The following is a 57,671-nucleotide window of genomic DNA, read 5'->3' on the forward strand; positions in this document are numbered from 1 at the left end:
CCCGGGCGGCCGCCGAGCTGGGCCTCGACCCGGCGCTGCCCACCCTCGTCGTCACCGGGGGCTCGTCGGGCGCGCTGAACGTGAACCGTGCCGTCTCGGGTGCCGCGGCCGAGGTGCTGGCCACCGGCGCGCAGGTGCTGCACCTCACCGGCCGCGGCAAGGCCGACGAGGTGCGCGAGACGCTGGCGGCCGCCGGCATCGGGCCCGAGCGCTACCAGGTCCGCGAGTACCTCGAGCAGATGGAGCTCGCCTACGCCGTGGCCGACCTGGTGGTCTGCCGCTCGGGCGCGGGCTCCGTGGCCGAGCACGCCGCGCTCGGCATCCCCGCCGTCTACGTGCCGCTGCCCATCGGCAACGGCGAGCAGCGGCTCAACGCGCTCCCGCTGGTGGAGGCGGGCGGCGGCGTGCTGGTGGACGACGCGGACCTGACGCCCGCCTGGGTGTCCCGGAACGTTCCCACGCTGCTCGCGGACCGCGAGCGGCTCGGTGTCATGGCCAAGGCCGCCCGGTCGGCCGGCACCACCGACGGCGCCGCTCGTGTCGTCGATCTCGTCGAGCAAGCCGTACGGTCAGCAGGTACCGACACCACGGAGGTCAGGTCATGAGCACCACGGTCACGGATCAGACGACGGATCAGGTCGCCCGGCTCGGACGCGTCCACATGATCGGCATCGGCGGGGCGGGCATGTCCGTCGTGGCCCGCCTGCTCGCCGGACGCGGGGTGCCCGTGCAGGGCTCCGACGCCGCCGAGTCGGACACGCTGGAGGCCCTGCGCGCCGAGGGCGTCCAGGTCTGGGTGGGCCACGACCCGGCGCACCTGGCGGGCGTCGACTCCGTGGTGATCTCCAGCGCCGTGCACGAGGACAACCCGGAGCTCGCCGCGGCCCGCGCCCGGCGGCTGAACGTGCTGCACCGCTCCCAGGCCCTGGCGGCCCTCATGGAGGGGTCGCGCGGCGTGGCCGTGGCCGGCGCGCACGGCAAGACGACGACGTCGGCCATGATCGCCACCATCCTGCGCGAGGTGGGGCTGGACCCCTCGTACGCCATCGGCAGCACCGTGCGTACCGCGGACGGCGCGACGCCGGGCGGTCACCTGGGTTCCTCCGACGTGCTCGTGGCCGAGGCCGACGAGTCGGACGGCTCGTTCCTGAACTACACGCCCACCATCGCGGTGGTGACCAACGTCGAGGCCGACCACCTGGACCACTACGGCACCCCGGAGGCGTTCAACGGCGCGTTCATCCGGTTCGCGCGCCGCCTGGTCCCCGAGGGCTGGCTCATCGCCTGCGCCGACGACGAGGGTTCGCTCTCGGTGGGCGCCACCATCTGCGCCACCGGCGGGCACGTCATCACGTACGGCACGAACGCCACGGCCCGCGTCCGCGTCACGGACATCTCGACCACGTCCGAGGGCACGACGGCGGTGCTGCGCGGCGACGTGCTCGGCACCAACGAGCAGGTGGCCGACGGCGCGGGCGTGTCGGGCGACGTGCCCGGCATCCCCATGCGGCTGTCGGTGCCCGGCAAGCACAACGTGCTCAACGCGACCGCCGCCGTGATCGCCGCGGTGAAGCTGGGCGTGGATCCGGCCCGCGCCGTCGCGGGCGTCGAGGCGTTCGCCGGCACCGGCCGGCGCTTCGAGGAGAAGGGCACGGCCGACGGCGTGCGCGTCATCGACGACTACGCCCACCACCCCACGGAGATCCGGGCGGTCCTGACGGCGGCCCGCGAGATCGCCGACGGCGGTCGCGTGCTGGTCCTGTTCCAGCCGCACCTGTACTCCCGCACCCGGATCTTCGCCGAGAGCTTCGCCCACGAGCTGGCCGCGGCCGACGAGGTGGTGGTCACGGACATCTACGGGGCCCGCGAGGAGCGCGACCCGTCGGTGACGCCGGGCACGATCGTGGACCTCATGACCGAGCACGGCTCCGCCTACGCGGTGCCGGACCGCCTCGACGCCGCGCACGCCGTCGCCGACCTCGCCCGGCCGGGCGACGTGGTGCTCACGGTCGGCGCCGGTGACGTGACCCAGCTCGGCCCCGCCGTCCTGGCCCGGCTGAACGGCCGGGTGGCCACGGGTTCGGCCACGGGGCTGGGCGAGGACTGATGCGACCGCCCGCGCGCCCTCGCGCGTCGGGCACGGCACGGCCGCGCCCGGGAGCCGAGGCCTCAGCAGCACAGGGCCCGGCGGCCCGGGTCGCGGCGGCCCGGGGCCCGGCAGGTGCGGGTCCCGCGGAACGGGGCACGGACGAGGAGCACCCGGCGGAGCGCGGTCCCGAGCCGCGCCGGACCGGCAGGGGGCGGGCGGACGAGCGCCGCCCGTCCCCGGAGCTCCCGGCGCAGGAGGCACCCGGGCGCGCCGCCGGGTCGCGACGTGGTGACGCCGGCACCCTCCGGTTCCCGGGCCGGGCCGGGAACGATCTGGCCGCGGAGCCGGCGGACGGCGCGGTCCGGCCCGCCGCCTTCCCGGGCGGGCGGGACGACGTGGTCTCCGACCGGCTCGCCGACCGGCTCGCCGAACGCACGGCGATGGCCCGGCACCGGTTCCTGCGCCGGCTCGGGTGGAGCATCGCGTCGGTCGCGGCGCTGGCCGGGCTGGTGTGGGCCGCCTTCTTCTCGCCGCTGCTCGCCCTCGACCCGGAGCAGGTGCGGGTGACGGGCCAGGGCACCACGATCGACGTCGGGCAGGTGCGCGACGCCGTGACCGGGCGGGCGGGCGTACCGCTGCCGCGGATCGACACGGTGGGCCTGCGCGAGGAGATCCTCGCGATGAACGCCGTCAAGAACGTGCAGATCGAGCGGGTCTGGCCGGACGGGCTGGCGGTGACCCTCACGTCCCGCGAGCCGGTGGCGGCCGTGCCCCAGCAGGGTGGCCTCCACGCCCTGATGGACGCCGAGGGCGTGCAGGTGGCGACGGTGAAGGAGGTCCCGGACGGGCTGCCGTCCATCGCCGTCTCCCTGTCGGACGGCGAGGCCGGCCACCGGGCCATGGACGCCGCCCTGGCGGTCCTCGGTGCCCTGCCGCCGAAGCTGGCCGCGGACATCAGCACGGTGAGCGCCGCGACGCAGGACGACGTGCGGACCACGCTGTCCGACGGCCGGGTGATCCGGTGGGGGAGCGGCGACCAGGTCGAGCTCAAGATACGGGTGGCGCAGGCGCTGCTGCGCGCCGAGCCGTCGGCGACCACGATCGACGTGTCGTCCCCGGCGCTGCCGGTCACGAACTGACCGCGCGGCGCCCGACTGATCGCGACAGATCCCGACCGATCCCGACAGATCGTGTTCCGATCCCGTCCGATCCCGTCCGATCCAGATCGTCGCAGGTCGGAGCGGTGCCGTCGCGGGCCGCGTCGTCGGCAGCAGAAATGACACGCATGTGATTTGCTGCGTGCATCGGTGCGCGACACGCGCGACGATGTCTTCGACACACCTCGACGGCACACCTACCGTCGAACTCAGCAGCAACCTGACATAACTCTAACCCTCTACCTCAACCTGAGACTTTGGGAGGGACGAGAGTCGGGACTCGGGACCCGAATCGAAAGGCGACGACGTGGCAACTCCGCAGAACTACCTGGCAGTGATCAAGGTGGTCGGCATCGGCGGCGGTGGTGTGAACGCCGTCAACCGCATGATCGAGGTCGGCCTCAAGGGCGTCGAGTTCATCGCGATCAACACCGACGCACAGGCCCTCCTGATGTCCGACGCCGACGTCAAGCTCGACGTCGGCCGGGAGCTCACGCGCGGCCTCGGCGCCGGCGCGGACCCCGAGGTCGGCAAGAAGGCCGCCGAGGACCACGCCGAGGAGATCGAGGACGTCCTGCGCGGCGCCGACATGGTCTTCGTCACCGCGGGCGAGGGCGGTGGCACCGGTACGGGCGGCGCCCCGGTCGTGGCGCGGATCGCGCGCTCCCTCGGCGCGCTGACCGTCGGGGTGGTCACCCGCCCGTTCACGTTCGAGGGCCGGCGCCGCGCGGTGCAGGCCGAGAGCGGCATCGAGAACCTCCGCGACGAGGTCGACACGCTGATCGTGATCCCGAACGACCGGCTGCTGTCGATGTCGGACCGGAACGTGTCCGCGATCGCGGCCTTCCACTCGGCGGACCAGGTGCTGCACTCCGGTGTGCAGGGCATCACCGACCTCATCACCACGCCCGGCCTGATCAACCTGGACTTCGCGGACGTGAAGTCGGTCATGCAGGGCGCGGGCTCCGCGCTCATGGGCATCGGCTCCGCCCGCGGCGAGGACCGCGCGGTGCAGGCCGCCGAGCTGGCGATCTCCTCGCCGCTCCTGGAGGCGTCGATCGACGGCGCCCACGGCGTGCTGCTCTCGATCCAGGGCGGCAGCGACCTCGGCCTGTTCGAGGTGCACGAGGCCGCGCGCCTGGTGCAGGAGGCCGCGCACCCGGAGGCGAACATCATCTTCGGTACGGTCATCGACGACGCCCTGGGCGACGAGGTGCGGGTCACCGTCATCGCCGCGGGCTTCGACGGCGGCCTGCCCAAGGAGCGCAAGGACAGCCGTGCGCTCGGCCAGGTGACGGGTGCGGGCACGCGCAGCCCGGCCACGGCGCCGGTGCCGCTGCCCGACGTGTCGGACGCGGCCCGCCGTGCCCCCGAGCAGCCGGGCGTCAACGGCATGCCGCCGTCGGTCCCGCCCACCCACCAGCCGTCGCCCGTCTCGACGCTGCCGCGCGTGATCGACGACGAGGGGACGGACGACGTGCCGCGCACGCTGGACGAGCCGGCCGTCGTGGTGCAGGGCTCGTTCAACCGTCAGGAGGTCGGGCGCGAGCAGGGCGACCGCGTGGAGGTGCCGCCGCTGTACGACGAGAACCCGCGCCGGACGCCCGAGGACCTGGACGTCCCCGACTTCCTCAAGTGACCGGCCTCAGGTGATCGGCCCGGTACGCTCGCACCCGTGAGCGACACCCGGACCCTCGAAGGCGTGCACCCCGTCGACCTCGGCGACGGGGTGCACGCCTTCTTCACGTCGGGGGCGGGCGGCGTGTCGCCGTCCCCGTGGTCGACGTCGGACGGCGGCGGCCTCAACCTGGGCCTGAACGTGTCCGACGACGCCGCGCGGGTCGCTGCCAACCGGTCGCGGGTCGCCGCGCGGCTCGGCGCGCCGGTGGCGTTCGCGACGCAGGTGCACGGCGACGTGGTGCTCGCGCTCGGTGCCGCCGAGCGCGAGCAGTGGGCGGCGCCCGTCCCGCCGTCGACGGCGGGGGAGGGCGACGCCCTGGTCACCGCCGAACCCGGGCTGGGGCTCGGCGTCCTGGTCGCGGACTGCGTGCCCGTGCTGCTGGCGGACCCGGAGGCGCGGGTGGTCGGGGTGGCGCACGCGGGGCGCCAGGGCGTGCTGGCCGGAGTGGTGCACCGGGCCCTCGACGCGCTGGTCGCGCGCGGCGCCGACCCCGCGCGCGTGCGCGCCGCCGTCGGGCCGGCGGTGTGCGGGCGGTGCTACGAGGTGCCCGAGGCGATGCGCGACGAGGTGGCGGCGGCGGTCCCGGCGACGTTCGCCACGACGAGCGCCGGCACGCCTGGTCTGGACCTGCCCGCCGGGGTGGTCGCGCAGCTCGCGGCGCGGGGCGTCGTGGCCACACGGGTGCCCCGCTGCACGCTGGAGGACCAGGCCCTGTTCTCGCACCGGCGAGCGTCCGCGACCGCTACCACAACAGGCCGCCAGGCTGGCATCATCGCGCTCATTTGACGGCCTTCCCGCCGCTTCCGGCACCCCGCGACACGCCGACGGAACGCTCCTGACCTGCGAAATCACACTGATGTCGTTTTTAGCGCGCAATCGCTGAACAACTTTGGCAAAGTTGTTCGTGGCACGGCGTGTCGCACTTCCGGGTCGGATTGCGCCGGGCTACTTTTGTCAAGGCAACCCCGACGAGGGGTCAAGGCCGGACCTGTTGGACGGGCCAGCTGGACCGACAGAAGGACGCACAGCAGGCGACGAACGGAGAAAGAGCGATGGCCGGAGCGCTTCGCAAGACCATGCTGTATCTGGGCCTCGCCGACGATCAGGGCGAGCCGGAGTACCTCGACGAGTACGACGAGGGCCTGGAGGAGAACGTGGAGGACCACCGGCACGCACAGGTCACACCGCTGCACCGCGACGGTGTGCCGCGTGAGGCCCTGTCCTCCTCCGAGCTGCGCCGCATCACGACGGTGCACCCCCGGTCGTACAACGACGCACGGAGCATCGGCGAGGCCTTCCGCGCCGGGACTCCCGTCATCATGAACCTCTCCGACATGGACGACGCCGACGCGAAGCGCCTGGTCGACTTCTCCGCCGGGCTCATCTTCGGTCTGCACGGCTCGATCGAGCGGGTGACCAACAAGGTCTTCCTGCTCTCGCCCGAGCACGTGGAGATCGCGGCCGAGGAGCAGGTGGCGCCGGACAAGCCGAACGGGCGCGGCGGGTTCTACAACCAGAGCTGATCCCCGTCACCACGAGACCTGGGCGGAGGGCGGTCGCTGCGGCGGACGCCCTCCGCTCACGTCTGTCCGGAGCTCGTTCGTGATGGCTCATGTGATCCGGGGTCCGAACACGTTAGGTTGTGCCTTGTGACTCTGATCCTGCAGTTCATCGGTTTCCTGCTGTGGCTGTTCATCCTGTTCCTCATCGGCCGGCTCATCTTCGACTGGGTCCAGTTCTTTGCCCGGGACTGGCGGCCGCGTGGTGTTCTGCTCGTGGTCGCGGAGGCGGTCTACACGGTGACCGACCCGCCGCTGCGGTTCCTGCGGCGGCTGATCCCGCCGCTCCGGCTGGGGCAGGTCCAGCTCGACCTGGCCTTCATCGTCCTGTTCTTCGGCGCGTCGCTGCTCTCGTCGCTGGTCGGGTCATGGGCCAGAATGGTCTGACGCCTGCTACGACACCGCCGGAAAAGTGGTGGAGATGTGCCGGTTCCCGGCGGGCCGGTTCACGCGTGTGCGGGGCAGGCCGCGAGAACATTGACCGATGCATGGATCTGGCCTGGGGTGAGGCGGCACACTCTGTGAGGAAATCGTGCCTGGGGGTGCTCCCGGTGTGCGGCGCCCCTACCGTCCGCTACCGTGGGTTGCGGCGGAGGGCGCGCGGCTGGGCAGCGCCGACGTCCGAGTCCTGCGTTCCTACGTTCTAACTTTCGAGGTGACACGATGGCACTGCTGACTGCAGAGGACATCCTCAACAAGAAGTTCTCGGCGACGAAGTTCCGCGAGGGCTACGACGTCGAGGAGGTCGACGACTTCCTGGACGAGGTCGTGCGGACCCTGACCAACGTCCAGGAGGAGAACGAGGGCCTCCGGCAGAAGGTCGCCGCCGCCGAGCGCCGCATCGCGGAGCTGTCGCGCAACGAGGCCGCCGCGCCTGCCCGTGCGCAGGCTGCGCCCGTTGCCGCTCCCGTGATGCAGCCCGGCCCCGCCGGTGGCAAGCCGGGTGGCCCCGAGCCGGAGTCCGCCACGGGCATGCTCCAGCTCGCGCAGAAGCTGCACGACGACTACGTGCGCTCCGGCCAGGAGGAGGGCGACCGGCTCATCTCCGAGGCGAAGACCGAGGGCGCCCGCATCGTGCGCGACGCCGAGGAGACCTCGCACCGCACGCTCTCCCAGCTCGAGCAGGAGCGCTCGCTGCTGGAGCGCAAGATCGACGAGCTGCGTCTGTTCGAGCGGGACTACCGCACGCGTCTGAAGAGCTTCCTGCAGAACCTGCTCGGCGATCTCGACGCCCGTGGTTCGGCCCTGCCGCCGCGCAACAACCAGCAGTCGGGCCGCCCGGCCGAGATGGCTCAGGGCATCTGACGGCGCGCGCGGCGGCCGGCGTCCCCACCTCGCCGTCCGGTCGCCGCGCGCGACACGCCGGACACACCCATGATGGGGGCACGCCACATCGGCGTGCCCCGTTGTGCGTCCGGCCGCTTGTGCTTACGCTTCGTGGACTTGACCACCGGGGGCGACCGCGAAGGGGAACCCATGACCAAGATCTCGACTGCGACGCGAGCGGCGATCAAGCAGGAGTTCCCGAACCTGGCGCGCGACGTGAAGAAGTTTCCCGTCCGCGACGGTGAAGAACCCTGGACCTTGCGCGAGGCCGAGGAGCTGGCCGCACTGCTCCTGGAGGACAAGGAGCGGCTCGAGCGCGAGCTGCACGTGGCCGACCGCGAGCTGTCGGACCTCCTGCGCAACTCCGGCGACGGCGCCGGTGACGACCAGGCCGACTACGGCTCCAGCGCGCTGGAGCGCGAGCAGGAGCTCACGCTGGTGAACAACATGCGTGACCTGCTGGCGCAGACGAACCACGCCCTGGACCGCATCCGCAAGGGCACCTACGCGACGTGCGAGCTCACCGACCTGCCGATCGGCAAGGCGCGGCTCCAGGCGTTCCCTCGGGCCACGCTGTCGGTCGAGGCGAAGGCTCGCGAGGAGCGCCGGGGCGCCTGACGGACCTCGCGGGCACCGAATTCCGAACTCGATATCAACGCTGTGATGTCTGGGTTACGGGTATTCCTGGTGCATTGCCGTGGGAATCGGTCCTGGAATGTCGCTTTTCGGGTTGTGTGCCCGCCGTCACGTTCCGATTGACAGGGTGAATTTCTCACCGGATGCTCGTCGAGGTGAATCACACGCGTGTGTTTCATCGCTTTTCCGACGGAGCTATTCGAGGGGGAAACACAATGATCCGAGGAATCCGTGCAACCTGCCGTGCAGGGGCAGCCGTGGTCATGTCGGCCGGTCTGGTCGTCGCCGCGGCAACGGGTGCGAGCGCGATGGTGCAGGGCGACGCGCCCGAGCTGATCAGCGCACCCGCCACCGGCAGCGCGACGGACGCGGCCGCCCAGGCGGCGGACGTGCTCGGCACCACGAACCCGCTGGGCGTGGTCGGCGTCGACGGCGCCCTCGACGTGCTCGAGGGCTACGGCACCACCGAGGCCCCGGTGGGCGTCGACGGTGCGATGGTCCCCGAGGAGGTCGCCACGGTGGGCGACGTCGTCGAGATCGAGAGCGACGGCAGCTTCAACGCGCTGAACGACGTGTGCGTCGCTCCCTGGTACTGGGAGGGTCCGGGCAACGTCGGCAGCACCGCCAACGTGACCGACTACCAGGCCTGCAACGACGGTGAGACGGAGCTCGGTGGCGACGGTTCGGTCAACGTGCTGAACAACTGGTGCGTCGCGCCGTGGCACTGGGACGGCCCGCTGAACCTGTTCAACACGGGTAACCTCACCAGCTACGCGGCCTGCAACTGATTGACAGGCCCATTCGCTCCCGTCGTGCGGTGACGCGACGGTAGTACTGCACCACGCGAGGCCCTTTCCCGGATATCCGGGGAAGGGCCTCGTTGCTTTCCCGGCTGCCATTCCCGGTGCGTCAATTCCGTCATGGACGGCATATCGGTTGTCTGCCACTCGTGGTGGTGCCTGCCGTCCGCCGGCCCGTGCCGGACTCCTCTCGTGCCGTGTCCGGCGACGGACGTACGGCGTGGGAGACTTTGGGGGATGTCTACTCCCGCTGAACACTCCGCCGTCGCCGGCGACGCGACCCGGCCCGCGGCCCCCTCGTCGTCGGGCAGCCGCGCGCTCGTGGTCTGGACCGTCGTGCTGGCGGCCTTCGTCCTGGCCGCGGACCAGCTCACCAAGTGGTGGGCCGAGTCGGCCCTGGTCCCCAACGCGCCCACCATCCCGGTGGTGGGCGACCTGCTCGGCATCCGGCTGATCTACAACCCCGGCGCCGCGCTGTCGATCGCCTCCGGCTACACCTGGATCCTGACCATCGTCGTGACGGTCGTCGTGGTGTTCATCGTGCGGGCGATCGGGCGCCTCGGGTCGCGCGGCTGGGCCGCGGCACTCGGGCTGCTGCTCGGCGGGGCCGTCGGCAACCTGGTGGACCGCCTGGCCCGGGAGCCCGGGTTCGCGCGCGGTCACGTGGTGGACTTCATCGACTACGCGGGCTTCTTCGTGGGGAACGTGGCCGACATCGCCGTCGTCACGGCCGCGGTGCTGATCGCGCTGCTCTCGCTGCGCGGCATCGGCCTGGACGGTCGGCGGCACACGGACGAGCGTCCGGACGGCGCGGCGGCGCCGGACGGTGCTGCACCGGACGCTGCGGTGTCCGGTGGTGTGGTGTCTGGCGCTGCGGCGTCCGGCGGTGCGGCGTCCGGCGGTGCGGTGTCCGGCGGTGCGGCGCCGGGCGGTGGCGCGGTGCCGGACGCGGGCGACCCGGAGAGCCGGCCCCTGACGGGCGGCACGCCGGCGTCGCAGGACGCCCAGGGCGACCCCGCCTGATGGCGGTGCGGACCCTGCCCGTCCCGGACGGGCTCGCCGGCGACCGCGTCGACGCGGCGCTGGCCCGGATGCTCGGCTTCTCCCGGACGCGGGCGGCGGAGCTCGCCGAGTCCGGAGCGGTGCGTCTCGACGGGCGTGTGGTCGGCAAGTCCGACCGGGTGGTACCCGGCGGCTGGCTCGATGTGGACGTGCCGGAGGAACGGCCGGCCGTCGAGGTGGTGGCCGAGCCCGTGCCCGGCATGGGCATCGTGTACGACGACGACGACCTGGTCGTGATCGACAAGCCGGTCGGCGTGGCGGCGCACCCGTCGCCGGGCTGGACCGGTCCCACCGTGGTGGGGGCGCTGATCGCCGCGGGCTACCGCGTCTCCACGTCGGGCGCGGCGGAGCGGCAGGGGATCGTGCACCGGCTGGACGTCGGCACGTCCGGACTCATGGTCGTGGCGAAGTCGGAGGCCGCCTACACGGGGCTCAAGCGGGCCTTCAAGGAGCGCACGGTCGACAAGGTCTACCACGCGCTGGCCCAGGGCCATCCTGACCCGACGACGGGGACCATCGACGCGCCGATCGGGCGGCATCCCAGCTCGGACTGGAAGTTCGCGGTGACCGCGGACGGCAAGCCGTCGGTGACGCACTACGAGACCCTGGAGATGCTGCCGGCCGCGTCGCTGCTGGAGGTGCACCTGGAGACGGGACGCACCCACCAGATCCGCGTGCATTTCGCCGCGCTGCGGCACCCGCTCGTGGGCGATCTGACGTACGGCGCCGACCCCGTGCTGGCCTCCAAGGTGGGGCTGACGCGGCAGTGGCTCCACGCGCACCGGCTGGGTTTCGAGCACCCGGTGACCGGGCGCCGGGTCGAGGTGGAGTCGGCCTATCCGGCCGATCTGGAGGCGGCGCTCGAGGTCGTGCGGGGCGCGTACCGGTAGGTCCCCGACGGTGTGTGCGATCCGTCTCAGGGCGAATCGCGGAACGCCGTGCGAGGAGACCCGGGCGTGTGGGTGAGCCGTCCTAAGATCGTGGACATGCCCACCGCCACCGCTTCCACGAGCGACGACTTCGTCCATCTCCACGTCCACACCGAGTTCTCGATGCTGGACGGCGCGGCCCGGATCGGCGATCTCATGGAGGAGGTCGCGCGGCAGGGTCAGCACGCCATCGCGACCACCGACCACGGGTACCTGTTCGGGGCGCACGAGTTCTGGGCGCAGGCGCAGAAGGCGGGCATCAAGCCGATCATCGGCGTCGAGGCCTATGTCACGCCGGGTACCAGCCGGTTCGACCAGACGCGCGTGCGCTACGGCGAGGCGGGGCAGGAGTCGGACGACGTGTCGGCGCGCGGTGCGTACACGCACATGACGCTGCTGAGCAAGAACAACACGGGCATGCACAACCTGTTCCGGGCGTCGTCGCTGGCCTCGCTCGAGGGCCAGATGGGCAAGTGGCCCCGGATGGACCGTGAGCTGCTGGAGCGGTACTCCGAGGGGCTCATCGCGACCACCGGGTGCCCGTCGGGCGAGATCCAGACGCGCCTGCGGCTGGGACAGTGGGACGAGGCGGTCCGGCAGGCGGGTGAGCTGCAGGACATCTTCGGCAAGGAGAACTACTTCGTCGAGCTGATGGACCACGGGCTCGACATCGAGACCCGGGTCACCAAGGAGCTCCTGGAGCTGGCCAAGACCATCGGCGCCCGGCTGGTGGCCACCAACGACCTGCACTACGTGCGCGAGGAGGACGCGACCAGCCAGGAGGCGCTGCTCGCGATCAACTCCGGCTCCACGCTGGACGACCCGAACCGCTTCAAGTTCGACGGCACGGGCTACTACGTGAAGTCGGCCGCCGAGATGCGCAGGATCTTCAAGGAGCTCCCCGAGGCGTGCGACAGCACGCTGCTCATCGCCGAGCAGTGCGAGGTCTCCTTCGACACGTCGGCCAACTACATGCCGCGCTTCCCGGTGCCGGACGGCGAGGACGAGATCTCGTGGTTCGTCAAGGAGGTCGAGGCGGGCCTGCAGCGCCGGTACCCGAACGGCTACTCGGACGCGGTGCGCAAGCAGGCCGACTACGAGGTCGAGGTCATCATCCAGATGGGCTTCCCGGGGTACTTCCTCGTGGTCGCCGACTTCATCAACTGGTCCAAGGCCCAGGGCATCCGCGTCGGACCGGGGCGAGGCTCCGCGGCCGGTTCGATGGTGGCCTACCTTATGGGCATCACCGAGCTCGACCCGCTGGAGCACGGGCTCATCTTCGAGCGGTTCCTCAACCCGGAGCGCGTCTCCATGCCTGACGTCGACGTCGACTTCGACGAACGTCGTCGCGGCGAGGCCATCAGGTACGTCACCGAGAAGTACGGCGACGACCGTGTGGCGCAGATCGTCACCTACGGCACCATCAAGGCCAAGCAGGCCATCAAGGACTCCTCGCGGCTGCTGGGCTTCCCCTTCGCCATGGGGGAGAAGCTCACCAAGGCGATGCCGCCCGCGGTGATGGGCAAGGACATCCCGCTGACGGGCATCTTCGACCCGAAGCACCCCCGGTACCCGGAGGCCGGCGAGTTCCGCCAGGTGCACGACACCGACCCCGAGGCGCAGCGCGTGGTCGAGCTGGCGCTCGGTATCGAGGGGCTGAAGCGGCAGTGGGGCGTGCACGCCGCCGGCGTCATCATGTCCAGCGAGCCGCTGATCGACATCATCCCGATCATGAAGCGCCCGCAGGACGGCGCGATCATCACGCAGTTCGACTACCCGACGTCCGAGGGCCTCGGCCTGATCAAGATGGACTTCCTGGGTCTGCGCAACCTCACGATCCTCGACGACGCGCTCGAGAACATCGTGATGAACGGCAAGGACCCGGTCGACATCGAGAACGTGGCGCTCGACGACAAGGCGACCTACGACCTGCTCGCGAGCGGTAACACGCTCGGCGTGTTCCAGCTCGACGGCGGGCCCATGCGCTCGCTGCTGCGGCAGATGCGTCCCGACAACTTCGAGGACGTCTCCGCCGTCATCGCCCTGTACCGGCCCGGGCCGATGGGCATGAACTCGCACATCAACTACGCGCTGCGCAAGAACGGCCAGCAGCAGATCGAGGCGATCCACGAGGAGGTCAAGGACGACTTCGCGGAGATCCTGGACGAGACCTACGGCCTGATCGTCTACCAGGAGCAGGTGCAGCGCGCCGCGCAGATCATGGCCGGCTACTCGCTCGGCCAGGCCGACCTGCTGCGCCGCGCCATGGGCAAGAAGAAGCCCGAGGTGCTGGCCAAGGAGTTCGTCAACTTCGAGAAGGGCGCCCGCGAGAAGGGGTACAGCGACGCCGCGATCAAGGCGGTGTGGGACACCCTGGTCCCGTTCGCCGGCTACGCCTTCAACAAGGCCCACTCCGCGGGCTACGGCCTCGTCGCGTACTGGACCGCCTACCTCAAGGCCAACTACCCGGCCGAGTACATGGCGGGCCTGCTGCAGTCGGTGGGCGACAACAAGGACAAGATGGCGCTCTACCTCAACGAGTGCCGCCGCATGGGCATCACGGTGCTGCCGCCGGACGTCAACGACTCCTCGGCCAAGTTCACCGCTGTGGGGAACGACATCCGCTTCGGGCTCACTGGCGTGCGGAACGTGGGGCGCAACGTCGTGGACGCCATCGTGGAGGCCCGTGAGGCGAAGGGCTCCTTCACCTCGTTCCAGGACTTCCTGGACAAGGTGCCCGCGCCGGTCTGCAACAAGCGCACCATCGAGTCGCTCATCAAGTCCGGCGCCTTCGACTCGCTCGGTCACACCCGGCGGTCGCTGCTGGTGGTGCACGAGCAGGCCGTCGACTCCGTGATCAGCGTGAAGCGCAAGGAGGCCGAGGGACAGTTCGACCTGTTCGCCGACTTCGGCGGCGGGGACGACGACCCGGGCATGGGCTTCTCCGTCGAGGTGCCGGACCTGCCGGACTGGGAGAAGAAGCAGAAGCTCCAGTTCGAGCGCGAGATGCTCGGCCTGTACGTGAGCGACCACCCGCTGTCCGGCCTGGAGCACGTTCTGCAGCGCGCCGCGGACACGTCGATCGCCTCGCTGCTGGCCGACGAGCACCGGCCGGACAACTCCGTGGTGACCGTGGCGGGCCTGCTCACGTCGGTGCAGCGCAAGATGAGCAAGAACGGCAACCCGTGGGCCGCCGTGACCGTCGAGGACCTGGAGGGTGCCGTCGAGGTCATGTTCTTCGGCGAGACCTACCTCGCGTACTCCACGATGCTCGCCGAGGACCAGGTGGTCGTGCTGCGCGGCAAGGTGCGCCGCCGCGACGAGTCGATGTCGTTGCAGGCCATGGAGGTGGCGCTGCCCGACATCACAGTCGGGTCGGACTCGCCGCTGGCCGTCACGGTGCCGCACAGCCGAGCGGTGGAGCCGGTGATGGTGCGCCTGCGCGAGGTGCTCGCCACGCACCCCGGGTCCGCGGAGGTGCACGTGGCCGTGGCCGAGCCCGGCAAGAAGACGATCGTGCGCGCCGCCGACACGCTGCGGGTCGAGAAGTCGCCGGCGTTGTTCGGCGACCTCAAGGCCCTGCTCGGCCAGGGCTGCCTGTCGTGACGGACGCTCCGCCCGGACGGGCCGCCGCCGGGGCCGAACCTGCGGTTGCCGCCGGACCGCCGGATCCTGTCGGGCCGGCCGAAGGGCTGCCCGCCGCGACCGACCGCTATCGTGCGGGCGACCACGAGCGATTCTCGCTGGTGCCGGCGGCCTACCTCTTCCTGCGGCGCGAGGGCCAGGTGCTCCTCCAGCTCCGCCAGGGCACGGGCTATCGCGACGGGTACTGGGCGTGTGCCGCGGCGGGCCACGTCGAGGAGGGCGAGTCTGCGGTCGACGCCGCCGTCCGCGAGGCGTCGGAGGAGCTCGGCGTGATCGTCGCGCCTGAGGACGTCCGGCCGCTGACGGTGCTCCACCGCGGCGAGCCGGGCGGCCCCGCCATCGAGCAGCGCGTCGACTTCATGTTCGAGGCCACACGGTGGACGGGGACGCCCACGATCCAGGAGCCGGAGAAGGCTGCCGACCTGGCGTGGTTCCCGTTCGTCGCGCTGCCCGAGCCGCTGGTGCCCCACGAGGCGGCGGTGCTGCGCGCGATGCACGCCGCGGGGCGTCACGGTACCCAGGTGCCGAGACTGCTGACGTTCGGCTTCTGACGGGACGTGTCAGGCCCTCAGGTCACCCGGGTGACCTGAGGGCCTGACACGTCAGGCGGTTCTACCTCAGCAGACGCCCAGGTCCCGCCACGGGCCCCACGGCGTGGCGCCCGGCTCCTGGTGACGGGTCCACCACTTGGCCTGCCAGAGGTGGCCGTCGTGCGCCACCGTCTCGCCGCCCGTGTAGACCCAGGTGCTCGTCCAGGCCTGGTACGTCTCGTCGCCGCAGACGACGTCCGCCCCGACCTCGGCCCACGGGCCGTAGGGCTTGCCCGGCTTGTCACCGCGGGTCCACCACAGGGCCACGTACACGGCGCCGTCGTACGACACCTCGTCACCGGCCCGGTAGACGGTCTTGCGGTCCCACGCCGGGGCCGCGGCCCCGGTCACCTCGACGTCCGCCGACGCCACGGCGGGCTCGTCGAACGGGTTCGACGTGACGTGCTCCGCCGAGTTGGTGTACGTGCCACTCAGCGCGTCGGCGTCCACCGTGGTCTCGTACGAGAGGGTGACCGGGTCAGCGGCCGGCCCCACGTAGTCGAGGCAGATCGAGCCGCCCTCCGTGAGCACGGAGGAGGGGTCGCCCGCGTTCACGACGGCGGTGCCGAGCGTGCCCGCGAGGTTCTCGATCCCGACGGTCGCCGTCTCGGGCAGGGCGCCCAGGTCGGCGTACTCGAAGGTGATCTCGGGCCGGTCGTCGGCCACCGAGTTGTAGATCCAGGCCTGGAACGTGCCCACCGAGTTCGACAGGTCCGCGGGGTCCTCGCCGAACTCGAACGGGTCGTCCCACTGGATCACGGCCACCTCGCCGCCGGACGTCGCCAGGCGCACGCCGCGGTCGTTGGCCAGGGACAGCTCCAGGTCGGACCAGAGCGGCGCGATGACACCGTTCGGCGTCGCCGTGCTGGGCAGCTCCTGGGGTGTCCACGGCTCACCGGCGTAACCGCCGGCGATGGTGATCAGGCCGTCGTCGGAGACGGTGAGGTTGGGCGACTGCTCCGAGTAGTGCGGGAACGGGCCGATGTTCGAGAACGCGTTGACGGCCACGCTGTCGCCGTCGAGCGTGCTGAACCCGACGCCCGCGGCACCGAGGTCCACGAACCCGGCCCACGCCGCGCACTGCGGGTCGTCCGCCGGCGTCGACGCCTCGTAGGTGCCCACGGCCCCCACCTGCGTCGGCACGTCGACCTCCCACGTGATGGTCTGCCCGTCGACCACGCCGCCCCCGGTCACCGACGCCGGGTCGACGGTCAGGCCGTCCGGCACGGTGTCGGTGATCGTGTACGTCAGGTCCTCGGGCGTCACGTTGGGCTGGACGGTGATGTCGTACCCGACGGTGTCACCGACGCCGGCCGCGTCGACCGACGCCGTCTTGGTCACGTCGTCCGCCACGCGGGAGAGCCGGACCGGGATCGAGCCGATGTCACCGGGGCTGTCCGGCGAGGTGCCGAGCACCGCGGTGCCGAAGTACAGGTCGCCCTCGGCGGCCTCGGGCAGGTCCCAGTGCACGCGCACGTCGTACGGCTCGCCCACGGGCACCTCGCCCTCCGGCCCGGCCACCCCGGCGTTGCCGAGGTCCTCGCCCGGCACCACGGCGGTCGCCAGCGTGTGGGCGTCGGGCTGGTTCTCGGTGCCGTTCCAGTTCTGCACCACCACCCACCAGGTGCCGGCCTCGGGGTCGGGCACCTCGCACAGCTCGGCGGCGGACGACGTCGTGGACGCGCACACCTGGGTCGCCGCGCTCGGCGTGTCCCCGGTGCCCACGAACATGTCGAGGTCCGGCGCCTCGGCCGCGGTGATCTGGGCCACCAGCCGTGACGCGCCCTCGGGCACCTCCAGCGTGGTGACCTCGACCTGGCTCAGGTCGTCGAACGCGTCCGTGTTGGTCGGGTCCTGGCTGAGCGAGCCCTCGTGCTGGTCGGCCTTCACCAGGCCCTGCACGGAGCCGGTGAAGTCGCTGATCGCGACGGACTTCAGGCCGGTCACGGCCTGCGAGCCGGTGTCGCGGCGCGTGGTGATGTCGATCTCGTCGGGCAGGATCGCGCCGGACGGGACGACGGCGACCGGCAGCGTGACCGCCGGGACGTCCTCGCTGCTCGGGGTGAGCGTGATGCGGCCGAACAGGGTCTCGCCCTCCGGCGCGCCGGTCACGTCGGCGGTGACGGAGATGCCGAGCGAGTCGCCCGGCGACACGGTCTCGGTCGAGAGGGTCACGTCCAGGGACAGCCCGTCGTCGGACACCGCGGACGGCGTCCACGTGACGTCGGCCGGGGCCGACGCAGGCGCGACGGCCGTGCGGTCCCAGGAACAGGTGGCCAGGCACTGGGTGTCGGCGAAGGACGGCAGGTTGAGCGTGCTCGGGTCGCCGCCTGCCTCCGGGTCGGCCGCCAGGTAGTCGGCAGCCGTCTCGTCGAACAGCAGGCCCGCCTGCACGGCGGCCCCGATGTCGATGTGCCCGCTGCCCTGCTCGTACGGCGTGGCGGGCGAGCCGTCGAAGTCCTTGACGGTCGTGCGCGCCGTGGTCATGAGGGCCGACTGCTGCTGCGCCGGGGTCCAGTCCGGGCGGGCCTGCGTGAGCAGGGCGCCGGCACCGGCGACGTGCGGGCTCGACATCGACGTGCCGGAGATGACGCCGTACTCGACGTGGTCGTAGGCGCCGTCGGCCACGCCGAGGGCGGCGAGGATGTCGACGCCGGGCGCCGTGATGGACGGGACGATCGTGTCGACGGCGCGGTTCGGGCCGCGCGACGAGAAGCTGGCCATGGTGTCGCCGCGCTCGTCGTCGATGACGAAGTCCGTGCCGGAGACCGTGCCGGTGTGCCCGGTGCCCTCGGCGAGCCAGGCCCGGAGGGTCTGACCGTCCGCGTACGAGATGGCCAGGCCGGGCACGGCGAACGCGTCACCGAGCAGCGAGCCGCCGTTGGGCTCGTCGTTGGTGAGCACGAAGCCCGCCGCGCCCTGGGCCGCGACGTTCGACGACTTCTCCACACGGCCGTTGCCGCCGCGGGCGCAGACCACGATCTTGTCGGTGAACTCGGCCTCGTGGCCCGTCGTCGCTGTGCACTGCGGGTCGCCCACCGTGGCCGCGTCGACGATCTCGGTCGCGGGCAGCGGCCCGGTCAGCGACTTGCCGGCCAGGTCGGGCAGGGTGCCCGCGCTGCTGGTCAGGTCACCCAGGGTGTTGACCATGTGCCGGTTGTGCGTCGAGGCGCCCACGGAGGTGATCCACGGTGCGTCGGCGGGGGAGCCGGTGGTCGCGAACCCGGGGCCGTCGTTGCCGTTGGAGGTGGCCACGAAGATGCCCGCGGCGCGCGCGTTGAGGAACCCGATCGCGTCGAAGTCGTTCCACAGGTCCGACGGCGAGGAGGAGCCGATCGAGTAGTTGATGACGTCCACGCCGTCGGCGATGGCCTGGTCGATCGACGCCGTCAGGCCCGCGGTGGTGCAGCAGCCGCGGTAGCTGATGACGTTCGCGTGCGGGGCGACGCCGGAGACGTCGAACGTCGGCGGGTCGGTGCCCTCCGGCGCCGTCGGCGTCACGTCGTTCACGACGTTGCCGCCCGACGTGGAGGCCGTGTGCGAGCCGTGCCCGTCCTCGTCCAGCGCGCTGCGGTCGGTGGCGCTGAGGAACCCGTAGGCGCCGATCAGCTTGCCGTTGCAGGGGAAGTCGGGGTCGTACTGGTCGGTGTTGGCCGGGTCGCACACGCCCAGGTAGTTGCCCGCGCCCAGCGGGTTGGTGTGCGTGTACCCGTCGGCGCCGGTCTCGGCGAACGAGGGGCTGCCCGGGTGGATGCCCGTGTCGATGGTGCCGATCACGACACCCTCGCCCTTGTAGTCCTCCGGCAGGCCCAGCTCCTCGACGGCGTTCCACAGCGCGTCCGCGTTGCTCCAGGCGGGGCCTGCGTCGGTGTGCAGCTCACGCTCCTCGTCGAGCGCGATGTGCGCGACGGCGGGGTCCTTGGCGACCTGCGCGGCCTCGGCCGGGGTCAGGACGGCGGAGATGCCGTTGACGGCGTACTGGTAGGTGAACGGCACCTCGACGTCGTGCCCGACGGTGCGCTCCATGCGGGTGACGAAGTCGTCCTGCTCGGCCTCGAGGAACTCGGTGTACTCGCGGACGCGGGCCGACGAGGCATCGAGCGTGCGGCCCGCCCGCGGGGTCGTGGCCTCCAGGCCGGCGACGCCGCCGTCGTAGCTCGGCACTGCGGCGTCGGCCAGGCGGATCAGGTAGGTGCGCTCGGCGGTGCCGCGCCCGAGCGCGAGCTTCTGGATGCCGGCGTCCCGCTCGACGCCGGGCTGCGGCGTGGTCTCGGCCGGCACCAGGTCCTGGGCCAGGGCGTCGCGGGGATCGGTCTTGTCCGCGCCCGGCGGGGCCTGGGGGACGGCGACGGCCGCCGGCGCTACTGCCGCCGCCAGCGCCGTGACGGCCGCTAGGACGAGCATGGACGTTCTGGACCGGTGTGACATGTACGGCTCCCTCTGGTACGGCAGCGATGGGGTCGAGCACGTGCAGGTGTGCGACATTCCTCGCGTACCGGGGAACTGGTGTCAATGCTTCTGCACGCGTTTCACCCGGGTTGTCACAGGTGGCGGGGGTACGTGGTCAACCGTGCGACATCGACGAAAGGTGCAGCACGATGACAGTGTCAGAGAACCACGCGGCGCACGGGCACGGGACCGGCGGCCATGACGGCGGCGGACAGGGGGCGGCGTCGGGCGGCTGGACGACGGCGGCCCGGATGCTCCAGGACGCCTCACCGATCACCGTTCCCGAGGGCGCCTCGGCGATGACGATCCACGTGGCGTGGGAGCCGGGGGACCCGGGCACGCCGCCGCACCGGCACTCGGGGCCGGCGTTCGGGTACGTGATCCAGGGGGCGGTCCGGTTCGAGCTGGAGGGTGAGCCGGAGCGCGTCGTCGAGGCCGGCGGCACCTTCTGGGAGCCGGGCGGCGACGTGATCCACTACCAGGACGGCAATGCGCTCGGCGACGCCCGGACGGAGTTCGTGGTGACCATGATGTGCGCGCCGGGCAAGCCGATGCTGGAGCTGGTGGACGAGGCGGAGCTGGCGGAGCGGGCCCACCTGCGCGCGCCGCGGCCCACGTCCGCGCCGAGCTAGGACGGCCGCGACGCAGGACGGCGGCGGAGCGGAACCGCGGCGGGGACGGAACGGCAGCATGGCTGCGGTTCCGTCCCCGCCGCCGTCCTACCTCGGCAGGGCGGGCCGGCGGGTCAGTGGAAGCGGCCCCGGACCGCCTCGCCGTGGGCCGGCAGGTCCTCGTCGTTGGCCACGGCGACGATGCGGTCGGCGAGCGCGCCCAGCGCGTCGCGGTCGTACTCCACCTGCTGCACCGACTTGAGGAAGCTGTGCACGCCCAGGCCGCTCGCGAAGTGCGCGGTGCCGCCCGTGGGCAGCACGTGGTTCGAGCCGGCCATGTAGTCGCCCAGCGACACCGGCGACCAGGGGCCCACGAAGATCGCGCCCGCGCTGTGCACCCGGGAGGCCACCGCGGCGGCGTCCGCCGTCTGGATCTCCAGGTGCTCCGCGCCGTAGGCGTTGACGACGGCCAGCCCGGCCTCGACGTCGTCCACCAGGACGACGGCGGACTGCGGACCGTCCAGCGCCTGTGCCACGCGGACGGCGTGCTTGGTGGCGGAGGCGAGGTCCTGGACCCGGGCCTCGACCGCGGCCGCCAGCTCGACGGAGTCGGTGACCAGCACGGAGGCGGCCATCGGGTCGTGCTCGGCCTGGCTGATGAGGTCGAGGGCCACGTGCCCGGCGTCGGCGGTGGCGTCGGCGAGGACGGCGATCTCGGTGGGGCCGGCCTCCGCGTCGATGCCGACGACGCCGCGCACCAGGCGCTTGGCCGCCGCGACGTACACGTTGCCCGGGCCGGTGATGACGTCGACGGGCTCGCAGAGGGTCTCGCCGTCCTGCGGCTCGCTGCCCGCGGCGCCGTAGGCGAACATCGCCACTGCCTGCGCACCGCCCACGGCGTACACCTCGTCGACCCCGAGCAGCGCGCAGGCCGCGAGGATGGTCGGGTGCGGCAGGCCGCCGTTGTCCTTCTGCGGCGGGGACGCGACGGCGAGACCGGGCACGCCGGCCTCCTGCGCCGCGACCACGTTCATCACCACCGACGACGGATACACCGCGAGCCCGCCCGGCGCGTACAGGCCGACGCGCTGTACCGGGATCCACCGCTGCCGCACGACGGCGCCCGGCGCGAGCTCGGTCACGTGGTCGGTGGGCACCTGGTCGGCGTGCACCCGGCGGACCCGGCGGATGGCCTCCTCCAGCCCCTCGCGCACGAGCGGCGTCAGGCTCTCGACGGCGGCCGTGAGCGCCTCCGCGGGCACGCGCAGGTGCTCGGGGGACACGCCGTCGAACCGCAGCGCGATCTCGCGCAGCGCGGCCGCACCGCCCTCGCGGACCTGGCGGAGCAGGGGCTCCACCGCATGGACCGCCTCGTCCACCCCGACCTCGGCTCGGGGCAGGACGGCGAGGAGCTCGCGCCGGCCGAGGGACCGGCCGCGCAGGTCGATGCGTTGGATCACCCGGCCAGTCTATGGCGGCCGGCGGGGGACAATGCTGTGGTGTCCAACTCTCGCGCTCACTCCAGCCCCGACTCCGCAGTGCCCGAGGTCCCCATCCGGGACGACGTCATCCGGCTGGGCCAGTTCCTCAAGCTCGCCGACCTCGCCGAGGACGGCGCGCAGGCCCGCGACCTGATCGCCGACGGGGAGGTGCGGGTCAACGGCGAGGCCGAGACCCGCCGTGGCCGGCAGCTCGTGCGCGGTGACGTGGTGAGCGTGCAGATGCCCGCGGGCGAGCAGTCGGCGAAGGTCGGCTGACCGGCGCGGGCCGGCCCACCGGGCTCGGGGCGCTCAGGAGGCCATGTAGGTCGAGGCCATGGCCTTGTCGACCGTGATCCGCAGGACGATCCGGTCCGGGTTGGGTGACTGCTCGCGGTAGCGGCGGGCGTACCGGGCCTCGGCCTCCGCGATCTCGGCGGGGTCGTCGCTGAGGGTGATGGTGCCCTCCAGGGTGAGCCAGCGCGCCCGGTCGAACTGGCACAGGGCGGCCCGCTGCTCGCCGCCGTCGGGCAGCGGGCGGATGTTGCGCGCCTTGAACGACGTGCGGTTCGCGGTGACGCGCGCGACCCCTTCCTCGGCGTCCCAGGTGAAGCCGACCGGCACCACGTGCGGTGTCCCGTCGGGGCGCAGGGTGGTGAGGGTCGCGAGGTGGCGCTCGGTGACGAAGACGAGCTGCTCGGGGTTGAGTCGGAACACGTCGCGAGTCTAGGTGGGCGGGTGTGGGTTCCCCGTATATGCCGCCGGAGCGGATATGGCTAGTGTCCTGACAAATATCCGGCGTCGAAGGGGAGCCCCATGAAGCCGCGTACCTCGTTCCTGGCGGCGGGCATCGCCGCCCTGCTGAGCATCGGGCTGGCCGTGCCGGCCGTCGTCGCGCAGGCGGGCCCGACGACGACGGCCGCCGCCGACTGCACCGCGGCCGCGTGGACGGAGGGCAGCACCTACGCCGCGGGCGACCACGTGACCCACCGGGGCCGCGGGTACACCGCCCTGGTGACGCATACCGCGCACGTCGGGGCGGGCTGGAGCCCCGACGCGACACCCACCCTCTGGACCGACGACGGCGCGTGCGCCACGCAGCCCGACCCCGACCCCACCGACCCGACGCCTGACCCCACGGATCCGACCCCGGACCCGGAGCCCACCCCGGCGGACTGCAGCCAGCGCCCCAAGCCGTCCGGCAAGGTGCTGCAGGGCTACTGGGAGAACTGGGACGGCGCGAGCAACGGCGTGCACCCGGGCCTCGGCTGGATCCCGGTCACGGACTCGCGCATCACCCAGCACGGCTACAACGTGGCGACGCTCGCGTTCCCGGTGATCCGCTCGGACGGCACGGTGCTGTGGGAGGACGGCATGGACTCCGGCGTCCGCGTGCCCACCCCCGAGGAGATGTGTGCCGCCAAGGAGGCGGGCCTGACGATCCTGATGTCGATCGGCGGCGCGACCGCCGGGATCGACCTGTCCTCGCAGGCCGTGGCGGACCGGTTCGTCGAGACCATCGTGCCGATCCTGCGCGAGTACAACTTCGACGGCATCGACATCGACATCGAGACCGGCCTGACCGGCAGCGGGTCGATCACGCAGCTGTCCACGTCGCAGGCCAACCTGATCCGGATCATCGACGGGGTGCTGGCCGGCATGCCGGCCGGGTTCGGCCTGACCATGGCGCCCGAGACCGCGTACGTGACCGGCGGCAGCGTGACCTACGGCTCGATCTGGGGCTCCTACCTGCCGATCATCAAGAAGTACGCCGACAACGGTCGCCTGTGGTGGCTCAACATGCAGTACTACAACGGCTCGATGTACGACTGCGCCGGCAACTCCTACGCCGCCGGGACCGTGGCCGGCTTCCAGGCGCAGACCGACTGCCTCGACGATGGCCTCGTCATCCAGGGCACCACGATCCGCGTGCCCTACGACAAGCAGGTGCCCGGCCTGCCCGCCCAGCAGGGTGCCGGCGGCGGGTACATGGCGCCGTCGCTGGTCTCGCAGGCCTACGGCTCGTACGACGGGGCGCTCAAGGGCCTGATGACCTGGTCCATCAACTGGGACGGGTCGCGCGGCTGGACCTTCGGCGACAACGTGAAGGCGCTCCAGGGCCGGTAGTCCCGGGAGCGGGCCCGACGGCGAGCAGCTGGGCGCTCGCCGTCGGGTCTCCTGTTGTCAGGCCTCGGGAGGGCTGCCGGGGCTGACCACCGGGAGGCCCAGGTGCCGCGCGGCGGCGTCCTGGGTCACGAGCCGATCGAGTTCAGCACCGCCAGCTCGTCCTCGGGCAGCACGAGGCTCGCGGCCGCGACGTTCTCGCGCAGGTGAGCCACCGCCGACGTGCCCGGGATGAGCAGCACGTTCGGCGAGCGCTGCAGCAGCCAGGCCTGCGCCACCGCGGCCGGGGTGCTCCCCAGGCGGGCGGCCACGGCGTCCAGCTCCGCCGACTGCAGGGGCGAGAAGCCACCCAGCGGGAAGTAGGGCACGTAGGCGATGCCCTGCTCGGCCAGGGAGTCGATCAGCGCGTCGTCGGCGCGGTTGGCGATGTTGTAGAAGTTCTGCACGCACACGACCGGGGCGATCGACTGCGCCTCGGCGACCTGCTCGGGCAGCACGGTGCTCACGCCCAGGTGCGCGATCAGGCCCTCCGCCTGCATCTCGGCCAGCGCGGTGAACTGCCGCGCGAGCGAGCCCGGCTCCGGCCGGTCCACACCGCCCACGCGCAGGTTCACGACGTCGAGCCGGTCCAGGCCGAGGTGCTCGAGGTTCTGCTCGACGGCGCGGCGGAGCTGGTCGGGCTCCTGGGCGGGCGGCCAGCCACCCTGCGCGTCGCGGACCGCGCCCACCTTCGTGACGATGTGCAGGCCCGCCGGGTAGGGGTGCAGGGCCTCGCGGATGATCTCGTTGGTGACGTACGGGCCGTAGAAGTCGGCGGTGTCGATGTGGGTCACGCCGAGCGCGACCGCCTCCCGCAGGACGGCGACCGCCGCCGCGCGGTCGGCGGGCGGGCCGAAGACGCCGGGACCGGCGAGCTGCATGGCGCCGTAGCCGACGCGGGAGACGGTGATGTCGTCGGAGAGCGTGTACGTGCCGCCGGGGATCGTGTTCGTGGTCATGACGTCCACGGTCCGCCGGTCCGGCGCGGACAGGCAGTACCCGGCGCTTCCTGGGAGTGCGGGGACCAGGCACCGTCGGGCGCCGCGTCCTACGGTGGGTGCATGGCCGACAACCAGCTGGGCGAGTACCTGCGGGCGCGCCGTGAGCTCGTGCGGCCCGGCGACGTGGGGCTGCCGGCCGGGGGCGTACGCCGGGTCGCCGGCCTGCGCCGCGAGGAGGTGGCCCTGCTGGCCGGGATCAGCGCCGACTACTACCTGCGGCTCGAGCAGGGCCGCGACCGGCACCCGTCCGTGCAGGTGGTCGAGTCGCTCGCCCGGGTGCTGCTGCTGGACGAGCCCGCGACGCGGCACCTGCTCAGGCTCGCGGCGCCGGCCCCGCGCCGCCGTCGGCGCAGCCGCCGGGAGGTGGTGCCCGCCGGGACGTTGCGGCTGCTGGACCGGGTGGGCGTCCCGGCGTACGTCGAGGGGCGGTACTTCGACGTGCTCGCGGCGAACGCGCTGGCCGGTGCGCTGTCGCCGAACCTCCGGCGCGGCGGCAACCGGCTGCGCGACCTGTTCCTCGACCCCGCCGAGCAGGCGCTGCACGGGGACTGGCCCGACGTGGCGCCGAAGATCGTCGCCCGGTTCCGCGAGGCGGTCGGCACGGAGACCGACGACGAGCGGGTGGAGCGCCTCGTGGGGGAGCTCTCGCTCGCCTCGGAGCGGTTCCGCACGCTGTGGGCGCGCCACGACGTGAACCTCGGCACGCCGCACACCACGCGCATGCTGCACCCGCAGGTCGGGGAGCTGGACCTGGACATGGAGAAGCTCTCGATCGTGGGCACCGACCGGCAGATGCTCGTGCTGCTGCACGCGGACGCCGGTTCGCCCACCGGGGAGCGGCTCGCGCTGCTCGCCTCGCTCGCGGCGTCGTCCGGCGTGGGACCGCACCCCGCCGCGAGCGAACCCGCCGACGTCACCTAGGGCTGTGGACGACCGGGTCGCGGTGTCGGTGGCCTCTCCTAGGATCGGTGGCGTGACCAAGGACCCCTTCGCAGACCTGCCCTTCGCCATGGAGGAGCCGCCCGACGACGCCCTCCTGACCGAGGTCGGTGATCCGGCGCTGCCGCCGTCGGCGCGGAACACCCCCGAGGCGCAGGCGGCCAAGCTGCAGATGCTGCGGGGCCTGCTGGACGACGGCGGGGTGGCGCCTGCGGCGCCGGTCCGCCGGCCGGTCCGGACCGAGGTCGCGGATGGTGGCGCGGCCGGGGACGCGGACGTGGACCAGGCGGCGGCCCCGGACGTCGCGGGCGAGGAGTCCCTGGAGGAGGCGGAGGCGCCTGCCCCGCGGGCCACGGCGGCGACGCCCGGCGCCTCGCTGCGCGAGGAGGCCGAGGCAGCGCTCCGCGAGCTCGTCGGCCGCGACGACGCGCGGCTGCGCGACGACCAGTGGACGGCCATCGAGGCGCTCGCCGCCTTCCGTCGCCGGGCCCTGGTGGTGCAGCGCACCGGGTGGGGCAAGTCGGCGGTGTACTTCGTGGCGACCCGGCTGCTGCGGGCCCGGGGCGCCGGGCCCACGGTGATCGTGTCACCCCTGCTGGCGCTCATGCGCGACCAGATCGCCGCCGCCGCCCGTGCGGGGATCCGCGCGGTCACCATCAACTCGGCGAACATGACGGAGTGGGACGAGGTGCACGCGTCGATCGCCCGCGGCGAGGTGGACGTGCTGCTGTGCTCGCCGGAGCGGCTGAACAACCCGGGCTTCCGCGACGAGGTGCTGCCGCGGCTGGCGGCCGACGCCGGCCTGGTGGTCATCGACGAGGCCCACTGCATCTCGGACTGGGGCCACGACTTCCGGCCCGACTACCGGCGCATCCGTACCCTCCTGGCCGACCTGCCCACGGGTATCCCCGTGCTGGCCACCACTGCCACGGCGAACGAGCGCGTCACGCAGGACGTGGCCGAGCAGCTCGCCGTGCACGCCGACGGCACGGCCGCCGAGGACGTGCTGGTGCTGCGCGGCGCGCTCGACCGGGAGTCCCTGCACCTGGCGGTGCTGGAGCTCGGTGACCAGCCCACCCGGGTGGCCTGGCTGGCCGAGGCGCTGCAGGACATCGAGGGGTCCGGCATCGTGTACTGCCTCACCGTGTCGGCGGCGGAGCAGGTCGCCGAGCAGCTGCGCGGCTACGGCCTCGCCGTCGCCGCGTACACGGGCCGGACCGAGCCGGCCCAGCGGGAGCAGCTCGAGGCCGAGCTCAAGAACAACGAGGTCAAGGCCCTGGTGGCCACCTCGGCGCTGGGCATGGGCTTCGACAAGCCGGACCTCGCCTTCGTGGTGCACCTGGGCGCGCCGTCCTCGCCGATCGCGTACTACCAGCAGGTCGGCCGTGCGGGCCGCGGCGTCGACCAGGCGCTGGTGGTGCTGCTCCCCGGTACCGAGGACAAGGCGATCTGGGACTGGTTCGGCGAGCAGGCGTTCCCCGCCGAGGGGCAGGTGCGCGTCACCCTGGACGCCCTGCGGTCCGGCGGCACCCTGTCGACCGCCGCGCTGGAGACGCAGGTGGACCTGCGGCGGTCCCGGCTGGAGACCATGCTCAAGGTGCTCGACGTGGACGGCGCGGTCCGGCGTGTGCGCGGCGGCTGGGAGTCCACCGGCCGGGAGTGGTCGTACGACGCCGAGCGGTACGCCCGGGTCGCCGCGACCCGGGCCGCCGAGCAGCAGGCGATGGTCGACTACGTCGCCACCCCCGGGTGCCGCATGGCCTACCTGCGGGCCCAGCTCGACGACCCCGACCTGGCTCCGGGCTGGTCGTGCGGCCGCTGCGACCGGTGCGGCGCGATGGACCTGCCCGAGGCGCCGGACGCGGAGGCGGTGGCCGCCGCGCGCGCCGAGATGGACCGGCCCGGCGTGGAGGTCGAGGCCCGCAAGATGTGGCCCACCGGCCTGGCGGCGATCGGCCTGGACCTCAAGGGAAAGATCCCGCCCGGCGAGCTGGCCGAGCCCGGGCGCGCCGTGGCGCGCCTCGACGGCCTGGGCTGGTCGGGTCCGCTGCGTGACCTGCTCGCCCCGAACGCGCCCGACGGCGAGCTTCCGGTCCACCTGCGCCGGGCCGCGGCCCGGGTGCTGGACGAGTGGGAAGCGCTGCGCCCGCCGGTCGAGACCGCGCAGGACGAGCAGGACGAGCACGACGCGAGCGGCCAGGAGGGCGCCGTCGTGCCCGAGCCCGGTCCGCTGGTGGTGGAGGCCGTCGTGGCGGTCCGTTCCGTCAAGCGGCCGCAGCTGTCGTACCACCTGGCCACGGGGCTCGCGAAGTACCTGGGCGTGCCGATGATCGGCGCGATCGGCCCCGTCGCCGGCCAGGAGGAGCCGGGCCGGCACGACGTGAACTCGGCGATGCGGCTGGCCGGTGTTGTCCGGCGCCTGCAGCCGCAGCTCGGGGAGGCCGCGCTGCGCGGGCTGCCGGGCCGGGCGGTGCTGCTGGTGGACGACTACACCGACTCGGGCTGGACGCTCACGGTCGCGGCCCGGCTGCTGCGCCAGGCGGGCGCGTCCGCCGTCTACCCGTTCGTCCTGGCGATCCGGTGACCGCCCGGCGTCCCGTGACGTGTCCCACGCGCCCGGTGGGCGGACTCGTACCGGGCCGGTGCCGCACGCTTCGTAGACTGGTGCGGTGATGACCCACGCCGTCGACCAGCACAGCGCCTCCGCGCCCGCGGTGCGGCTGCCGTTGCGTCCGGAGCTCGCGGACGAGCAGCCGTACGGCGCGCCGCAGCTCGACGTCCCCGTGCTGCTGAACGTCAACGAGAACCCGTACCCGCCCGGCGAGGACGTGGTGGCGACCATCGCCGAGGACGTCGCGCGCGCGGCGCGCGGCATGAACCGGTACCCGGACCGGGACGCCACGGCGCTGCGGCGGGACCTGGCCGACTACCTCGCCCTGGAGACCGGCGTCAGCCTCGACCGCTGCGACGTGTGGGCGGCGAACGGGTCCAACGAGGTCATGCTGCACGTGCTGCAGGCGTTCGGCGGGCCCGGCCGTACCGCGCTGTCGTTCGCGCCCACCTACTCCATGTACCCGGAGTACGCGCGCGACACCCACACCACGTGGGTGGTGGGCCGCCGTGCGGAGGACTTCACGCTGGACCCGGAGTACGCCGCGCAGAAGATCCGCGAGGTGCGCCCGTCGGTGATCCTGCTGGCCAGCCCGAACAACCCGACGGGCACGGCGCTGCCCGCGGCCACGGTCGAGGCGATCTGCGAGGCGGCCCTGGAGGTCGACCTCGACGGGGCGCGCCCCGTCGTCGTCGTGGACGAGGCGTACGCGGAGTTCCGCCGTCCGGGCACGCCGTCCGCGGTCGCGCTGCTGGAGCGGTACCCCCACCTCGCGGTCACCCGCACCATGTCCAAGGCGTTCGCCGCGGCCGGGGCGCGTCTCGGCTACCTGGTCGGCTCCGCCGACTTCGTCGACGCGCTGCGGATCGTGCGCCTGCCGTACCACCTGAGCGCCATCACGCAGGCCGCCGCGGGCGCCGCGCTGCGGCACCGGGAGTCGCTCATGGCGCAGGTGGCGACGCTGCGTGCCGAGCGTGACGCGACGGTGGCCTGGCTGCGCAAGCAGCACCTGCCCGACGGGCGGCCGTTCGAGGTCGCGGACACGGACGCCAACTTCGTGCTGTTCGGCACGTTCGCCGACCGGCACGCCGTCTGGCAGGGTCTGCTGGACCGCGGTGTCCTGATCCGCGAGACCGGCCCGGACGGCTGGCTGCGGGTGTCGATCGGCACGTCCGCCGAGATGGCCGCGTTCCGCGCGGCGCTCGTCGAGGTGCTGCAGGAGCAACCAGGAGGAGAGCAGGCATGAGCCGGACAGCACGCGTGGAACGCGCCACCTCCGAGTCGAAGGTGCTGGTCGAGCTCGACCTCGACGGCACGGGCCGCACCGAGATCAGCACGAGCGTGCCCTTCTACGACCACATGCTCACGGCGCTGGGCAAGCACTCCCTGATCGACCTCACCGTGCAGGCGACCGGTGACACGCACATCGACGCCCACCACACGGTCGAGGACGTCGCGATCAGCCTCGGCGAGGCACTGCGCCAGGCGCTCGGCGACAAGGCCGGCATCTCCCGGTTCGGCGACGCGCTCGTACCGCTCGACGAGGCGCTCGCCCAGGCCGTCGTGGACGTGTCGGGCCGGCCGTACCTGGTGCACGAGGGTGAGCCCGCGGGCCAGGAGTACCACCTCATCGGGGGGCACTTCACGGGTTCGCTCACCCGGCACGTGCTGGAGTCGATCGCCCACCACGCGGGCATCTGCCTGCACGTGCGGGTGCTCGCGGGACGCGACCCCCACCACATCGTCGAAGCACAGTTCAAGGCGCTGGCGCGTGCGCTGCGCGCCGCCGTCGCCCTCGACCCGCGGGTCGAGGGCATCCCGTCCACGAAGGGTGCGCTCTAGCAGCATGTCTGACAGCACCAGGCCCGACAGCAACAGGCCCGACAGCAGCACGCCCGGGAACGACGGGCACGAGGTGGGCGACGACCTGCCCGAGCTCGACCTCGGCGACCTCGAGATCCCGGACGACCTGTCCTCCCTGACCGGCAGCGGCGAGCCCGAGTTCGCCGCGATCATCACGCAGATCGCCGGTGCCGAGCCGCTGGCCGCGGCCAGCTCGCTGGCGCAGCTCGACCTGGACGCGGTGCCGACCTCGATCGGCGCCGTCGGCGTGCTGCGCGACCGCTCGGGCGACGCACCCGAGCAGGCGGCCGCCGCGATCTCCCAGCTCGTCCGGGGCGTCCCGCTCGTCCTGGTGACCCGGACGGGTGAGCAGATGACGGCGGTGCGGTTCGCCGACGGCGTCCGCGGCGACGAGCTCGCGCCCGGCCTCGTGCTGGGCGGCGCGCCCGAGAGCGTCGTCGACCTGCTGACCGGCGCCACGAGCGTGGCCGACGCCGAAGGCGTGGTCGGCTCGACGTCGATCAGCAAGTTCAAGGCGGTGCGGATGCTGACCTCGGCGGCCCGCAAGGCTCGCAAGGGGCTCGGCAAGGGCGAGCCGGGCGCGAGCAGCACGGGCGGGGCCTGAGCATGGGCGCCCGCGTCGTCGTCCTCGACTACGGCTTCGGCAACGTCCGTTCCGCGGTCCGTGCCCTCGAACGCGTGGGCGCGGACGTCACGCTGACCGCCGACCGCGCTGCCGCCCAGGACGCGGACGGCCTGGTCGTGCCGGGCGTGGGGGCGTTCGCCGCCTGCATGGCGGGCCTGACCGCGGTCCGCGGGCACGAGGTCGTGGGCCGCCGCCTGGCCGGCAACCGGCCGGTGCTCGGCATCTGCGTGGGCATGCAGGTCATGTTCGACGCGGGGGTGGAGCACGGCGAGCGTGCCGAGGGCATCGGCGAGTGGCCGGGCGTCGTCGAGCGGCTCCAGGCGCCCGTCGTCCCGCATATGGGCTGGTCGCCGGTCGAGGTGCCGGAGGGCTCGGTCCTGTTCGACGGCATCGCCGACGAACGCTTCTACTTCGTGCACTCCTACGCCGCCCAGACCTTCACCAAGGGCCACGACGAGAACGCCGTGAGCCGGTTCCGCCCGCCGCGGGTGACCTGGGCGGACCACGGCGGCCGCTTCGTCGCCGCGGTGGAGGACGGCCCCCTGTCGGCCACCCAGTTCCACCCGGAGAAGTCGGGCGACGCGGGCTCGGAGCTCCTGAAGAACTGGCTGACCACCCTGGCCTGACCGTTGAGTGCTGGACATTCGCCCTTCTGGCACACGAAAGAGGGCGAATGTCCAGCACTCAACAATCCAACCTGAGAGATTGTGGAGAGAGATGACCGAGCGACTTGTGCTGCTGCCCGCCGTCGACGTGGCCGACGGCCAGGCCGTGCGCCTCGTCCAGGGGGAGGCCGGGTCGGAGACGTCGTACGGCGACCCGCTGACGGCCGCGCTGGACTGGCAGGCCGGTGGCGCCGAGTGGGTGCACCTCGTGGACCTCGACGCCGCGTTCGGCCGCGGCTCCAACGCCGAGCTCCTGGCCCGCGTGGTCGGCGAGCTCGACGTGCAGGTCGAGCTGTCCGGCGGCATCCGTGACGACGAGTCTCTGGAGCGGGCCCTGGCCACCGGCGCGCGCCGCGTCAACCTCGGCACCGCCGCACTGGAGGACCCGGCCTGGACCGCGAAGGCCATCGCGGAGCACGGCGACCGCGTCGCCGTGGGCCTCGACGTGCGCGGCACCACGCTCGCCGCACGCGGCTGGACCAAGGAGGGCGGCGACCTCTGGGAGGTGCTCGCCCGCCTCGACGAGGCCGGCTGCGCCCGCTACGTGGTCACCGACGTGACCAAGGACGGCACCCTGCGCGGCCCCAACCTCGACCTGCTGTCCGACGTCGCCGCGCGCACCACCGCGCACGTCGTCGCCTCGGGTGGCATCTCCTCGCTCGACGACCTGCGCGCCCTGCGCGAGCTCGGCACCATCGAGGGCGCCGTGGTCGGCAAGGCCCTGTACGCGGGCGCGTTCACCCTGCCGCAGGCGCTCGACGTGGCGGGCCGCCCGGGCACCGCCGGGGACGCCGCGTGAAGTCGATCCAGCCCTCCAGCCAGTTCGCGGGCGACGACGGCTCGGCGGACGCCGAGCTGACCCGGCTGCTCGCGGGTCACACGACGGGGACGGTGCCGCTGCGCGACGTCGTCGCCCGGCTGGCCGAGACCCGGGTGCTGGTGCCGGTGCTGGCCGAGCTCGGCGTCGCGGAGCAGAACCCCGACGGACTCACGGTCGACAAGGAGGCGTCCTCCGGCGTCGTCGCGCTGGAGGCCCCGGACGGGCGGCGGGCCCTGCCGGTGTTCACGTCCGTCGAGACCATGCGGGCCTGGCGCGCGGACGCCCGGCCGGTGCCCGTCGAGGCGACGCGTGCCGCGCTGTCCGCGGTGAACGAGAACTGGGCCCTGATCGTGGTGGACCCCGCCGGGCCCGCCACGGCGCTGGTGCCGCGCCCCGCCGTCTGGGCCCTGGCGCAGGGTCAGTCCTGGCAGCCCGCCCTGGTGCCGCACGAGGACGGGATCGTCGTGGACCCGGAGGTCGCCTCCGAGGTGGCCGTCGCCGCCGGGCCGGTGCAGCACGTGGTGCGCGCGCACGCCGAGCCGGGCCGCACGGCGGAGGTCGCGGTCGTGCTCGCCCTCGACCCCGGCCTGGACCGCGCAGGGCTCGACGCCGTGCTGGGCCAGGTCAACGCCCGGCTGGCGGCGTCCGAGGTGATCTCGTCGCGCGTGGACTCCCTGGAGCTCCGCATCGGCGCGGCCCGCTGAGCCTCGGGCGGCGCGGCAGCGACCGGTACCGCAAGCGATCGGCACAGGGACCGGCACAGGGACCGGCACAGCCGCGACCATGCACCTGCTGCCAGGACGAGCCTCGTCCTGGCAGCAGGTGCATGCTCGTCCCAGCCGGGCCCTAACAGCCCTTCGCCGGGGTGAACGCCGTGTCGTCGGCCAGCATCTCCTGGAGCGTCGACAGGGGCACCAGCAGGCTGTTGTCGTCGGCCGTCTTGGCGTAGACCACGCCGATCACGCGGCCCTTGGCGTCCAGCGCGGCCGATCCGGACGAGCCCGGCTCGACCGGGGCGTCGGTGAGCAGCACCTCGCCCAGGTTCGCGTTCAGCGGGTCGCGGGTGGTGCCCATCACCGCGCCCTCCGTCACCGTGAGCTCGCCGCCGGCGGGGTAGCCCACGACCGTGACCGGGTCGCCCGGCTCGGGGTCGGCCTCGGCCAGCTTCGGGTACGAGGGCAGGGGGTCGGTGGTGCGGACCACGGCGAGGTCGGCCAGGCCCGCCGTCGACGTCGCGCCCACGGTGATGTCGTGCCCGTCGTAGGTGCTGACCTCCAGGTCCCGCGAGTCCGCGACCACGTGCTTGTTGGTGATCAGCGTGTGGTCGTCGATGGCGAAGCCCGAGCCCGTCGACAGCTCCTCGCAGCCCACGTTGCGGATGCGCACGGCCATGCGCTCCACGGCGTCGAACCCGTCGGGACTGAGGGCGTCGCCGCCCGCGGCGGGGGACAGGCCGACCGGTGCCGAGGGCACGATGTCGCTCGGCACCGGGTCCGGCAGGGGCGGCAGCACACCGCAGCCGGCCAGCGATCCGGACAGCAGGGACCCGCCCAGCGCGGCGGCGGCGACCGCCCGCCCCACCCGGGACGCCCGGCCCGCCCGCGAGCGGACCGTCCCCCTCACGGGCGCAGCTCCTGCTGCAGCGTCTGGTTCGCCTGCTCGGCCTCGTCGCACAGCGCGTTGACCTGGCGCTCGTAGCGGCGCAGGTCCTCGGCCTGGTACTGGTCGGCCTCCTTGAGGTAGCCGACGAGCTGCTCCTGACCGGACACGCACTGTCCCAGGGCGGACGCCACGGTGCCCGCGGCCGCGCTCACCTGCGTCTGGTAGTCCAGGTACTGCTGGGAGGCGACGTTCTCGTCACCGAGCTGCGCCTTCTCGTTGGCCAGGTCCGTGATGCGCGCCGTCGCCGTGGAGAGCTGGTCCCGGGCGGCCTGCAGCTCGGACCCGGCGGCGTCGAGCTGCATGCGCAGCGTGGCCACCTCCTCGGCGTACTCGTGAGCCTTCTCCTCCCACTCGGCGGCGTTGCGCTGCCAGCGGACCGTCGTCACCCACAGGTACGCGCCGACGGCGATCGTGGCCACCAGGAGCACGGCGAGCCAGCGCGAGCCACGACGTGGCCCCGGGGCGGGCACGGGTCCGGGGGCCGTCACGACGGGAGCCTCGGTCATCAGACGACGGAACCCGTGTACTTCTCGCCCGGCCCCTCGCCCGGCGCGTCGGGGATGACCGACGCCTCGCGGAACGCGAGCTGGAGGCTGCGCAGCCCGTCCCGCAGCGAGCGGGCGTGCTGGTTGCCGATGTCCGGTGCGCTCGCGACCACCAGCGCGGCCAGGGCGGTGATCAGCTTGCGGGCCTCGTCGAGGTCCTTGAGCTCTTCGGCGTCGTCACCCTCGGCCAGGCCGCACTTGACCGCCGCGGCGCTCATCAGGTGCACGGCGGCGGTGGTGATGACCTCGACCGCCGCAACCTCCGCGATATCGCGTGTTGCCTGGTCAGCGCCCATGTCGGCGCTTGTGGCCGTGCCTTCACCGGGGACGGTGCCGGTGGGTGTCTCGTCGGTGCTGCTCATGGGGACCATCCTTTCATCCCCTCGGGGGTGCGGACGCCCCGCGAGCGACCCTGCCGGTGTGGGTTAGCCTGCGTGCGTTCAACGGCGACACAGGGGGAGGCCCTCTTCGATGCACGACGACATCACTCTGACCACCGGGCGCGCGACGCGCGTCCTCACAGAGCGCATCTGGCCGGCGGTCCACGGGACGTCCGTCCCGCTGGAGGTCGAGTGGCACGCCCTGCCCGGGGAGCCGATCCCCCCGGCGGACGGGCTCGCCCTCGCGATGGAGCCCTACGAGGTCGGCACGCCGTGGGGTCCGGCCTGGGGCACGACCTGGTTCCGGCTCACGGGCACGGTGCCCCAGGAGTGGGCCGGCCGTACGGTCGAGGCGGTGCTCGACCTCGGCTTCGACAGCAGCATGCCCGGCTTCCAGGCCGAGGCGCTCGTCTACCGGCCCGACGGCACCACGGTGAAGTCCATCAACCCCCGCAACCAGCACGTCCCCGTGGCGGACGCGGCGGCGGGCGGCGAACGGGTCGAGCTGTTCCTGGAGGCGGCCTCCAACCCGGTGCTGCTCGGGCACGACATGTTCCGCCAGACCCAGGAGGGCGACGTCCGCACGTCGTCCCGGCGCCCGCTGTACGCCACGCGGCGCCTGGACCTCGCGGTCTTCGAGGCCGAGGTGCACGAGCTCGCCCTCGACGTCGAGGTGCTCCTGGAGCTCCAGGCGGAGCTGCCCGCGGGCCCGCGCCGCATGCGCGTGCTCCAGGCGCTCGACGACGCCCTGGACGTGCTCGACCTGCAGCGCATCGGTGAGACGGCAGCGGCGGCCCGTGCGGCGCTCGCGGACGTGCTGGCCAGCCCTGCGGAGGCCAGCGCCCACGAGATCTCCGCCGTCGGGCACGCGCACATCGACTCGGCCTGGCTGTGGCCGGTGCGCGAGACGATCCGCAAGGTCGCGCGCACGACGTCGTCCATGGCCGACCTGATCGACCGTACGGACGACTTCGTGTACGGCATGTCGTCGGCGCAGCAGTACGCCTGGGTCAAGGAGCACCGCCCCGAGGTGTGGGCGCGGGTCAAGGAGGCCGTGGCCAAGGGCCGGTTCCTGCCGCTGGGCGGCATGTGGGTCGAGTCCGACACCGTGATGCCCTCGGGCGAGGCGCTGGTGCGCCAGTTCTCGCAGGGGCAGCGGTTCTTCGAGCGTGAGTTCGGCCTGCGGTCCCACGGCGTGTGGCTGCCGGACTCGTTCGGCTACTCGCCGGCCCTGCCGCAGCTCGTCCGCCGTGCCGGGTTCGACTGGTTCTTCACGCAGAAGATCTCCTGGAACCAGGTCAACGTCTTTCCGCACCACACGTTCTGGTGGGAGGGCATCGACGGCTCGCGCGTGCTCACGCACTTCCCGCCCATGGACACCTACAACTCGCGGCTCTCGGGCGAGGAGCTCAGCAAGGCGACCCGCCAGTTCCGTGAGGCGCGGCGCGCCACGGGTTCGATCGCACCCGTCGGCTACGGCGACGGCGGCGGCGGCACCACCCGCGAGATGACGGGCAAGGCACAGCGCCTGGCCGATCTCGAGGGCAGCGCGAAGGTCCGCTGGGAGCACCCCGACGCGTTCTTCGAGCGGGCGCGCACGGAGCTCGACGCTGCCAGGCACGGTGACAGCGCTGTCTGGGTGGGCGAGCTCTACCTGGAGCTGCACCGCGCGACGCTCACCTCGCAGCACAAGACCAAGCAGGGCAACCGCCGCAACGAGCAGCTCCTGGTCGAGGCCGAGGCGTGGGCGGCGACGGCGTCGGCCCGGACGGCGGCCGACTACCCCTACGAGGAGCTGGACGCGCTGTGGCAGCAGGTGCTGCTCATGCAGTTCCACGACATCCTGCCGGGCACGTCCGTGGCCTGGGTGCACCGCGAGGCCGTGGAGCGGCACGCGGCGGTCACCGCCGGCGCCCAGGACATCATCGAGCGTTCCCTGCGGGCCCTGGTCGGTGAGGGGGACGTGGCCCTGCGGGCCAACCCGGCCGCGTTCGCGCAGGCGGGCGTACCCGCCCTCGGCGTGGGCCCCGCACAGGCGCCGACGGCGGCGGCGAGCACCCTGGCGGAGCTCGACGGCGGCGGGTACGTGCTCGCCAACGACCTGGTCCGGATCACGCTGGACGCCGCCGGTCACGTGACCTCGGCGGTGGACCTGGCCACGGGGCGCGACGCCGTGGCACCCGGCCGGGACGCCAACGTGCTGCAGCTCCACCAGGACTTCCCCAACAAGTGGGACGCCTGGGACGTGGACCGGTTCTACCGCAACTCGGTGACCGACCTGCGCGAGGCCGAGAAGGTCTCGGCCGCCGTGGAGGACGGCGTGGCCGTGGTCCGGGTGCACCGGGTGTTCTCGGCGTCCAGCCTGGACCAGGTGCTCACGCTGGCGCCGGGCTCCCGGACGCTGGAGGTCACGATGGCCACCGACTGGCACGAGACCGAGAAGTTCCTCAAGGTCGCGTTCCCGCTCGACGTGCGCGCCGAGCACGTGGCGGCCGAGACCCAGTTCGGCTTCCACCAGCGGGCCACGCACACCAACACGAGCTGGGAGGCCGCCAAGTTCGAGACCTCCATGCACCGGTGGGTGCTGGCGCAGGAGCCGGGCTTCGGCGTCGGCCTGGTCAACGATTCCGTGTACGGCTACGACGTGACCCGCGAGGTGTCCGACGACGGCGTGGCCCCGGCCCCGGGCGCACCGGACGTGACGACCACCGTGCGTCTGTCGCTGCTGCGCGCCCCGCGGTTCCCCGACCCGGAGACGGACCAGGGCGTGCAGACCCACCGGTACGGCCTGGTGGTGGGCGTCGACACGGCGGCCGCGACCGAGGCGGGCGCGACGTTCGGCGCGCGGCCGCGTGAGCTGCGCGGCGGGTCCGCCGTCGAACCGCTGGTCGCCGTGGCAGGTGGCGTGACGCTGTCCGCGGTCAAGCTCGCCGACGACCGCTCGGGCGACCTCGTGGTGCGCGTCTACGAGGCGCTCGGCCGCCGCGCGTCGGGCACCGTGACGGTCGCGGCCCCCGTGGCCGGGGCGCGGGCGGTCAGCCTCATCGAGGACGACCTGGCCGACGCCGTGGTGCCGGTGACCGACGGCGCCGTCACCGTCGACCTGGGCCCGTTCGAGGTGCGCACCCTGCGCTTCACGCGGGCGTAGGGCGGGACTGCCCGGACACCCGCGCGCCGTGCCGGACGCACAGGTCACCCGTGTGACCCGTGCGTCCGGCACGGTGCCGGGGCAGGCGCCCGCCCGTCTTGACACCGGTCCGGCCCGGCGGGACTCTGGGCGCGCTGAAGCGCACTCGTCGCGGTGGCGACGGCATCCCTCAGGACGCGACGGGGCTTCTGCTGGAAGGAACTGCGATGAACTCAGCCAGGACCGGGGCCGCGGGCCTCGCCCTGACCGTGCTGGTCGCCGTCGGCGGCTGCACCCTCGGCGGAGCGGACGCCCCGCAGGACGCCACCGGGCGGGACGACGCCGTCGTGGACGTCCCGGGCGACGTGACGGGTGCGGTCACGCTCCAGACGTGGTCGCTCACGCCGAAGTACACCGCGTACGTCGAAGGCGTGATCGCCGACTTCGAGGCGACGTACCCCGGCACCGAGGTGACGTGGCTCGACCAGCCGGGCGACGGCTACTCGGAGAAGGTGCTCGCCCAGGCCGCGGCCGGTGAGCTGCCGGACGTGACGAACCTGCCGCCCGACTTCGCGCTGCCGCTGGCGCGCGAGGGCCTGATCGAGGACCTCTCGGCCCTGGACGACACCCTCGCGGACACCTATGTGCCCGGCGCGGTGGACGCGTACCGGTACCGGGGCGTGGAGGGCGTCTTCGGCTACCCCTGGTACCTGACCACCGACGTGAACTACTGGAACACCGAGATGTTCGAGGCGGCCGGCCTCGACCCCGCGGCGCCGCCCACGTCGCTCGAGGAGCTCGTGGCCCAGGCCCGGACCATGAAGGAGGCGACCGGCGCCTACCTGATGAGCCGCAAGCCCGGCCTGGGCGACTTCGCCGCCGCGGGCGTGCCGGTGCTCTCCGCGGACGGCACCGAGCTCACGTTCAACACCCCTGAGGCGGCCGCCGTCCTGGACGTCTACCGCGACGCGTACGCCGAGGGCCTGCTGCCCGACGACGTGCTCACCGACGCCTACCTCGGCAACAGCCGGCTCTTCGCCGAGGGCAGGGTGGCCTGGTCCACGGGCGGCGGCAACTTCATCGACAGCGTGCTGGCGGACAACCCCGCGCTGGAGGGCAAGATCACCGCGTCGCCGTCCATCGGGGCCACTCCGCTGTACGTGCAGGGCGTGTCGGTCTCCAGCCAGTCGCGCAACCAGCTGACGGCGCTCGCGCTGGCCCGGTTCCTGACCAGCGCGGCCAACCAGGAGGCGTTCGCCCAGCAGGTGCCCGGCGTCTTCCCGTCCACCGCCTCCTCGCAGGAGGACGCCGCACCGGCCGGGGGCGGCGACACCCCGCAGGACGTCGCGAAGCAGATCGCGTTCAGCCACCTCGCCACCGCGCAGGTGCTGCAGCCGGTCGAGGTCGACGAGGCGATGACCACCATCATCAACCAGCAGCTCGCGGCGGCGATCGCGGGCGACAGGTCCTCGCAGGAGGCCCTCGACGCGGCGGTCGAGGAGTGCAACAGGCTGCTCGCCGACCAGTGAGCTCTCCGATCGTGTCCCGGGGCGGCTGCCGGCCGGCCCCGTGACGCCGCGCGCTCACCCGCACGACACCCGTACGACAGTGCCGGCGGACCTCGCGCAGGACGAGGCCGCGGCAGCAACCAGGGCGCTGGTCGCCCACGACGAAAGGCCCACCGCCATCGTGTACGACTCCGACGTGACCGCGCTCGCGGCCGTCACCGTGCCAACCGAGCCCGCCCGGACCCTGGGGGTGGTGGCATGACCGGGCCCGCACACGTCCCCGCGGGCCGCCCCGGCGCCGGGCTGACCAGCGAGCACGCACGGCTGGTCAGCCACGAGGGCCCCGGCCGCACGGTCGTGGTCGACGACCTCGACGTGCCCCTCGCACCGGGCCTGGTCCTGCGCTGGGCGGTCCTGCCCGTGCTCGACGACGAGCTCACCTACCGTTCCACCCACGTGGCCGTCGACCTCCGGCTCGACGACGGCACCTGGCTCGGGGCGACCGACGCCGGGCGTGGCCTGACCGACCAGCACGGCATGCCGGCGTCCGCCACGGGACAGGGGGAGGCCCGGATCCTGGTGCCCGACCACTGGAACGTGGTGCGCGTCGACCTGGACGCCGCGGCGGAACACCTGGCCGGTCGCCGCGTGCGCGCCGCGGCCCTGGTCACCGCACCGCCGGACGGCGGGCGCACCGAGGTGTGGCTGGACGAGGTGAGCGTCGCACCGCGGCCCGAGCGCACCGTCACCGGTCGCACCGACCTGGTGGACACCCGCCGGGGCACGCACTCCTCGGGCGCCTACTCGCGCGGCAACAACGTGCCGGCGGCCGCGGTGCCCAACGGCTTCACGATGTGGGTGCCGCTCACGGACGCCGCCACGGAACGGTGGCTGTACTCCTGGGCCGCGCACAACGGCCCGGACAACCGGCCCCGCCTGCAGGGCATCGGCATCTCGCACGAGCCGAGCCCGTGGATGGGTGACCGGGACCAGCTCGCGTTCCACCTGGTCCCGGCCCGGACGGACGACGACGGCACGACCGACGTGCCCGACGCCGGCCTCGCCGCCCGCGCCCTCGCCTTCTCCCACGACGCCGAGACCGCCCGCCCCCACCGGTACGCCGTCGACCTGGACGGCGGCGCCCGCGTGGCCGTCGCGGCGTCCGACCACGGCGGCCTGCTGCGGTTCACGTTCCCGCCCGGCGCCGCCACCGGCCACCTCGTGGTCGACGCCGTCAGCGACGCGGGAGCCGACGGCGCCCCCGTCGAGATCACCGTGCACGACGACGGCACGTTCACCGGCTGGAGCGACCACGGCAGCACGCTGTCCGTGGGGCGCTCCCGGATGCACGTCGTCGGGCGGATCTCGCGGCCGGTGCTGCGCAGCGGCCCGGCGCGCGGGCGCCCGTACGCCACCTACGCGACCGTCGCGCTGGACCCCGCGACCCGGCCGGGCGACGAGGCGGGCCGGACCGTCGACGTGCGTGTGGCGACGTCGTACATCAGCGAGGAGCTCGCCTGGCTGGCGCTGGAGCGCGAGGTGTCCGGCACCTTCGACGAGGTCGCCGAGGCGACCAGGGCCCTGTGGGAGGAGCGGCTCGGCGTGCTCGACGTCGAGGGCGCCACCGAGGAGCAGCAGGTCACGCTCTACTCAAACCTCTACCGCCTGAACCTCTACCCGTCCTCCTACACGGAGGTGGGGGCGGACGGCGAGCCCGTGCACGCCTCGCCCGTGCTCGACGGTGCGCCCGTGCGCCCCGGCGAGATGTTCGTCAACCACGGCTTCTGGGACACCTACCGCACCTGCTGGCCCGCCTACGCCCTGCTCTACCCGGAGATCGCCGCGCGGCTCGCGGACGGTTTCGTGCAGCAGTACCGCGAGGGTGGCTGGGTGGCCCGGTGGTCGTCCCCGGGCTACGCCGACCTCATGACCGGCACGTCGTCCGACGTCGCGTTCGCCGACCTGCACCTGCGCGGCGTCGACCTGCCCGACCCGCTGGACACCTACGACGCCGGGCTGCGCAACGCGACCGCCCTGCCGACCCTGCCGGGGGTGGGCCGCAAGGGCCAGGCCTTCGCGCTCACCCGCGGCTGGGTGCCCCGGGACGTGGACGAGTCGGTCTCCTGGGGGCTGGAGGGCTACATCAACGACGCGGGCCTGGCGCGGATGGCACGGGCGCTCGCGGACGCCCCCGGCACCCCGGACGAGCGCCGCCGCGCGCTGCGCGACGAGGCCGCCTACCTGCACCAGAGCTCCCTGGGGTACGTGCACCTGTTCGACCCGGACACGGGCTTCTTCCGGGGCCGCGGCCGGGACGGGGCGTTCGCGCCGGGCCCGTTCGACCCCGACGAGTGGGGCGGCGACTACACCGAGTCCGACGCCTGGAACTTCCTGTTCCACCCGGTGCACGACGGCCCGGGACTGGCGGCCCTGCACGGCGGCCCCGCCGGGCTGGAGGCTCTGCTGGAGCGCTTCTTCGCCACGCCGGAGCGGGCGGACAAGCCCGGCTCCTACGGGTCGGTGATCCACGAGATGGTCGAGGCGCGTGACGTGCGGCTGGGCCAGCTCGGCCAGTCCAACCAGGTCTCCCACCACATCCCGTACGTGTGGCTCTTCGCTGGCCGCCCGGACCGCACCCAGGAGACCGTGCGGGAGATCCTGGCGCGGCTGTGGACGGGCAGCGAGATCGGCCAGGGCTACCACGGCGACGAGGACAACGGGGAGATGTCGGCCTGGTACGTCCTGTCCGCCCTGGGGCTGTACCCGCTGGAGATCGGCTCGTCGCGCTGGGCCGTGGGCTCGCCGCTCTTCGAGCGGGCGGTGGTGCACCGGCCCGACGGCGACCTCGTGGTCGAGGCACCGGGCGCGGCCGGCCGCTGGTACGTGGCCGGCCTGGACCTGTCCGACGGCGCAGGTACGACCCGGGAGGTCACCGCGCCGTCGGTGGAGCACGCCGACCTGACCGGGGGAGCGACGCTGCGGTTCAGCCTGTCCGGGACGCCGGCCCGCTGGGGTGCGCAGGTGGCGCCGGCGGCCGCCGACCGGCCCTGGGAGCGCGCCGAGGGCGGGTGGTCGTCCGCCGGCCGCCCGCTCCCGGGGCTGACCGACGGGGACCTCACGACGGCCGTCGACGTGGCGGGGACGCTCGTGTGGCAGCCGTCCGGGGACCTGCCCCAGGGTGCTGTGCTGCGGGGGTACACGGTGACGTCCGGGCCCGGGGACGCGGGGGCGCCGCCGTCGGGCTGGCGTCTGGTGGCCGAGGACGGGCGCGTGCTGGACGAGCGCTCGGGGGAGCGGTGGCGGTGGCCGGGCCAGCTGCGCCCGTTCGTGCTCGACGAGCCCGTGCCGCTGACGGGACTCCGGCTGGAACCGGCCGACGGCGGCCTGGTCACCCAGATCGAGCTGCTGACGAGCTGACGCTCCGGGGGCGGCGGAGGCGGGCGCAAAAGTGCGCTTCTACCCAGTCATCAGGCCCGGAAACCCATCGGTTTCCGGGCCTGATGACTGGGTAGAAGCGCACTCTGCGTGGCGTGGGCGCATCGGGGAGGTCCCGGCATGTGAGATCCGGGAAAGGATCGTTGACTTCTATGGGTTCCATTCGTATCTTCTAGGCATCGAGATCTACCGTACTTATCCGACCGGAAAGGTATAGAAAATCTCGACAGGTCATGAGTTCCGACGCGAAGCCCCGGCTGGTCGGACGGCAACCCCCCGCGCGGGTGGGTGCCCCGGGTGAGGACCAGGTCCACCGCCGCCGGCGGTGACAACACGCGTCGCTCGCCGATGGGCGAGCAGGTGAGGAGAACGACGATGACCCGGAGCGCTGCCCCCGCCGTCCACGTGTCCCTGCCGTCCCGGAACGTCTGCACGCGGGCTGGTGCCGCCCCGCACGAGGGCATGTGTTGCCGCTGTTCCTGTCGCTGAACCCGACAGTGACGGCCTGATCGCGACGTCCCTGTCGCGACAGTGCCCGACGTGCTGACCGGCCGCCACCGGTCCGCCGCCCGCTCTCGGCGCCGAATGCCGAGCCCCGGCCGCACCAGGCCCTCACGTTCCTGACCGGACGTCTCACTCCTGCCTCCCGGCAGCCACGCTCCCGGGCGACCCCAGGCACCGTCGTGCACCTGGCACGACGGCGGGGGCCTGCCCGGGTGCCGCCGCGCCGCAGCCCGAACGGAGCCCCGCCGTGCCGTACCCGCCGCAGCCCACGTCCCTGTCCACCGCCCTCTCGCCCCGTCCCGTCGTGCTCGGCGTGGACCTCACCTCCGCCGGCGCCCGCCCCGGTGCGCACCGGGCACGTGGCCCGGTCGCGCCGCGCCCGTTCGACGGCGAGCGGTTCCTGCACCTGGTGCGGACCGCCGACCGCGGCCTGCTCGACTTCGTCAGCCTCGACGAGGGCTTCCTGCTCCACCCGGGGCGCAGCCAGGTCACCGGCCGCCTCGACACGGCCGTCGCCGCGGCCCGCGCCGCGCGGGTCACCGACGGCATCGGCCTGATCGCCGCCGTCGACACGGTGCACGTGGAGGCGGCCCACGCCGCCGTCGCCCTGAGCAGCATCGACCGCGCCAGCGGCGGCCGGGCCGGCTGGCAGGCCGTACGCCAGGTCACGCTCCCCGAGCCCGACGAGGCCTGGGCCACGCGGGTCGAGCTCGGCATCCAGGCCGTGACCCAGGTGTGGACCGGCCGTCCCGGCAGCGGGGCGGGAGCGGTCGAGCTCGACGCCGAGGGCCGGTTCCGCGTGGACCACGACGGCATCCGGTTCGCCGTCCGCGGCCGTCCCGCCGACGGCGGCACCCCGCCGCCCCGGACGCCCCCGCCCGTCGTGGTGCGCGTGCGCTCCGAGGCGAGCGCGGCGCTGGCCGGCCGCACCGCCGACGTCGCCCGGATCGCGGTGACGGACGCCGGGCACGCGGTGCGGCTGCGCCGCCTCGTGCGCGACTCGGCCCTGTCCGCCGGACGCGACCCCGAGGACGTGCGGGTGCTCGCCGAGGTGTACGTCGTGCTCTCCACGGAGCGGGCCGGAGCCCGCGCGCGGCTGGAGCTCGTGGAGGCGCTGGAGGGCACCGCCCCCATGGGCGACGGGCTCGTGGTCGCCGACACCCCGGACGAGCTGGCCACCCTGATCGCCGACTGGGCGACGGTCGGCGCCGTCGACGGGTTCCTGCTGCGGCCCTCCTCGCTCAGCTCGGACCTCGACACCATCACCGACCACCTGGTGCCCGCGCTCCAGCACGCGGGCCTGTTCCGCACCGAGCGGACCGGGACGACACTGCGCGGCGCGCTCCGGCTGCCCGACGCGGCGACGGTCGCCCGCGAGCTGCGCACCGGGCGGCTGCTGAGCGCCTGAGCACCGTACGAACTGCCCACCGCACCGTACGAACGACCTGAGGAGACCACCATGACCACGTCCGAGCCGACCACGTCCGCGTCGATCGAGAAGGCCACACCCGAGCTCCAGGCCCCCGACGCCGCGGGCGCCAAGGTTGCCCGCGGCGCCCTGCTGATCGACGTCCGCTCGGCCGCCGGCCGGGCGTCGGCGGGCGAGATCCCGGGGGCGACGCTCGCGGACCGGAACAACCTCGACGCCCTGTTCGGTCCGTCGGACAACCCGGCCATCACCCTCGACACGCCCGTCGTGATCGTGTGCGGCTCGGTGGACGGATCCGGCCCGGTCGCCGAGGCGCTGGCCGCGCGCGGCTACACCGACGTCTCGCACGTCGACGGCGGCTTTCCCGCCTGGAAGAAGGCGGGCCTGCCCGCGACCGACGCCGCCGAACCGAGCGCGGCACCATGACGGGCTTCGCCACCCGGCAGGTGCACGCCCGCAGCACCGGGCGGGACGACGCGGGGCACGCCACCGGCACGTCCGGTACGGCACCGTCCGGCACGGCACCGTCCGGTCGCGGAATGCCGTCCCGCGTGGTGCCCCGCGCCACACCCGTGTACCTGACCGCCGGGTTCGAGTTCGAGGAGTGGGAGCAGGCCGCCGGGCACTTCGGCGCGGGCGAGGGCTTCGCCTACACGCGCACCGGCAACCCGACCACGGCCGCGGTCGAGCAGCGGATCGCCGCGCTGGAGGGCGGCGCCGACGCGCTGTTCCTGGCCAGCGGGCAGGCGGCCGTCACGGTCGCGCTGCTCGGCCTGGTCGCGGCCGGGCAGCGGGTGCTCGCCGCGTCCAGCATCTACGAGGGCACGCGCGGGCTGCTCCTGGAGAACCTGCCGCGCCTCGGCATCGAGGCCGACTTCGTGGACGACGCCGCCGACCCCGCCGCCTGGGCGCGCGCCATCCGGCCCGAGACGCGCGTGCTGTTCCTGGAGTCGATCCCGAACGCGCGCAACGACCTGCCGGACCTCGCCGCCGTGGCCGACGTCGCGCACGCCCACGGGCTGGTGCTGGTCGTGGACAACACGCTGGCGACGCCGTACCTGCTGCGCCCCATCGAGCACGGGGCCGACGTCGTGGTGCACTCCGCCAGCAAGTTCCTCGCGGGCCACGGCTCGGTGCTGGGCGGCGTCGTCGTCGACGCCGGGACGTTCGACGCACGCACCGCGGGCGCGCTGTACCCGCACCTGGTCGCGCCGTCGCGCACGGGCGGACCCGGCGTGGCCGACCGGCACGGCGGGCTGGCCCGCCTGGCCTACCTCCGCGAGACCGTGGCACCCCGGTTCGGGCCCACGCCGTCGCCGCTGAACGCGTTCCTCGTGGGCCAGGGCATCGAGACGCTGTCGCTGCGGGTGGCGCGGCAGAGCGCGTCGGCCCTGGAGGTGGCGCGCTGGCTGGCGTTCCGGCCCGAGGTGGCGTCGGTGGACTACTCGGGGCTCGACTCCAGCCCGTCGCACGCGCTGGCCAAGCGGTACCTGCCGGACGGCCAGGGCTCCGTGTTCACCTTCACGCTGCACGGCGGCGCCCCCGCGGCGCGCGCCCTCGTGGAGGCCGTCGAGGTGTTCACGCACATGACCCACATCGGCGACGTCCGCTCGCTCGTGCTGCACCCCGAGAGCACCAGCCACGTGCTGCGCACCCCCGCCGAGCGGGCCGCCTCCGGCATCCACCCGGGCACGCTGCGCCTGTCGGTGGGTATCGAGGACCTGCCCGACCTGATCGCCGACCTCGAGCGGGGTCTCGCGGCCGCACGTCGCGCCGCCGGCCCCGGCGCCGCCGGCGCGAGCACCACACGCAAGGAGACACCATGACCCGCCAGCAGCACCTCGGCTGGTTCCTGGCCCGCGGCTTCGGGCCGCACGGCTGGGGCCACGACTACCTGGACTGGAACTACGACTGGACCCGGCCCGACCTCTACGTCGAGTCCGCCCGCGCCCTGGAGCAGGCGGGCGTGGACCTGCTGATCATCGAGGACGCCCCGTCGCTCGGCAGCCCCGAGACCATCGACCTGCGGGTGCGACACGCGTTCGGCGGCCCCAAGCACGACCCGCTGCTGCTGGCCCCGTACCTGTTCGCCGCGACCCAGCACCTCGGCATCGTGCCGACGGTCAACCCCGCCGCCGTGCTGCCCTACACCGGGGCGAGGCAGCTCGCGACGCTCCAGCATCTCTCGGGCGGCCGGTTCGGCCTCAACCTCGTGACCGACACCGGCAGCGCTCGCCACTTCTCCGCCGCCCCGCCGCTGGGCCACGACGCCGCGTACGACCGCGCCGAGGAGTGGCTCGACGGCGTCCGTTCGCTGTGGCGCTCCTGGGACGACGGCGCGCTGCTGGCCGACCCGGGCACCGTCGGACCGGACGGGGCGCGGGCCGGCGGGCGGTATGCCGACGGCGGCCTGCTGCGACCCGTGCGGCACCGCGGCGAGCACTACGCCTTCGACGGCCCGCTCAACGCGCTCCCGTTCGACGGCGGGGCCGACGGCGAGCCCGTGATCGTCTCGCCCGGCGGCTCGGGCCGCGGGCTGGCGTTCGCCGGTGCGAACAGCGACGTCCAGCTCGCGCTCGCGCCGCTCACCGAGTCGAGCGTGCGCGACTACCGGGCCCGCATCCACGCCTCCGCCCGGGCGGCAGGCCGCGCGCTGGAGCACGTCAAGGTGCTGTTCGCGATCAAGCCGGTGCTCGTGTCCAGCTCGGAAGAGGCCGACCGGCTGGTGGCGGCGTCGGCGGACCCGGACGACGCGACACTGCTGCGCATCGCCGAGCAGCAGTCCAGCGACCTGGAGACCGACCTGACGGCACTCGACCTCGACAAGCCGCTGCCCACGGGCCTGTTCGGCGACCACGTCTCGCACGGGTCCATCAAGCGGCTGGTGGGCGGGCACGACCTGGCCACCACGCCGCTGCGCGTGCTGCTCGGCGGGCTCGCCCGGCTGGGCCGCATCGCCGACCGCTCCGGCTGGGTGGGCACCGCCGGCGAGCTCGCCGACCTCATCGAGGAGCTGGGGGAGTGGGGCAACGACGGCGTGCTGCTGTGGGGCGACCTGCACCCCGTCACCGTGCACCGCACGCTCGACGAGCTGGTCCCGATCCTGCGTCGGCGCGGGATCCTGCGCACCGAGTGGGCCGACGGCGGCCTGCGCGCCAACCTGCGCGCGTTCTGACCTCCCGCGCCGGACGGCGCCGGTGCGGGCTCGCCCCGTGGCCATCCCTGGTGGCGGGCGGCCCCCGTGGCGGGCACCCTCCCGTGGCGGGCACCCCCCCCGGTGGCGGGCGGCGCATGGTGGAGGGCAGCCCCGGGTGGCGGGCGGCCCTGGAGGGCGGGGCGAACGCCCCAGCACAAAAGTGCGCTTCTACCCAGTCATCAGGCCCGGGATGACCCGCTGTCGTGGGCCTGATGACTGGGTAGAAGCGCACTTGGCACCAGGTGGCGTCAGCCGACGCGGCCCGGGCCGCCCGTGAGGGTGCCCGGCAGCAGGGCGCGGAGCTCCTGCTCCTCCTCCGGCGTGGGGGCCCAGCGGGTGGCCAGGAGGTTCTCGTCGAGCTGCTCCGGCACCGTGATGCCCGTGATCACGCTGGTCACCGTCGGCTGGGCCAGGAGCCAGCCCAGGGCGAGCGCGCTCGGCGTGACGCCCCGGTCGGCGGCGAACCGCTCGAACTTCTCCAGCGCGTCCCACGGGGCCTCGCCCAGCAGGTACGTCTTGAGGTTGGTGATCTTGGCGCCCTCGGGTGCGCGGTCGCGGGCGTACTTGCCGGTCAGCAGCCCGTTCTGGAGCGGGAAGTACGGCAGGAACCCGAGGCCGAAGTGCTCCAGCGCCCCGATCAGCTCCTCCTCGGGCTTGCGCCACAGCAGGCTGTACTCGTCGGTGGTCGACACGAAACGGCTGTAGCCGTGCGCGGTGGCGACGTGGTCGGCGTCGGCGAGCTGCCAGGCCTTGAAGTTGGACGCGCCCACGTACCGCACCTTGCCGTCGCGCACCAGCGTGTCGAGGGCGGAGAGGGTCTCCTCGATCGGCGTGAACGGGTCCGGGAAGTGGATCTGGTACAGGTCGATGTAGTCCGTGCCGAGCCGGCGCAGGCTGTCCTCGACGGCGGCCAGCACGTACTTGCGCGCCCCGGTCCGACCGTACGAGGGCCCGCGGTCGGCCGCGAGCGACCGGCCGAACTTGGTGCCGATCACCACCTGGTCGCGCCGCCCGGCCAGCGCCGTGCCGAACAGCTCCTCGGACAGGCCTGTGCGGTCGCCGTAGCCCTCCGCGATGTCGAAGTACGTGACGCCCAGGTCGATGGCGCGGTCCACGATCCGGTTGACCTGCTCCTGCCCGACGGCGCGCATGCCGCTGCGGCCAAACGTGCTGGCGCCCACGCCGAGCTCGGACAGGACCAGGCCGGAGCGGCCGAGCGTGCGGTACCCGGCGGGGAGGCCGGTGGTGGCGGGCACGGTCACTCCTCCGTCCCCGACGCCGACGGGCCGGACGCCGACGCCGACCCCGACGGGCCGGACGGAGCCGACAGGCCGGACGGCGCCGACGCCGCCGCGAACTGGTTGGGCGGCACCGGCAGTCCGAAGTGCCCGCGGAACGTGTCGGCCTCGTACTCGGTGCGGAACACGCCCTTGTCCTGGAGGATCGGCACCACCTGCCTGGTGAACCGCTCGAGCTGGTCGAGCATGGCCGGCGACTGGATGTTGAAGCCGTCGGCGGCGCCCTGCTCGAACCACTCGATCAGGGTGCCCGCGACGTCGTCGGCCGTGCCGATGGCCAGCGGGAAACCACCCCCGATCGAGTTGTGCAGCAGGTCGCGGCCGCGCACGGTGCCGGCCTCGACGGTGCGGCCGGTGCGCTGCGCGATGGTGCGCAGCAGCTTCTGGCCGACGTCGTTCAGCTCAGCCGCCAGCGAGGGCGTCAGCACGCCGTCGAGCCCCAGCGGCCGCAGGTCGGCGCCGGTGCGCTCGCCGATGGACCGCAGGCTGCGCGCGCCCTTCGGCAGCGGCGCGCGTCCGCGCTGCGCGGCCTGGAACGCCTCGCTGGTGTAGTAGTCCTCGGGCTGGTCGCCGGCGACGGGGTCGTCGTCGACCGGCAGCCCCGCGTTGAGCCGGTCGAAGAGGTCGATCGCCTCCTCGCGGGTGTCGCCGATGACGGGCGTGATGCCCGGCAGGAAGAAGACGGGCTCCTCCCGGCCGCGCAGGCGCAGCGCCCGCGCGCGGACGTCGGCGTTGAACTCCGCCGAGGCCTCCAGGGTGGGCGGGCCGGTGAAGTTGATGTCGCAGTACTGCGCCGTGAGCTCGCGGGAGAGCTCGGAGCCGCCCGCGTACAGCAGCGGCACGTGCCCCTGCGGCGGGCGCAGCATGGGCAGGGTCCCGGCCACGGAGAAGAACTCGCCCTGGTGCTCCAGGCGGTGGATCTTGCTCGGGTCGAGGTACTGCCCGGACTCCTTGTCCTGGAGGTAGGCGCCGTCCTCGACGCTGTCCCAGAGCTTGCGGATCACGTCGATGAACTCGGCCGCGCGGCGGTAGCGGCTCTCGCCGCCCAGGTCCGGGAGGCTGAAGTTCTTGGCCGCGAGGTCGTTCGCGCCGAGCACCACGTTCCAGGCCAGCCGCCCGCCGCTGAGGTGGTCGAGCGACGCGGTCAGCCGGGCCAGGATGTACGGCTCGTAGAAGGTGGGGTGGGCCGTCACGGCCAGGCCGATCTTCGACGACTGCAGGGCGAGCTGGGAGGCCAGCGTGAACGGCTCCAGCCGCCCCGCGTTGTGCGTGGTGCCGTAGTGCTCGCGGTAGACGTCGCCGGGCAGGGTGTCCCCGAGGAAGAAGAAGTCGAACTTGGCATCCTCGACCAGCTTGAGCACCTGGGCGGGGTAGGCGAGGCCGAACGGGTCGGGCGTGGCCGACTCCGGCAGGCGCCAGCCGCCCCAGTGGGTGCCGTTCAGCCAGTACATGTATCCGAGGTGCAGCTGCCGCTGTGCCGGCTCGCCCATGTCGGGGTCCTTTCGTTCGGTGCGGTCGTTCGTGGTGCGGTCGTTCGTGGTGCGGTCGTTCGTGGTGCGGTCGTCGGTCATGCGGGTGTCGTCCGGACGTCGGCGGCAGCCCCCGGGATGGAGGCCAGCAGCCGCCGCACGTAGTCGGTCCGGGGGCTGGAGATGACGTCGGCCGCGGGGCCGTGCTCGACGACGTCGCCGTGCCGGAGCACGAGGACCTCGTCGGAGAGCTCCGCGACCACGCCCAGGTCGTGGGACACGAACAGGTACGTCAGGGAGAGCCGGTCCTGGAGGTCGAGCAGCAGGTCGAGGATCTGCCGGCGCACGGTGACGTCGAGCGCGGAGACCGGCTCGTCCAGCACCAGCACCTCGGGGTGCGGCGCGAGCGCGCGGGCGATGGCCACGCGCTGCCGCTGGCCGCCGGAGAGCTCCGCGGTGTAGCGGTCGGCGACCGACGCCGGGAGCCCGGTGACCTCCAGCAGCTCGGCGACCCGCCGGGCCCGCTCGGCGCCGCCGCGCCGGCCCGGCGCGCCGATCCGGTGGCCGGTGAGCGGCTCCTCCAGGATGGAGCGCACGGTGGTGCGCGGGTTCAGCGAGGCGAACGGGTCCTGGTAGACCATCTGGACCTTGCGGTACAGCCTCGCCTGGCCGGCGCCCCGGCGGTGGTGGACCACGGGCTCGCCGTCGACCGTCACCGTGCCGGAGGTCGGCGGCGTCAGGCCCGCCAGGAGCCGGACCAGCGTGGTCTTGCCGGAGCCGGACTCGCCGACGATGCCCAGCGTGGTGCCCCGCCGCACCTCGAAGCTCGCCCCGGCGACGGCGGTGACCGCCGTCCGCCCGCGGTGGGCGGGGAACGTCCTGGTGACGTCGCGGGCGCGGACCACCACGGGGGCGTCGGGGCCGACCCGGGCGGCGGTGTGCTCCTGCCGCGCAGCGGCGGCGTCGGCCCCGGAGAAACCGAGCGAGGACGAGCGCAGCAGCTTCTCGGTGTAGGGGTCGCCGGGGTCGGCCACGACCTCGCGCGTGCGGCCCGAGCGCACCAGGGCGCCGTCCTTCAGCACGGCGATCTCGTCGGCCCGCTCCGCGGCGACGCCGAGGTCGTGCGTGACGAGCAGGACGGCGAGGTCGTTCTCCGCGACCAGGGTGCCCAGCAGGTCCAGGATCGTCTTCTGCACGGTGACGTCCAGCGCGGTGGTCGGCTCGTCGGCGACCAGCAGCCGGGGTCCCGTGGACATCGCCGCGGCGATCAGCACCCGCTGGCACATGCCGCCGGACAGCTCGTGCGGGTAGGCGCCGTAGACCTTCTCGGGGTCGCGCAGCCCGACCTTGCCGAACAGGTCGATCACGCGCTCGCGGCGCTCGGCCTTGCTGGCCAGGCCGTGGGCGCGCAGCGGCTCACCCGCCTGGACCCCGACGGGCAGCAGCGGGTTGAGTCCGAGCAGGGCGTCCTGCGGGATGTACCCGATCTCCTTGCCGCGCAGCGCGCGGTGCTCGCGCTCCGTCAGGCGGGTCAGGTCGCGGCCGGCGAAGACCACGCGGCCGGCCGTCACGCGGCCGTTCTCGGGCAGGGTGCCGGTGACCGTGCGGCCCAGCGTGGACTTGCCGGAGCCGGACTCGCCGACCAGGGCCAGCACCTGGCCGGGGCGCAGCGAGAGGCTGACGTCGTCGAGCACGCGGACGGGGGCCCGGCCCGGCAGGGTGAACTCGGCGCCGACGCCGTCGAGGACGAGCAGGGGTTCAGGCGACGACACGGGTTCTCCCTCGGTCGATGGAGCGGCCGATGCGGTAGACGGCCAGCACGGAGAGGACGATCACCAGGCCGGGCAGGAGGCTGAGCCACCACTGCCCGGCGATGAAGGTGCGGCCCTCGGCCACGAGCAGGCCCCACTCGGGGGTGGGCGGCGGAGCGCCCAGGCCGAGGAAGCTCAGCGAGGCGACGGTGAGGATGGCGCTGCCGATCTCCATCGTGGCGTAGGCCAGCACCGACCGGGAGGCGTTCGGCACGACGTGCCTCAGCAGCCGGTAGGCGTAGCCGTGGCCGGCGAAGACCGACGCCTCGACGTACCGGGAGCCGCTGACCTTGAGCACCTCCGACCGCATGAGGCGGGCGAACGTGGCGGTGCTGTTGATCCCGATGGCGACGGCGATGTTGATGGTGCCGTGGCCCAGCGCCGAGATGATCGCCAGCGACACGATGAGGCTCGGCACGGCGAGCATGACGTCGACGACGCGCATCAGCACGCTGTCGAGCCAGCCGCGCAGCGCACCGGCCACCAGCCCGATCAGTGAGCCGCTGACCAGCCCGATCAGCACCGCCACGACCGCGGCCTGCAGCGAGAGCCGGGTGCCGTGGACGGTGCGCGTGAACTGGTCGCGGCCCAGGTCGTCGGTGCCGAACAGGTGCTCGGGACCGGGCGGGAGCAGCATGGCGTCGCCGCTCTGCGCGAGCGGGTCGCCGGGCGCGAACAGGCCGGGGGCGAGCGCCGCCGTGACGATCAGCACCAGCCACACCCAGGACACCAGCAGGCTCGGCGTGCGGGCGACGTCCAGCAGCGCGCCGAGCCACCTGCGCCGTCGGCCCGCGCCGGGCCGCGGCGGGACCGGCGCGGCCGGTCCTGCCGCGACCGCGGTCCCTGTCTGCGTGACGGTCATCAGCCCTCCAGCCGGATGCGCTTGTCGACCACGGGGTGGACGAGGTCGACGACGAAGTTGACGGTCACGAAGATCAGCGCGCTCACGGTCACCGCGACCAGGACGACGGGCATGTCGCGGCCGTTGACGGAGTCGACCACGAGCCGGCCGATGCCGGGCCGCGAGAAGACGGTCTCCGTGAGCACGGTGCCGCCCACCATCACGCCGATGAGCGTGCCGAGCGCCGTGATGACCGGCAGCGCCGCGTTGCGCAGCGCGTGCCGCACCACGACGTCGGACCTGCTCAGCCCCCAGCTGCGTGCCGTCTCGATGTACGGCGAGGTCAGGGCGCCGCGCAGGTTCGCCGTCAGGAGCTGCGAGATGGTCCCGCCGCCCGCCACCGCGATCGACAGGGACGCCACGAGCAGGCCCAGGAAGGTGTCGTCCCCGAAGGCGTCGATCCAGCCGAGCCGGAACGCGACCACCTGCACCAGCACGAGCGCCACCAGGAACGGCGGCAGCGAGACGGCGACCGGCGGCAGCGACACGAGCAGCTCGCGCAGCCACCGCCAGTCCGTGAGCTCGATGACCACCGACAGCGTGACGCCGAGCACGACCGCCAGCGCCAGGCCGACGAATGCAAGCTGCAGCGTTGCGGGGAACGCTTCGAAGAACACCTCGACGGCCGAACGCCGCTGGTAGAGGCTGTCGCCGAAGTCCCCGAGGACCGCGCCCGACAGCGCGTCCCCGTACTGCACCAGGACCGGGCGGTCCAGGCCGAGCAGCTCGCGCTGCTCGGCCAGGAGCTGCTCGACGTCGCCGCCGGACGCGCCCATCGTGAGGCCGCCGGCCGCGTCGCCCGGCACGATGTAGAGCAGGAAGAACGCCCCGGTGAACGCGCCCCACACCACGATCGCCGCGTAGCCGAGGCGTCGCAGGCCGTATCTCAGCAGACCGGAACGCACCTCACTGCTCCGAGAGCCAGGCGTTGTAGAGGTACTGGTCCAGGCCCACCGGAGTGATGTCGTGCACCGAGGGCTGGAACGCCCAGATGTCCGTGTCGTTCACGATCGGCAGCACGTAGGCGTCCTCGACCAGCAGCCGGGCGGCCTGGTCGACGATCTTCTGCCGCTCGCCGGCCTCGATCACGGTGTTCTGCTTCTGGAGCAGGTCGTCCAGCTCCTGACCCCGGGCGTCGTCGTCCGCGATGAACGAGCGGTTCGAGCCCGTCGCGACGCCGTAGTTGGCCCGCAGCACGTCCGGGTCGGGCGTGGAGTGGTACCAGTAGGCGATGTCGTACTCGCCCGACAGCAGCTTCTCGTTCGCCTCGGCGTCCAGCGGCGGGTCGAGGACCAGCTCGATGCCGAGCTCCTTCCACTGCGCCTGCACGACCTGCTCGGCGGCGCCGTCGCGCGGGAAGCGGAAGGAGAGGCGGTCGCCGTCGGCGTTCACGCGGATGCCGTCCTCACCCGTCTCGGACCAGCCGGCCTCGTCCAGGAGCCGCGCCGACAGCTCCGGGTCGTACGTGAGGAACTCGCTCTGGTCGGAGTAGAAGGGGTTGGCCTTGCTGAGCGGGCCGGTCGCGGCCTCGTCGTAGCCACCCGAGACCAGCTGGGTGAACTCCGCGCGGTCGATGCCGTGCTGCAGGGCCTGGCGCACGCGGACGTCCTTGAGGATCTCCGACGAGGTGTTGACCGGCCACTCCGTGCCCGTCGCGGGGTTGGTGGTCTCGGTGATGGTCAGGCCCGCGGCCTCGAGCTGGTCCACGTACTTGGCGTTGACCCAGTAGACGAACTGCAGCTCCTCACCGCCGATGACGGCGCCGTTGCGCACCGAGTCCTCGGGGATGATCTTGTAGACCACCTCGTCGAGGTAGGCCGGGCCGGTGCGTTCGAAGTACTCGGGTGCCCAGTCGTAGTCCTCGCGCTTCTTCAGCACGATGCGCTGGTTGGGCGTGTACTCCTCCAGGTAGAACGGGCCGGAACCGTCCAGGAACTTCTGCCGCTCTTCGACCGGGAGCGCGGCCGTCTTCGCCGAGACGATGCCGGCGTGGGCCCGCGACAGGCTCACCAGGAACGCCGCGTTCGGCTCGGTGAACTCCACCTCGACCACGTGCTCGGACGGCGTCCGGATCTCCTTGATGCCCTCGACGATCGTCTTGGCGCTGGAGTGGATGCCGGGACGGTCCAGGCTCTCGAAGTTCTGCTTGACCACCTCGGACGTCAGCGCGGTGCCGTCGTGGAACGTCACGTCGTCGCGCAGCGTGAAGGTGTAGACACGAGCGTCCTCGACGGTCCACTCCGTGGCCAGCCAGGGCTCGATCTCCTTGGTCTCCGGGTTGAAGAAGACCAGCGAGTCCGTCAGCGCGCGGGCCGCGGTGCGCCACACCTGGTTCACGACGGCGGCGTCGACCCCGTTGGGCTCGGCGGCCAGGCCGATGTTCAGCGTGCCCCCGAACCGGTCCTCCTGCGGGACGGTCGCGGACGAGGCCTCGGATCCGGCGCCGCAGCCCGCGAGCACCAGGGACACCAGCACGGCGGCCGCGGTGGCGGCCGGCCCCCGGCGTCCGCGCCTTCTCGTGGCGGGCCTTCTCGTCGTGGTCACGGTCTTCCTCCTCGGATCGGGAACGTCGGTGACACCGCCCCGTGCAGTGCGGCGGGAATGAGACGGGAAAAAATCCGACGAGTCAACCAATCCGGCAAAGAGTCCATATAGTGGGCGGTCGGCGGAGCCAGCCCCGTCATCAGGCGCGACAGCGGTCCCCGTCGCCCGACCGGCATGTGAGACGCCGAACTGGGGCATTGACGAAGGGCCCGCGGCATGAGTGTCTGGCCTTCCGTCCACCCCACGGAGCACTCATGACAGCCATCGACGCCTTTCAGGTCACCACCCCGACCGAGACAGCTCCCGTACCGCCGGCCCGCGTGCCGGCCCGGATCACCCGAGCACCCCGGGCGCACCAGCCCGACCCCGCGACCCAGGCCGTGCGCGACGAGGCGCACGACCCCCAGTCGCCCGAGCGGGCCGGCCGGCTCGCAGCCGCCCGAGCCCAGGTGGCCGCGCGCTACGGCGTACCCGCCCGGCGGGCCGACACCGCCGCACCCCAGGTCGCCGCAGCCGTCGCCGCCGCGGCCGACCTGCCACGGTCCGTGCTGGACGTCCAGCTCGGGCACCGCTCGGTCCGGCGGTTCCTGCCCGGACCGCTGCCACCCTCGGTGCTGCCCACGCTGGTGGCCGCCGCCCAGTCCGCTCCCACGTCGTGCGACCTGCAGCTCTGGAGCGTCGTGGCCGTCACCGACCCGGCCCGCCTGGCTCGCGTGGCCGACCTGGCGGGCAGGCAGGGGCACGTACGCGACGCCCCGCTCCTGCTCGTCTGGGTCGCCGACGTGGCCCGCGTGCGCACCCTCGCCGAACGGCGCAACACGGCCGTGCACGCGACCGGGTACCTGGAGACCACAGTCACCGCGTTCGTCGACACGGCGCTCGCGGCCCAGAACGCCGCAGTCGCCGCCGAGTCGCTGGGCCTGGGCACCGTCTACCTCGACGGCGTCCGGGACCGGCCCGAGGCGCTCGCGGCCGAGCTGCGGCTGCCCCGGGGCACCGCGCCCGTCGTGGGGCTGCTCGTCGGCAGACCCGATCCGGCCTTCGCCGGCCGGGTCACACCGCGCCTGCCGCAGACCGTCGTGCTGCACCACGAGACCTACGACACGACGCGGCAGCTCCGCCCCCTGGCCGCCTACGAGCGGCGCATGACGGAGTTCTACCGC

47 protein-coding genes and 1 riboswitch (2 of these 48 running past the window's edge) are annotated in these 57,671 nt (G+C 73.2%); of the genes, 34 read left to right on the forward strand and 13 right to left on the reverse strand.

Annotated elements, in window-relative coordinates; all coding sequences use genetic code 11:
- The 14 genes from murG to ACIG47_RS18290 all read left to right on the forward strand — a co-directional run.
- Positions 1-605, forward strand: partial view of an undecaprenyldiphospho-muramoylpentapeptide beta-N-acetylglucosaminyltransferase gene (gene murG, locus ACIG47_RS18225; protein ID WP_397432427.1) — the 3' portion only. The gene continues 556 nt to the left of window position 1, outside the view; the window shows 605 of its 1,161 coding nt (coding positions 557-1,161); its start codon lies beyond the left edge, outside the window; the stop codon is at positions 603-605.
- A complete protein-coding gene (murC, locus tag ACIG47_RS18230; RefSeq protein WP_397412790.1) occupies positions 602-2,107 on the forward strand; it encodes a UDP-N-acetylmuramate--L-alanine ligase in 1,506 nt (501 codons plus the stop codon). The genes murG and murC overlap by 4 nt, the downstream gene beginning before the upstream one ends.
- Positions 2,107-3,228, forward strand: coding sequence for a cell division protein FtsQ/DivIB (locus tag ACIG47_RS18235; protein WP_397432429.1), 1,122 nt, complete (start codon positions 2,107-2,109; stop codon positions 3,226-3,228). The genes murC and ACIG47_RS18235 overlap by 1 nt, the downstream gene beginning before the upstream one ends.
- A 325-nt stretch (positions 3,229-3,553) precedes the next feature.
- Entirely contained in the window at positions 3,554-4,885 is a 1,332-nt protein-coding gene (gene ftsZ, locus ACIG47_RS18240) for a cell division protein FtsZ (RefSeq protein WP_397412786.1), read from the forward strand.
- Between the two features lie 36 nt (positions 4,886-4,921).
- Positions 4,922-5,713 carry a peptidoglycan editing factor PgeF gene (gene pgeF / locus ACIG47_RS18245; protein WP_397432431.1) on the forward strand — a complete coding sequence of 264 codons (792 nt, stop codon included), beginning with the start codon at positions 4,922-4,924 and terminating at the stop codon, positions 5,711-5,713.
- Positions 5,714-5,979: 266 nt separating this feature from the next.
- Positions 5,980-6,450, forward strand: a complete 471-nt coding sequence (locus tag ACIG47_RS18250) for a cell division protein SepF (protein ID WP_397412782.1) — start codon at positions 5,980-5,982, stop codon at positions 6,448-6,450.
- A gap of 126 nt (positions 6,451-6,576) precedes the next feature.
- A complete protein-coding gene (locus ACIG47_RS18255; RefSeq protein WP_397412780.1) occupies positions 6,577-6,873 on the forward strand; it encodes a YggT family protein in 297 nt (98 codons plus the stop codon).
- Between the two features lie 276 nt (positions 6,874-7,149).
- On the forward strand, positions 7,150-7,791 hold the full coding sequence (locus tag ACIG47_RS18260) for a DivIVA domain-containing protein (RefSeq protein ID WP_397432432.1): 642 nt from the start codon (positions 7,150-7,152) through the stop codon (positions 7,789-7,791).
- Between the two features lie 171 nt (positions 7,792-7,962).
- Positions 7,963-8,430: a TraR/DksA family transcriptional regulator gene (locus ACIG47_RS18265; protein ID WP_397432433.1), complete on the forward strand. Its 468-nt coding sequence runs from the start codon at positions 7,963-7,965 to the stop codon at positions 8,428-8,430.
- A 275-nt stretch (positions 8,431-8,705) separates the two neighbouring features.
- Positions 8,706-9,236, forward strand: coding sequence for a hypothetical protein (locus tag ACIG47_RS18270; RefSeq protein WP_397432435.1), 531 nt, complete (start codon positions 8,706-8,708; stop codon positions 9,234-9,236).
- A gap of 249 nt (positions 9,237-9,485) precedes the next feature.
- Positions 9,486-10,271 carry a signal peptidase II gene (locus ACIG47_RS18275; RefSeq protein WP_397432437.1) on the forward strand — a complete coding sequence of 262 codons (786 nt, stop codon included), beginning with the start codon at positions 9,486-9,488 and terminating at the stop codon, positions 10,269-10,271.
- A complete protein-coding gene (locus tag ACIG47_RS18280) occupies positions 10,271-11,200 on the forward strand; it encodes an RluA family pseudouridine synthase (protein ID WP_397432439.1) in 930 nt (309 codons plus the stop codon). The genes ACIG47_RS18275 and ACIG47_RS18280 overlap by 1 nt, the downstream gene beginning before the upstream one ends.
- Positions 11,201-11,296: 96 nt before the next feature.
- Positions 11,297-14,845, forward strand: coding sequence for a DNA polymerase III subunit alpha (dnaE, locus tag ACIG47_RS18285; RefSeq protein ID WP_397432440.1), 3,549 nt, complete (start codon positions 11,297-11,299; stop codon positions 14,843-14,845).
- Complete coding sequence (locus ACIG47_RS18290; protein ID WP_397432442.1) at positions 14,842-15,435, forward strand: NUDIX domain-containing protein; 594 nt, start codon at positions 14,842-14,844, stop codon at positions 15,433-15,435. The genes dnaE and ACIG47_RS18290 overlap by 4 nt, the downstream gene beginning before the upstream one ends.
- A 66-nt stretch (positions 15,436-15,501) precedes the next feature.
- Here ACIG47_RS18290 and ACIG47_RS18295 read toward each other — a convergent pair whose 3' ends face one another.
- Positions 15,502-19,878, reverse strand: coding sequence for a S8 family serine peptidase (locus ACIG47_RS18295; RefSeq protein WP_397432443.1), 4,377 nt, complete (start codon positions 19,876-19,878; stop codon positions 15,502-15,504).
- Positions 19,879-20,072: 194 nt separating this feature from the next.
- On the opposite strand from ACIG47_RS18295, the gene ACIG47_RS18300 reads away from it, so the two are divergent.
- Positions 20,073-20,555 carry a cupin domain-containing protein gene (locus ACIG47_RS18300; protein ID WP_397432444.1) on the forward strand — a complete coding sequence of 161 codons (483 nt, stop codon included), beginning with the start codon at positions 20,073-20,075 and terminating at the stop codon, positions 20,553-20,555.
- Positions 20,556-20,668: 113 nt separating this feature from the next.
- Here ACIG47_RS18300 and hisD read toward each other — a convergent pair whose 3' ends face one another.
- Positions 20,669-21,994, reverse strand: coding sequence for a histidinol dehydrogenase (hisD, locus tag ACIG47_RS18305; RefSeq protein WP_397432445.1), 1,326 nt, complete (start codon positions 21,992-21,994; stop codon positions 20,669-20,671).
- Positions 21,995-22,033: 39 nt separating this feature from the next.
- On the opposite strand from hisD, the gene ACIG47_RS18310 reads away from it, so the two are divergent.
- Positions 22,034-22,291: an RNA-binding S4 domain-containing protein gene (locus ACIG47_RS18310; RefSeq protein WP_397412760.1), complete on the forward strand. Its 258-nt coding sequence runs from the start codon at positions 22,034-22,036 to the stop codon at positions 22,289-22,291.
- Positions 22,292-22,324: 33 nt separating this feature from the next.
- Here ACIG47_RS18310 and ACIG47_RS18315 read toward each other — a convergent pair whose 3' ends face one another.
- On the reverse strand, positions 22,325-22,729 hold the full coding sequence (locus ACIG47_RS18315; protein ID WP_397412759.1) for a pyridoxamine 5'-phosphate oxidase family protein: 405 nt from the start codon (positions 22,727-22,729) through the stop codon (positions 22,325-22,327).
- A 99-nt stretch (positions 22,730-22,828) separates the two neighbouring features.
- Here ACIG47_RS18315 and ACIG47_RS18320 point away from each other — a divergent pair, with 99 nt between their 5' ends.
- Complete coding sequence (locus ACIG47_RS18320; RefSeq protein ID WP_397432446.1) at positions 22,829-24,139, forward strand: carbohydrate-binding protein; 1,311 nt, start codon at positions 22,829-22,831, stop codon at positions 24,137-24,139.
- Positions 24,140-24,264: 125 nt separating this feature from the next.
- Here ACIG47_RS18320 and ACIG47_RS18325 read toward each other — a convergent pair whose 3' ends face one another.
- A complete protein-coding gene (locus ACIG47_RS18325) occupies positions 24,265-25,134 on the reverse strand; it encodes an oxidoreductase (RefSeq protein WP_397432447.1) in 870 nt (289 codons plus the stop codon).
- Between the two features lie 102 nt (positions 25,135-25,236).
- Between ACIG47_RS18325 and ACIG47_RS18330 the strand changes: the two genes are divergently transcribed.
- The 8 genes from ACIG47_RS18330 to ACIG47_RS18365 all read left to right on the forward strand — a co-directional run bounded on the left by ACIG47_RS18330 (position 25,237) and on the right by ACIG47_RS18365 (position 33,403).
- Entirely contained in the window at positions 25,237-26,097 is an 861-nt protein-coding gene (locus tag ACIG47_RS18330) for a helix-turn-helix transcriptional regulator (protein WP_397432448.1), read from the forward strand.
- Positions 26,098-26,149: 52 nt separating this feature from the next.
- Positions 26,150-28,699, forward strand: coding sequence for a RecQ family ATP-dependent DNA helicase (locus ACIG47_RS18335; RefSeq protein WP_397432449.1), 2,550 nt, complete (start codon positions 26,150-26,152; stop codon positions 28,697-28,699).
- An 88-nt stretch (positions 28,700-28,787) separates the two neighbouring features.
- Positions 28,788-29,972, forward strand: a complete 1,185-nt coding sequence (locus ACIG47_RS18340; protein ID WP_397432538.1) for a histidinol-phosphate transaminase — start codon at positions 28,788-28,790, stop codon at positions 29,970-29,972.
- Complete coding sequence (hisB, locus tag ACIG47_RS18345; RefSeq protein ID WP_397412746.1) at positions 29,969-30,568, forward strand: imidazoleglycerol-phosphate dehydratase HisB; 600 nt, start codon at positions 29,969-29,971, stop codon at positions 30,566-30,568. The genes ACIG47_RS18340 and hisB overlap by 4 nt, the downstream gene beginning before the upstream one ends.
- 4 nt (positions 30,569-30,572) lie before the next feature.
- Positions 30,573-31,193, forward strand: coding sequence for a hypothetical protein (locus ACIG47_RS18350; protein ID WP_397412744.1), 621 nt, complete (start codon positions 30,573-30,575; stop codon positions 31,191-31,193).
- A gap of 2 nt (positions 31,194-31,195) precedes the next feature.
- Positions 31,196-31,840: an imidazole glycerol phosphate synthase subunit HisH gene (hisH, locus tag ACIG47_RS18355; protein ID WP_397412742.1), complete on the forward strand. Its 645-nt coding sequence runs from the start codon at positions 31,196-31,198 to the stop codon at positions 31,838-31,840.
- Between the two features lie 91 nt (positions 31,841-31,931).
- Entirely contained in the window at positions 31,932-32,678 is a 747-nt protein-coding gene (gene priA / locus ACIG47_RS18360; RefSeq protein WP_397412740.1) for a bifunctional 1-(5-phosphoribosyl)-5-((5-phosphoribosylamino)methylideneamino)imidazole-4-carboxamide isomerase/phosphoribosylanthranilate isomerase PriA, read from the forward strand.
- Positions 32,675-33,403, forward strand: a complete 729-nt coding sequence (locus tag ACIG47_RS18365) for an SseB family protein (protein WP_397412738.1) — start codon at positions 32,675-32,677, stop codon at positions 33,401-33,403. The genes priA and ACIG47_RS18365 overlap by 4 nt, the downstream gene beginning before the upstream one ends.
- Before the next feature lie 142 nt (positions 33,404-33,545).
- Here the strand turns inward: ACIG47_RS18365 and ACIG47_RS18370 are convergent, their stop codons facing one another.
- The 3 genes from ACIG47_RS18370 to ACIG47_RS18380 are packed head-to-tail and all read right to left on the reverse strand — an operon-like array spanning position 33,546 to position 35,268.
- The gene (locus ACIG47_RS18370) at positions 33,546-34,280 is read right to left on the reverse strand and encodes a S1C family serine protease (RefSeq protein WP_397432539.1); all 735 of its coding nucleotides are present in this window, start codon (positions 34,278-34,280) and stop codon (positions 33,546-33,548) included.
- Between the two features lie 38 nt (positions 34,281-34,318).
- Entirely contained in the window at positions 34,319-34,867 is a 549-nt protein-coding gene (locus tag ACIG47_RS18375) for a hypothetical protein (protein ID WP_397412736.1), read from the reverse strand.
- Positions 34,867-35,268, reverse strand: a complete 402-nt coding sequence (locus ACIG47_RS18380) for a DUF1844 domain-containing protein (RefSeq protein ID WP_397432450.1) — start codon at positions 35,266-35,268, stop codon at positions 34,867-34,869. The genes ACIG47_RS18375 and ACIG47_RS18380 overlap by 1 nt, the downstream gene beginning before the upstream one ends.
- A 109-nt stretch (positions 35,269-35,377) precedes the next feature.
- Here ACIG47_RS18380 and ACIG47_RS18385 point away from each other — a divergent pair, with 109 nt between their 5' ends.
- From ACIG47_RS18385 to ACIG47_RS18420, 8 genes are all read left to right on the forward strand, one after another.
- Complete coding sequence (locus ACIG47_RS18385; RefSeq protein ID WP_397432451.1) at positions 35,378-38,434, forward strand: alpha-mannosidase; 3,057 nt, start codon at positions 35,378-35,380, stop codon at positions 38,432-38,434.
- A gap of 206 nt (positions 38,435-38,640) precedes the next feature.
- Positions 38,641-39,942, forward strand: coding sequence for an ABC transporter substrate-binding protein (locus ACIG47_RS18390; protein ID WP_397432453.1), 1,302 nt, complete (start codon positions 38,641-38,643; stop codon positions 39,940-39,942).
- Positions 39,943-40,021: 79 nt separating this feature from the next.
- The gene (locus ACIG47_RS18395) at positions 40,022-40,183 is read left to right on the forward strand and encodes a hypothetical protein (protein WP_397432454.1); all 162 of its coding nucleotides are present in this window, start codon (positions 40,022-40,024) and stop codon (positions 40,181-40,183) included.
- Entirely contained in the window at positions 40,180-43,338 is a 3,159-nt protein-coding gene (locus ACIG47_RS18400) for a GH92 family glycosyl hydrolase (protein WP_397432455.1), read from the forward strand. The genes ACIG47_RS18395 and ACIG47_RS18400 overlap by 4 nt, the downstream gene beginning before the upstream one ends.
- 247 nt (positions 43,339-43,585) lie before the next feature.
- A riboswitch (SAM riboswitch) is annotated at positions 43,586-43,696 on the forward strand.
- A gap of 411 nt (positions 43,697-44,107) precedes the next feature.
- Positions 44,108-45,268: an LLM class flavin-dependent oxidoreductase gene (locus ACIG47_RS18405; RefSeq protein WP_397432456.1), complete on the forward strand. Its 1,161-nt coding sequence runs from the start codon at positions 44,108-44,110 to the stop codon at positions 45,266-45,268.
- 51 nt (positions 45,269-45,319) lie between these two features.
- Positions 45,320-45,715, forward strand: a complete 396-nt coding sequence (locus tag ACIG47_RS18410) for a rhodanese-like domain-containing protein (protein ID WP_397432458.1) — start codon at positions 45,320-45,322, stop codon at positions 45,713-45,715.
- A complete protein-coding gene (locus ACIG47_RS18415) occupies positions 45,712-47,115 on the forward strand; it encodes an O-acetylhomoserine aminocarboxypropyltransferase/cysteine synthase family protein (protein WP_397432460.1) in 1,404 nt (467 codons plus the stop codon). Before ACIG47_RS18410 ends, ACIG47_RS18415 begins: the two co-directional genes overlap by 4 nt.
- The gene (locus ACIG47_RS18420; RefSeq protein ID WP_397432462.1) at positions 47,112-48,464 is read left to right on the forward strand and encodes an LLM class flavin-dependent oxidoreductase; all 1,353 of its coding nucleotides are present in this window, start codon (positions 47,112-47,114) and stop codon (positions 48,462-48,464) included. The genes ACIG47_RS18415 and ACIG47_RS18420 overlap by 4 nt, the downstream gene beginning before the upstream one ends.
- Positions 48,465-48,733: 269 nt before the next feature.
- On the opposite strand, the gene ACIG47_RS18425 is transcribed toward ACIG47_RS18420, so the two are convergent.
- The 6 genes from ACIG47_RS18425 to ACIG47_RS18450 are packed head-to-tail and all read right to left on the reverse strand — an operon-like array spanning position 48,734 to position 56,508.
- A complete protein-coding gene (locus ACIG47_RS18425) occupies positions 48,734-49,741 on the reverse strand; it encodes an aldo/keto reductase (RefSeq protein ID WP_397432463.1) in 1,008 nt (335 codons plus the stop codon).
- Between the two features lie 2 nt (positions 49,742-49,743).
- The gene (locus ACIG47_RS18430; RefSeq protein ID WP_397432465.1) at positions 49,744-51,354 is read right to left on the reverse strand and encodes an LLM class flavin-dependent oxidoreductase; all 1,611 of its coding nucleotides are present in this window, start codon (positions 51,352-51,354) and stop codon (positions 49,744-49,746) included.
- On the reverse strand, positions 51,351-53,024 hold the full coding sequence (locus tag ACIG47_RS18435; protein WP_397432466.1) for a dipeptide ABC transporter ATP-binding protein: 1,674 nt from the start codon (positions 53,022-53,024) through the stop codon (positions 51,351-51,353). The genes ACIG47_RS18430 and ACIG47_RS18435 overlap by 4 nt, the downstream gene beginning before the upstream one ends.
- Complete coding sequence (locus ACIG47_RS18440; protein WP_397432468.1) at positions 53,011-53,925, reverse strand: ABC transporter permease; 915 nt, start codon at positions 53,923-53,925, stop codon at positions 53,011-53,013. Before ACIG47_RS18440 ends, ACIG47_RS18435 begins: the two co-directional genes overlap by 14 nt.
- Complete coding sequence (locus ACIG47_RS18445; RefSeq protein WP_397432469.1) at positions 53,925-54,869, reverse strand: ABC transporter permease; 945 nt, start codon at positions 54,867-54,869, stop codon at positions 53,925-53,927. The genes ACIG47_RS18440 and ACIG47_RS18445 overlap by 1 nt, the downstream gene beginning before the upstream one ends.
- A 1-nt stretch (position 54,870) precedes the next feature.
- Complete coding sequence (locus tag ACIG47_RS18450; RefSeq protein ID WP_397432471.1) at positions 54,871-56,508, reverse strand: ABC transporter substrate-binding protein; 1,638 nt, start codon at positions 56,506-56,508, stop codon at positions 54,871-54,873.
- Between the two features lie 254 nt (positions 56,509-56,762).
- On the opposite strand from ACIG47_RS18450, the gene ACIG47_RS18455 reads away from it, so the two are divergent.
- Positions 56,763-57,671, forward strand: the 5' portion of a protein-coding gene (locus tag ACIG47_RS18455) for a nitroreductase family protein (RefSeq protein ID WP_397432472.1). It continues 123 nt past the right edge of the window; only the first 909 of its 1,032 coding nucleotides appear in the window; it begins with the start codon at positions 56,763-56,765; its stop codon lies off the right edge, out of view.

This window comes from Promicromonospora sp. NPDC052451, from assembly GCF_044547525.1.
GTDB lineage: Bacteria > Actinomycetota > Actinomycetes > Actinomycetales > Cellulomonadaceae > Promicromonospora.

Bases quoted from the DNA above. Each gene is read 5' to 3' on its own strand.
- ACIG47_RS18250 (WP_397412782.1), top strand. From the start codon at position 5,980: ATGGCCGGAGCGCTTCGCAAGACCATGCTGTATCTGGGCCTCGCCGAC.
- priA (WP_397412740.1), top strand. From the start codon at position 31,932: ATGACCGAGCGACTTGTGCTGCTGCCCGCCGTCGACGTGGCCGACGGC.
- dnaE (WP_397432440.1), top strand. From the start codon at position 11,297: ATGCCCACCGCCACCGCTTCCACGAGCGACGACTTCGTCCATCTCCAC.
- ACIG47_RS18330 (WP_397432448.1), top strand. From the start codon at position 25,237: ATGGCCGACAACCAGCTGGGCGAGTACCTGCGGGCGCGCCGTGAGCTC.
- ACIG47_RS18430 (WP_397432465.1), bottom strand. From the start codon at position 51,354: ATGACCGACGACCGCACCACGAACGACCGCACCACGAACGACCGCACC.
- ACIG47_RS18235 (WP_397432429.1), top strand. From the start codon at position 2,107: ATGCGACCGCCCGCGCGCCCTCGCGCGTCGGGCACGGCACGGCCGCGC.
- murC (WP_397412790.1), top strand. From the start codon at position 602: ATGAGCACCACGGTCACGGATCAGACGACGGATCAGGTCGCCCGGCTC.
- ACIG47_RS18410 (WP_397432458.1), top strand. From the start codon at position 45,320: ATGACCACGTCCGAGCCGACCACGTCCGCGTCGATCGAGAAGGCCACA.
- ACIG47_RS18390 (WP_397432453.1), top strand. From the start codon at position 38,641: ATGAACTCAGCCAGGACCGGGGCCGCGGGCCTCGCCCTGACCGTGCTG.
- ACIG47_RS18375 (WP_397412736.1), bottom strand. From the start codon at position 34,867: ATGACCGAGGCTCCCGTCGTGACGGCCCCCGGACCCGTGCCCGCCCCG.
- ACIG47_RS18300 (WP_397432444.1), top strand. From the start codon at position 20,073: ATGACAGTGTCAGAGAACCACGCGGCGCACGGGCACGGGACCGGCGGC.
- ACIG47_RS18320 (WP_397432446.1), top strand. From the start codon at position 22,829: ATGAAGCCGCGTACCTCGTTCCTGGCGGCGGGCATCGCCGCCCTGCTG.
- ACIG47_RS18275 (WP_397432437.1), top strand. From the start codon at position 9,486: ATGTCTACTCCCGCTGAACACTCCGCCGTCGCCGGCGACGCGACCCGG.
- ACIG47_RS18385 (WP_397432451.1), top strand. From the start codon at position 35,378: ATGCACGACGACATCACTCTGACCACCGGGCGCGCGACGCGCGTCCTC.
- ACIG47_RS18415 (WP_397432460.1), top strand. From the start codon at position 45,712: ATGACGGGCTTCGCCACCCGGCAGGTGCACGCCCGCAGCACCGGGCGG.
- ACIG47_RS18325 (WP_397432447.1), bottom strand. From the start codon at position 25,134: ATGACCACGAACACGATCCCCGGCGGCACGTACACGCTCTCCGACGAC.
- hisH (WP_397412742.1), top strand. From the start codon at position 31,196: ATGGGCGCCCGCGTCGTCGTCCTCGACTACGGCTTCGGCAACGTCCGT.
- ACIG47_RS18295 (WP_397432443.1), bottom strand. From the start codon at position 19,878: ATGCTCGTCCTAGCGGCCGTCACGGCGCTGGCGGCGGCAGTAGCGCCG.
- ACIG47_RS18400 (WP_397432455.1), top strand. From the start codon at position 40,180: ATGACCGGGCCCGCACACGTCCCCGCGGGCCGCCCCGGCGCCGGGCTG.
- ACIG47_RS18260 (WP_397432432.1), top strand. From the start codon at position 7,150: ATGGCACTGCTGACTGCAGAGGACATCCTCAACAAGAAGTTCTCGGCG.
- hisB (WP_397412746.1), top strand. From the start codon at position 29,969: ATGAGCCGGACAGCACGCGTGGAACGCGCCACCTCCGAGTCGAAGGTG.
- ACIG47_RS18265 (WP_397432433.1), top strand. From the start codon at position 7,963: ATGACCAAGATCTCGACTGCGACGCGAGCGGCGATCAAGCAGGAGTTC.
- ACIG47_RS18380 (WP_397432450.1), bottom strand. From the start codon at position 35,268: ATGAGCAGCACCGACGAGACACCCACCGGCACCGTCCCCGGTGAAGGC.
- ACIG47_RS18280 (WP_397432439.1), top strand. From the start codon at position 10,271: ATGGCGGTGCGGACCCTGCCCGTCCCGGACGGGCTCGCCGGCGACCGC.
- ACIG47_RS18440 (WP_397432468.1), bottom strand. From the start codon at position 53,925: ATGACCGTCACGCAGACAGGGACCGCGGTCGCGGCAGGACCGGCCGCG.
- ACIG47_RS18340 (WP_397432538.1), top strand. From the start codon at position 28,788: ATGACCCACGCCGTCGACCAGCACAGCGCCTCCGCGCCCGCGGTGCGG.
- ACIG47_RS18350 (WP_397412744.1), top strand. From the start codon at position 30,573: ATGTCTGACAGCACCAGGCCCGACAGCAACAGGCCCGACAGCAGCACG.
- ACIG47_RS18420 (WP_397432462.1), top strand. From the start codon at position 47,112: ATGACCCGCCAGCAGCACCTCGGCTGGTTCCTGGCCCGCGGCTTCGGG.